The 56,026-nt window shown below is 63.1% G+C and carries 53 protein-coding genes (2 of these 53 running past the window's edge); 25 read left to right on the forward strand and 28 right to left on the reverse strand.

Going from position 1 to position 56,026, the window contains the following annotated elements:
• Window positions 1-205: the 3' portion of a cupin domain-containing protein gene (locus tag ABIE18_RS13380; RefSeq protein WP_499723248.1), read on the forward strand. 137 nt of this gene lie to the left of the window's left edge; only the last 205 of its 342 coding nucleotides appear in the window; its start codon lies off the left edge, out of view; the stop codon is at window positions 203-205.
• Between the two features lie 440 nt (window positions 206-645).
• Here ABIE18_RS13380 and ABIE18_RS13385 read toward each other — a convergent pair whose 3' ends face one another.
• Window positions 646-870, reverse strand: coding sequence for a hypothetical protein (locus tag ABIE18_RS13385; protein ID WP_499723249.1), 225 nt, complete (start codon window positions 868-870; stop codon window positions 646-648).
• Between ABIE18_RS13385 and ABIE18_RS13390 the strand changes: the two genes are divergently transcribed.
• The gene (locus ABIE18_RS13390) at window positions 869-1,111 is read left to right on the forward strand and encodes a hypothetical protein (RefSeq protein ID WP_499723250.1); all 243 of its coding nucleotides are present in this window, start codon (window positions 869-871) and stop codon (window positions 1,109-1,111) included. The genes ABIE18_RS13385 and ABIE18_RS13390 overlap by 2 nt on opposite strands.
• 5 nt (window positions 1,112-1,116) lie before the next feature.
• Window positions 1,117-1,674 carry an NAD-dependent epimerase/dehydratase family protein gene (locus ABIE18_RS13395; RefSeq protein ID WP_499723251.1) on the forward strand — a complete coding sequence of 186 codons (558 nt, stop codon included), beginning with the start codon at window positions 1,117-1,119 and terminating at the stop codon, window positions 1,672-1,674.
• Between the two features lie 56 nt (window positions 1,675-1,730).
• On the opposite strand, the gene ABIE18_RS13400 is transcribed toward ABIE18_RS13395, so the two are convergent.
• From ABIE18_RS13400 to ABIE18_RS13410, 3 genes are read right to left on the reverse strand one after another with little or no spacing between them, the layout of a single operon-like run.
• The gene (locus tag ABIE18_RS13400) at window positions 1,731-3,089 is read right to left on the reverse strand and encodes an MFS transporter (protein ID WP_499723252.1); all 1,359 of its coding nucleotides are present in this window, start codon (window positions 3,087-3,089) and stop codon (window positions 1,731-1,733) included.
• 59 nt (window positions 3,090-3,148) lie between these two features.
• Entirely contained in the window at window positions 3,149-4,915 is a 1,767-nt protein-coding gene (locus tag ABIE18_RS13405) for a sulfatase family protein (protein WP_499723253.1), read from the reverse strand.
• Window positions 4,912-5,514, reverse strand: a complete 603-nt coding sequence (locus ABIE18_RS13410) for a PadR family transcriptional regulator (protein WP_431117268.1) — start codon at window positions 5,512-5,514, stop codon at window positions 4,912-4,914. Before ABIE18_RS13410 ends, ABIE18_RS13405 begins: the two co-directional genes overlap by 4 nt.
• A gap of 218 nt (window positions 5,515-5,732) precedes the next feature.
• Between ABIE18_RS13410 and ABIE18_RS13415 the strand changes: the two genes are divergently transcribed.
• Entirely contained in the window at window positions 5,733-7,034 is a 1,302-nt protein-coding gene (locus tag ABIE18_RS13415; protein ID WP_499723254.1) for an LssY C-terminal domain-containing protein, read from the forward strand.
• 175 nt (window positions 7,035-7,209) lie between these two features.
• Complete coding sequence (locus tag ABIE18_RS13420; RefSeq protein WP_499723255.1) at window positions 7,210-7,431, forward strand: hypothetical protein; 222 nt, start codon at window positions 7,210-7,212, stop codon at window positions 7,429-7,431.
• Window positions 7,432-7,554: 123 nt separating this feature from the next.
• Here ABIE18_RS13420 and ABIE18_RS13425 read toward each other — a convergent pair whose 3' ends face one another.
• Genes ABIE18_RS13425 through ABIE18_RS13435 form a run of 3 tightly spaced genes read right to left on the reverse strand, consistent with a single transcriptional unit; the run spans window position 7,555 to window position 9,786 of the window.
• Window positions 7,555-7,959, reverse strand: coding sequence for a RidA family protein (locus tag ABIE18_RS13425; protein ID WP_216924578.1), 405 nt, complete (start codon window positions 7,957-7,959; stop codon window positions 7,555-7,557).
• Window positions 7,956-8,717 carry an IclR family transcriptional regulator gene (locus tag ABIE18_RS13430; protein WP_499723256.1) on the reverse strand — a complete coding sequence of 254 codons (762 nt, stop codon included), beginning with the start codon at window positions 8,715-8,717 and terminating at the stop codon, window positions 7,956-7,958. Before ABIE18_RS13430 ends, ABIE18_RS13425 begins: the two co-directional genes overlap by 4 nt.
• A 4-nt stretch (window positions 8,718-8,721) precedes the next feature.
• A complete protein-coding gene (locus tag ABIE18_RS13435) occupies window positions 8,722-9,786 on the reverse strand; it encodes a sugar kinase (protein ID WP_499723336.1) in 1,065 nt (354 codons plus the stop codon).
• 123 nt (window positions 9,787-9,909) lie between these two features.
• Between ABIE18_RS13435 and ABIE18_RS13440 the strand changes: the two genes are divergently transcribed.
• From ABIE18_RS13440 to ABIE18_RS13455, 4 genes are read left to right on the forward strand one after another with little or no spacing between them, the layout of a single operon-like run.
• Window positions 9,910-11,232, forward strand: coding sequence for a type III PLP-dependent enzyme domain-containing protein (locus ABIE18_RS13440; protein WP_499723257.1), 1,323 nt, complete (start codon window positions 9,910-9,912; stop codon window positions 11,230-11,232).
• A 10-nt stretch (window positions 11,233-11,242) separates the two neighbouring features.
• Window positions 11,243-12,910 carry an N-acyl-D-amino-acid deacylase family protein gene (locus ABIE18_RS13445; protein WP_499723258.1) on the forward strand — a complete coding sequence of 556 codons (1,668 nt, stop codon included), beginning with the start codon at window positions 11,243-11,245 and terminating at the stop codon, window positions 12,908-12,910.
• Window positions 12,907-13,542, forward strand: a complete 636-nt coding sequence (locus ABIE18_RS13450; protein ID WP_431117261.1) for a bifunctional 4-hydroxy-2-oxoglutarate aldolase/2-dehydro-3-deoxy-phosphogluconate aldolase — start codon at window positions 12,907-12,909, stop codon at window positions 13,540-13,542. Before ABIE18_RS13445 ends, ABIE18_RS13450 begins: the two co-directional genes overlap by 4 nt.
• A 23-nt stretch (window positions 13,543-13,565) precedes the next feature.
• Window positions 13,566-14,957, forward strand: coding sequence for a GntP family permease (locus ABIE18_RS13455; RefSeq protein WP_499723259.1), 1,392 nt, complete (start codon window positions 13,566-13,568; stop codon window positions 14,955-14,957).
• Between the two features lie 154 nt (window positions 14,958-15,111).
• Here the strand turns inward: ABIE18_RS13455 and ABIE18_RS13460 are convergent, their stop codons facing one another.
• From ABIE18_RS13460 to ABIE18_RS13475, 4 genes are all read right to left on the reverse strand, one after another.
• The gene (locus tag ABIE18_RS13460; RefSeq protein ID WP_431117259.1) at window positions 15,112-15,618 is read right to left on the reverse strand and encodes a universal stress protein; all 507 of its coding nucleotides are present in this window, start codon (window positions 15,616-15,618) and stop codon (window positions 15,112-15,114) included.
• Between the two features lie 104 nt (window positions 15,619-15,722).
• The gene (locus ABIE18_RS13465; protein WP_499723260.1) at window positions 15,723-16,067 is read right to left on the reverse strand and encodes a CU044_2847 family protein; all 345 of its coding nucleotides are present in this window, start codon (window positions 16,065-16,067) and stop codon (window positions 15,723-15,725) included.
• Complete coding sequence (locus tag ABIE18_RS13470; protein WP_499723337.1) at window positions 16,064-18,085, reverse strand: CHAT domain-containing protein; 2,022 nt, start codon at window positions 18,083-18,085, stop codon at window positions 16,064-16,066. Before ABIE18_RS13470 ends, ABIE18_RS13465 begins: the two co-directional genes overlap by 4 nt.
• Entirely contained in the window at window positions 18,082-18,630 is a 549-nt protein-coding gene (locus ABIE18_RS13475) for a hypothetical protein (RefSeq protein ID WP_499723261.1), read from the reverse strand. Before ABIE18_RS13475 ends, ABIE18_RS13470 begins: the two co-directional genes overlap by 4 nt.
• 198 nt (window positions 18,631-18,828) lie before the next feature.
• Between ABIE18_RS13475 and ABIE18_RS13480 the strand changes: the two genes are divergently transcribed.
• Complete coding sequence (locus tag ABIE18_RS13480; protein WP_431117256.1) at window positions 18,829-19,029, forward strand: hypothetical protein; 201 nt, start codon at window positions 18,829-18,831, stop codon at window positions 19,027-19,029.
• A gap of 17 nt (window positions 19,030-19,046) precedes the next feature.
• Here the strand turns inward: ABIE18_RS13480 and ABIE18_RS13485 are convergent, their stop codons facing one another.
• The 8 genes from ABIE18_RS13485 to ABIE18_RS13520 all read right to left on the reverse strand — a co-directional run bounded on the left by ABIE18_RS13485 (window position 19,047) and on the right by ABIE18_RS13520 (window position 26,533).
• Window positions 19,047-19,709, reverse strand: coding sequence for a GntR family transcriptional regulator (locus ABIE18_RS13485; protein ID WP_499723262.1), 663 nt, complete (start codon window positions 19,707-19,709; stop codon window positions 19,047-19,049).
• 37 nt (window positions 19,710-19,746) lie between these two features.
• On the reverse strand, window positions 19,747-20,880 hold the full coding sequence (locus ABIE18_RS13490) for an FAD-dependent oxidoreductase (protein ID WP_499723263.1): 1,134 nt from the start codon (window positions 20,878-20,880) through the stop codon (window positions 19,747-19,749).
• A 108-nt stretch (window positions 20,881-20,988) separates the two neighbouring features.
• Entirely contained in the window at window positions 20,989-21,900 is a 912-nt protein-coding gene (locus ABIE18_RS13495; RefSeq protein ID WP_499723264.1) for an ABC transporter substrate-binding protein, read from the reverse strand.
• A 47-nt stretch (window positions 21,901-21,947) separates the two neighbouring features.
• Window positions 21,948-23,354 (reverse strand): NAD(P)/FAD-dependent oxidoreductase, encoded by a 1,407-nt coding sequence (locus tag ABIE18_RS13500; RefSeq protein WP_499723265.1) that lies wholly within the window; start codon window positions 23,352-23,354, stop codon window positions 21,948-21,950.
• A 52-nt stretch (window positions 23,355-23,406) separates the two neighbouring features.
• Entirely contained in the window at window positions 23,407-24,141 is a 735-nt protein-coding gene (locus ABIE18_RS13505) for an SDR family NAD(P)-dependent oxidoreductase (protein ID WP_499723266.1), read from the reverse strand.
• A 68-nt stretch (window positions 24,142-24,209) separates the two neighbouring features.
• Window positions 24,210-25,316, reverse strand: coding sequence for an alanine racemase (locus tag ABIE18_RS13510; protein ID WP_499723267.1), 1,107 nt, complete (start codon window positions 25,314-25,316; stop codon window positions 24,210-24,212).
• A 39-nt stretch (window positions 25,317-25,355) separates the two neighbouring features.
• The gene (locus tag ABIE18_RS13515) at window positions 25,356-25,826 is read right to left on the reverse strand and encodes a RidA family protein (protein ID WP_499723268.1); all 471 of its coding nucleotides are present in this window, start codon (window positions 25,824-25,826) and stop codon (window positions 25,356-25,358) included.
• A 17-nt stretch (window positions 25,827-25,843) separates the two neighbouring features.
• Window positions 25,844-26,533: a haloacid dehalogenase type II gene (locus ABIE18_RS13520; RefSeq protein WP_499723269.1), complete on the reverse strand. Its 690-nt coding sequence runs from the start codon at window positions 26,531-26,533 to the stop codon at window positions 25,844-25,846.
• 152 nt (window positions 26,534-26,685) lie between these two features.
• On the opposite strand from ABIE18_RS13520, the gene ABIE18_RS13525 reads away from it, so the two are divergent.
• Window positions 26,686-27,453, forward strand: a complete 768-nt coding sequence (locus ABIE18_RS13525; RefSeq protein WP_499723270.1) for a glycoside hydrolase family 16 protein — start codon at window positions 26,686-26,688, stop codon at window positions 27,451-27,453.
• On the opposite strand, the gene ABIE18_RS13530 is transcribed toward ABIE18_RS13525, so the two are convergent.
• The 5 genes from ABIE18_RS13530 to ABIE18_RS13550 form a co-directional block, all read right to left on the reverse strand.
• Window positions 27,434-28,525, reverse strand: a complete 1,092-nt coding sequence (locus ABIE18_RS13530; RefSeq protein ID WP_499723271.1) for an ROK family transcriptional regulator — start codon at window positions 28,523-28,525, stop codon at window positions 27,434-27,436. The genes ABIE18_RS13525 and ABIE18_RS13530 overlap by 20 nt on opposite strands.
• Before the next feature lie 52 nt (window positions 28,526-28,577).
• A complete protein-coding gene (locus tag ABIE18_RS13535; protein ID WP_499723272.1) occupies window positions 28,578-29,504 on the reverse strand; it encodes an ABC transporter substrate-binding protein in 927 nt (308 codons plus the stop codon).
• A 134-nt stretch (window positions 29,505-29,638) separates the two neighbouring features.
• Window positions 29,639-30,994: an aspartate aminotransferase family protein gene (locus ABIE18_RS13540; RefSeq protein ID WP_499723273.1), complete on the reverse strand. Its 1,356-nt coding sequence runs from the start codon at window positions 30,992-30,994 to the stop codon at window positions 29,639-29,641.
• A gap of 29 nt (window positions 30,995-31,023) precedes the next feature.
• Window positions 31,024-32,073 carry a phosphotransferase gene (locus tag ABIE18_RS13545; RefSeq protein WP_499723274.1) on the reverse strand — a complete coding sequence of 350 codons (1,050 nt, stop codon included), beginning with the start codon at window positions 32,071-32,073 and terminating at the stop codon, window positions 31,024-31,026.
• Window positions 32,074-32,108: 35 nt separating this feature from the next.
• Window positions 32,109-32,783, reverse strand: coding sequence for a haloacid dehalogenase type II (locus tag ABIE18_RS13550; RefSeq protein WP_499723275.1), 675 nt, complete (start codon window positions 32,781-32,783; stop codon window positions 32,109-32,111).
• A gap of 235 nt (window positions 32,784-33,018) precedes the next feature.
• On the opposite strand from ABIE18_RS13550, the gene ABIE18_RS13555 reads away from it, so the two are divergent.
• Window positions 33,019-33,573: a hypothetical protein gene (locus tag ABIE18_RS13555; protein ID WP_499723276.1), complete on the forward strand. Its 555-nt coding sequence runs from the start codon at window positions 33,019-33,021 to the stop codon at window positions 33,571-33,573.
• Window positions 33,570-36,479 carry an ATP-binding cassette domain-containing protein gene (locus ABIE18_RS13560; protein WP_499723277.1) on the forward strand — a complete coding sequence of 970 codons (2,910 nt, stop codon included), beginning with the start codon at window positions 33,570-33,572 and terminating at the stop codon, window positions 36,477-36,479. Before ABIE18_RS13555 ends, ABIE18_RS13560 begins: the two co-directional genes overlap by 4 nt.
• Here the strand turns inward: ABIE18_RS13560 and metH are convergent.
• Window positions 36,469-40,134, reverse strand: a complete 3,666-nt coding sequence (gene metH, locus ABIE18_RS13565) for a methionine synthase (protein WP_499723278.1) — start codon at window positions 40,132-40,134, stop codon at window positions 36,469-36,471. The genes ABIE18_RS13560 and metH overlap by 11 nt on opposite strands.
• Window positions 40,135-40,506: 372 nt before the next feature.
• Window positions 40,507-40,926: a hypothetical protein gene (locus ABIE18_RS13570; protein WP_499723279.1), complete on the reverse strand. Its 420-nt coding sequence runs from the start codon at window positions 40,924-40,926 to the stop codon at window positions 40,507-40,509.
• Window positions 40,927-41,377: 451 nt separating this feature from the next.
• Between ABIE18_RS13570 and ABIE18_RS13575 the strand changes: the two genes are divergently transcribed.
• Together ABIE18_RS13575 and ABIE18_RS13580 are read left to right on the forward strand one after the other, a co-directional pair.
• Complete coding sequence (locus ABIE18_RS13575; protein WP_499723338.1) at window positions 41,378-42,553, forward strand: WD40/YVTN/BNR-like repeat-containing protein; 1,176 nt, start codon at window positions 41,378-41,380, stop codon at window positions 42,551-42,553.
• A gap of 7 nt (window positions 42,554-42,560) precedes the next feature.
• On the forward strand, window positions 42,561-42,848 hold the full coding sequence (locus ABIE18_RS13580) for a MoaD/ThiS family protein (RefSeq protein WP_499723280.1): 288 nt from the start codon (window positions 42,561-42,563) through the stop codon (window positions 42,846-42,848).
• Window positions 42,849-42,874: 26 nt separating this feature from the next.
• On the opposite strand, the gene ABIE18_RS13585 is transcribed toward ABIE18_RS13580, so the two are convergent.
• Window positions 42,875-43,111, reverse strand: a complete 237-nt coding sequence (locus tag ABIE18_RS13585; RefSeq protein ID WP_216924635.1) for a hypothetical protein — start codon at window positions 43,109-43,111, stop codon at window positions 42,875-42,877.
• 273 nt (window positions 43,112-43,384) lie between these two features.
• Here ABIE18_RS13585 and ABIE18_RS13590 point away from each other — a divergent pair, with 273 nt between their 5' ends.
• Window positions 43,385-46,126, forward strand: a complete 2,742-nt coding sequence (locus ABIE18_RS13590) for an FG-GAP-like repeat-containing protein (RefSeq protein WP_499723281.1) — start codon at window positions 43,385-43,387, stop codon at window positions 46,124-46,126.
• Window positions 46,127-46,247: 121 nt separating this feature from the next.
• On the opposite strand, the gene ABIE18_RS13595 is transcribed toward ABIE18_RS13590, so the two are convergent.
• Window positions 46,248-47,570 (reverse strand): MFS transporter, encoded by a 1,323-nt coding sequence (locus ABIE18_RS13595; RefSeq protein ID WP_499723282.1) that lies wholly within the window; start codon window positions 47,568-47,570, stop codon window positions 46,248-46,250.
• 202 nt (window positions 47,571-47,772) lie between these two features.
• Between ABIE18_RS13595 and ABIE18_RS13600 the strand changes: the two genes are divergently transcribed.
• From ABIE18_RS13600 to ABIE18_RS13640, 9 genes are all read left to right on the forward strand, one after another.
• Window positions 47,773-48,543, forward strand: coding sequence for an IclR family transcriptional regulator (locus ABIE18_RS13600; RefSeq protein WP_224165817.1), 771 nt, complete (start codon window positions 47,773-47,775; stop codon window positions 48,541-48,543).
• A gap of 157 nt (window positions 48,544-48,700) precedes the next feature.
• Window positions 48,701-49,618, forward strand: a complete 918-nt coding sequence (locus tag ABIE18_RS13605; RefSeq protein ID WP_499723283.1) for a shikimate dehydrogenase — start codon at window positions 48,701-48,703, stop codon at window positions 49,616-49,618.
• Entirely contained in the window at window positions 49,618-51,489 is a 1,872-nt protein-coding gene (locus tag ABIE18_RS13610; RefSeq protein WP_499723284.1) for a bifunctional sugar phosphate isomerase/epimerase/4-hydroxyphenylpyruvate dioxygenase family protein, read from the forward strand. The genes ABIE18_RS13605 and ABIE18_RS13610 overlap by 1 nt, the downstream gene beginning before the upstream one ends.
• Window positions 51,490-51,540: 51 nt before the next feature.
• Entirely contained in the window at window positions 51,541-52,410 is an 870-nt protein-coding gene (pcaH, locus tag ABIE18_RS13615) for a protocatechuate 3,4-dioxygenase subunit beta (protein ID WP_499723285.1), read from the forward strand.
• A gap of 4 nt (window positions 52,411-52,414) precedes the next feature.
• Window positions 52,415-53,008 carry a protocatechuate 3,4-dioxygenase subunit alpha gene (gene pcaG, locus ABIE18_RS13620; protein WP_499723286.1) on the forward strand — a complete coding sequence of 198 codons (594 nt, stop codon included), beginning with the start codon at window positions 52,415-52,417 and terminating at the stop codon, window positions 53,006-53,008.
• Complete coding sequence (locus ABIE18_RS13625; RefSeq protein ID WP_499723287.1) at window positions 53,005-54,417, forward strand: class-II fumarase/aspartase family protein; 1,413 nt, start codon at window positions 53,005-53,007, stop codon at window positions 54,415-54,417. Before pcaG ends, ABIE18_RS13625 begins: the two co-directional genes overlap by 4 nt.
• Complete coding sequence (locus ABIE18_RS13630; protein ID WP_499723288.1) at window positions 54,410-55,213, forward strand: alpha/beta fold hydrolase; 804 nt, start codon at window positions 54,410-54,412, stop codon at window positions 55,211-55,213. The genes ABIE18_RS13625 and ABIE18_RS13630 overlap by 8 nt, the downstream gene beginning before the upstream one ends.
• Complete coding sequence (gene pcaC / locus ABIE18_RS13635; RefSeq protein ID WP_377651152.1) at window positions 55,210-55,647, forward strand: 4-carboxymuconolactone decarboxylase; 438 nt, start codon at window positions 55,210-55,212, stop codon at window positions 55,645-55,647. The genes ABIE18_RS13630 and pcaC overlap by 4 nt, the downstream gene beginning before the upstream one ends.
• Window positions 55,648-55,723: 76 nt before the next feature.
• Window positions 55,724-56,026 carry the 5' portion of a thiolase family protein gene (locus ABIE18_RS13640; protein WP_499723289.1) on the forward strand. Its footprint extends 912 nt past the window's final position, so the window shows 303 of its 1,215 coding nt (coding positions 1-303); its start codon is at window positions 55,724-55,726; the stop codon falls past the right edge of the window.

Consider the following 56,026-nt stretch of genomic DNA (forward strand, 5'->3'; position numbering starts at 1 on the left):
CGGAGTTATTGAGACTGGTTCGGTCCTGTTTCAGGTCGACGGCGGCGAACAGACGATTTTGCGAGCCGGTGACGTGTTTTACGAGCCTGCTGACGTCCTGATCGATAAATTTGATGCCACGTCTGAGGGCGTCACCTTCATTGGCTATTTCCTGACCGGACCAAATCAGAACCCAGAGCTGACTCCAGGGCGCCCGAACGTCTGAGCTGTAGATTCGACGGGGCTGGCCGCTCGTGTGACTCCCTCGTTGGTCAGAGCTGGCCGAGTAGTTCACGGATGCATGTTCACTCAGCTCTTGGTCTCATTGGGGTGGCTCGTATGGACCTGCTCAAGGAAGACCTCTTGGCCCACGACGTAGAACCATATTCGGGCATCACCTTTAAGTGTGGGCTTGTGCTGCCATCTCTCATGGGTGGCACCGTCTCGCTTCACAAGACTCAGCTCACCACGTAAAGGGTAGTTGAAGGGAGTTATCTGCTCAGGGGTGCGCGTCAGAAAATCCCACGCATCGACCAGGGGGTTCCTGATCGTGGCTTTCAGATCGGTCCAACCACGCCGCGCCTGCACAGAGGCAAACCGAAGTTCGTACTAACTCTTCTTCGACGGACGCTCAACCTTTTCGCTCCTATCACCCTTCACCATGTTCTACGGACGCTCGACGGCTTCCGCACTTTCGAGCCACTTCACAGGTTCTTTGCCGAGGCCGGCGGTGATGGCTGTGGCAGTCTCGCGCCATGAGGTCAGTTCCGCAATGGCAAGATGGGGCTGATTGGTGGCGAAGGACGCCCTTGCCGCCGCCAGGATTTCATTAGCGCAAACGTTTTGGTCAGCTGGGTTCAAGGCAAGCATCCACGGGAAGCGGTCACTCATGCGGGCAAGCATCTTCGGTGACCGGATCGTGGAACTGGGTGCCGACGTCGTGATTGACTTGGTCTGCTTTACGCTCGACTCCGCCACCGCGCTGGTGAACCGACTCCGCAGCGAGGCAGGCCACCTCCTGCACTGCGGTTCTATTTGGCGGTATGGCGCCAGCATGAAGCTGCCCATCGCGGAGGGCTCGGATTCTGCTGCGGCCCAACCGATGAGTACGGCATCCAGAAGCGCGCTATAGCCCGCATGTTGAAGGAAGAGACGGCTTCCGGCGGACTGGCTACTACGTCCTTGCACCCCGGTCACATCGTCGGACCTGGTTGGCAGCCGATCGGACCGCTGGGAAACCTGGACGCATGCGTGTGGGAGACGGTCTCCGCCGGCCGGCCGCTAAAGGTTCCCGGAAGTGGCACCGAGCTGATGCATCACGTGCACGCCGACGACGTCGCGCAAGCCTTCGAGAAAGCCATCCAGCGACGTGAAGCGGCCGCCGGGGAGGACTTCAACATTGTTGCTCCCACCGCACTGACAGTTCGCGGATATGTCGGGATCGCTGCGTCGTGGTTCGGGAAGGAACCTCGCCTCGAGCCAGTCAGTTGGGAGGAGTTCCGCAGGACCACCGCACCTGGGCACGCGGATACGAGCTGGAGCCATCTGTCACGCAACCATTGCTTCAGCATTGAGAAGGCCAAGTCCCTGCTGGGTTACGCGCCCCGGTATGAGCCGGAACAAGCGGTCCGCGAGTCCCTTGAGTGGCTCATCGACCACAAACAACTCAGCGTCGGCAACTTCGCCACGAGTTAAGCCGCGACGTCGGCACTCACCTGAGTGCCGACGTCGAGCCCGAACGGATGCCTAAGTCAGCCCTGGTGCAGTGCTTCCTGCCGGCGCTGCTCCAACGCATTCCGGACACGCTCCACGTCCCGCGGGTAGCAGAAGTAGAGGGCGGTGAGGACTGCTGCGTTGACCAGCATGAGGATCACCAGCGTCCAGAGGAACACGGCCTGGATTCCGAGGCTTGAGGCCAAGGCGCCCGCTCCGAGGGAGAATGCAGCCCACCCGATGGTCTCGAAAACTGTCAGGAAGATAGCGAAGGCCTGGCCTCTGAGTTCCGGCAGGACAACGGCCGCGACGATCGGACGGTTGGCGGGCGGGTTGGCTCCTTGGGCGAAGCCGATCAGGGCCCAGAACGCGCTGTAGATGCCGATGTTGTCGTAGTCGAATTGGGTTGCGAAGAATGCGACGGCGGCGAAGAGAACCTGGGCGCCCTGCAGGTAGGCAACCCGGCCCCTGTCGGGAAGGATCCGGTCCAGGAGGGCGACGAGCCAGCCGCCACCGGCGGTCCCGGCAAAGTAGCCGAGCCCAAAGGGCACCAGGACGATGGCCGCGACGGCGTTGGTGAAGCCCCGTTCCACCACGAGGAACTGGATACCGAAGATCGCGATGAGGAGGTGCCCGGAGAGCAGCCGCGAGAGCATCATGATGGAGAAGCTCGGAATCCGGAACAGGGAGGCCACCGAGCGGACAGTGACTTTCGGGGCGAGGCTCTCGCGGCCGCTGAGGTCTGCGAGCTGCTTCTCGGAAGCGCCCACCCCGGGATCTTTCAGGAGCAGTGCCACCAGCAGGCCGGCCAGGATGCAAATGCCACCGATGGTCCACATGCCGAAGCGCCAGCCGTCAGTAATTCCCGTGAACAATGCGATGAGCGGGGCGATGAAGGAACTGATGAGGCTCATGAATCCGTAGAAGTATCCCGCAGCCTTGCCGCGCTGGCTGTCATCGAAGGAGTCCGCGATGATGGCGTTGGCGATCGGGCTTCCACCGATGATCGACGCCGACATCAGCGTGTTGAGGATCAACAGTTGAACGAAGTCCTGGGAGAAACCTGCGGCTATGCCGAAGACGCCACCTGCCAGGGTAGTGGCGATCAGCGCTTTCCGTCGGCCGATCTTCCCGGCAAGCCAGGCCCACGCCGGACCGGCTGGGACAGCAATAATTTTGCCGAGTGCGGCCAGCAGGCCGAGGTGGCTGCTCTGCAGTTTCAGGGCCGCCGCAATGGTCGGGAACAGGGTGGCGCTGAGGCCGGCTTCCGTGTTGTCCACGACCGTAACGCCGGTGAGGACAGCGAGGTTTCGCCAGCGGTGGGGAACTTTGCTGGCTTGGGCTGCTCCTTCTGCTGGAGCTTCCATGGCGAGGGCAGGGCTGGGTTGGGTGGTCATGGGCTGTAGGTCCTGTCTACATTGTCAGGCTGGGTGGGGGATGTGTCACTGGCTTGGAGTTACGCCGTGGGGACGGCAGCCAGTTCCTCGGCAATGGACCCGAGGGCGCTCGAGGAAACCGGGATGACGGCTGCGAGCTGGTAGAGGCTGAGCTGGGCGGGGATGTTAACCAGTTCAGTGCTGATGAGATCGGGGAGGTGCTTCTCCACGGCTTCGCGGCCGCGGACGTCCTGGAGCAGTTCCAGAAGGGGCAGTGTCAGGGCGGCTCCGCCGTCGGCGAAGCTGTCGATCGGAGGCAGGGGTTCCAAAGCGAGCCGCGCCCTGTCCGCTTGCTGGCCGACCAGCAGGTGCTGGGCTGTGGGTTCGGAATCGAAAGGAATTCCGAGCCGCTGGAACTGGCTTTCCGGTGCATCGTTGGCGTGCATGAGTTGGGCCAGTGTTTTCAGGAGGCGCAGTTCCAGCTCGTCGTCGATGATCGGGTTCGTTTGGTGTGGGTCTTTTTCCAGGTCAAACAGGAGGGTTCCGTGGACCCATGAGTTCATCATGGAGGTGGTCTGGAGTTGCATTGTCCGCAGTCCTTTGGTGAAGCTGAACGCTTCCGCAGGTTCCCATTGCGCGAGTTCGGCTGTGGAGAACCGCGACCGCATGTGGGTGGGCATCAGCGTGTAGTCCTCCAGCGGAGCGTTGGAAGGATCGACGGCGGCACGCATGTAAACGTAGCGGCCGTCAGTGACGTTGACGTGGCCACCATGAATACCGAACAGGGCCGCCTCACGCACTTCGCTGTCGTCCTGCAGCACGGCGGCAAGGTCCTGGCCCTGCATATCCTGCGTAGGTTCGACGCCGAAGAAGCGCAGCATGGTGGGTGCGATGTCGATCGTCTGGGCAAGAGCTCCACGCCGGGTGTCCTTGCCGCCGGTGCGCGGGTCCCACAGGAACATGGGCAGGTGCACGAGCTCGTTGAACCATGGCTGAACAGACTTGGCCCACCAGCCGTGCTCGCCCAGCAGGAAGCCGTGGTCCGTGTTCACCAGGAGGAGGGTGTCTTCCCACAGGTTGTACTGATCCATGGCATCCAGGACCCGTCCCAGCGACTTGTCGCACATCGAGACCAAAGCGGCATATTCGTAGCGGGCGTGCTCCACCTGATCCTGCGGCTCGGTGACCTTTTGATATCCCGGCCAATCAAATTCGGGGCCATCGTAGTCGTGCTCGTACAAAGCCTTGTATTTGCTGTGGGCGAAGAAGGGCTCATGCGGATCGAAAAGCTCGATCTGGAGCATCCACTTGTCTGCTTCATGGTTGGTATCTATGAAGTGCAGGCCAGCGTCCACGGTTTGGGTCTGGGAGTGGTCTGCCTCGGTGGGCATGTAGCTGCGGTTGATGAGGTCCTGCCGCTTCATCCCGGCACGCCAGTCTTGGCTTCCGTCGGTAGGATTTACTACACCCTTCCACGGGTCGCCTTCCTGGCCCCGGAAGAACTCCCAGGTGGTGTACCGCGGATGGTATGTGGCGCCGCCGTCCTCCCAATAGTGCGGGTGGTCTGATACGAGATGCGTGTGAACCCCTGCTTTTCCCAGCATCTCCGGCATGGAATCGTCGAACGGTTCCAGCGGGCCCCAACTGCGGTGCAGGAAATTGTGGCGACCCGTGTGCATTTCGCGGCGGGCTGGCATGCAGGGCATCGAACCGGCATAGAAATTGTCGAACGTGGCCGTCTTTGCTGCGAGGCGGGCAAAGTTGGGCGCATCCACGAACGTGTCCGCCGCGTAAGGGGAGAGCATGTGCCTGTTGAGGCTATCGAACATGAGAATGATGGCCTTCATGGTCGCAGCTCCGCCGGTACTGCGGTGAGGGAGCGGGACGACAGTTGTCCATCCAGGAGCTCCTTGCGCAGGCTGATCAGTCCGGCCACGTGGGCATCGATGGCGCTCGCGCCCATGACGTGCAGGCGCTCTCCCACAGATTCGGCCAGCTCGGTGTCAAAGGCGATCGTGGGAGCCCATTGTTCCCTGCGGTCGCGGTTGCGGTACCTGGCGATTTCGTCCTGGCGGGTCTGAATTTCGACGTCGAGAATCCGGAGGAGTTGCTCGGCGCTCATGAAGCCGGCGAAGGACAACCGTGCAGCGAGTTCGGGGTCCTGGAAACGGCTGGCCGGGTGGTACGGGCCGGTGAGCCAATCGAGGAACACGGTGGCTCCCTCATCAGTGACGCGGTAGGTCTTTGCGTCCTGTGCGCCGGGCCGGGGGTCCACGCTGTGGGTCACCCAACCTTGGCTCTCCATGCTCCCGAGCGAGCGGTAAACCTGGCTCATCTGCGTATTGGAACGCAGGAAGCGGCCATGGGTGTCCAAGTACTTCTTGATGTCGTAGCCCGTGCTCGGGTGCTCCAGCAGGACTCCAAGAAGGATGTGTTCGAGCTTCATTGTTCTCTCCATTGGCGGGTCATTGCGTGATGCGGGTCACGCCCTCTAAGAAAAGAATGACACAAGTGGAATGGTGCGTCAATGACACAAATGGAATGCTTTTTGTACGATGGGCGCCGAGGCAAGTTCCGGCGTCGAACCTTAACGCCCAAGCCTGTGTACACAAGGGGGACTGGAGGTGAAGCTTAAGGGGCACGTGCACCCAGGGGGAGTTCCGAATGTACAAAGCGCCGAACAGAGGAGTCACGGACAGTCGACTCGACCACGCTTTCTTCGTCCTCGGTGGAGCCGCTGCGGTGTGGCTGGCATTCCTTTTGGTGGGGGAGAGCTTTCACCTGGGGTGGGGCCAGGTGTGGTTCTCCTTTGTGTTCTGGGCATTTTTGGCCTACCTGCTGCTGCCTCGCCTCCACCGCATCCTGACCACCATTTACGTTCCCGGCTACTTCATCGGCCGGGCCCGGACCAGCGACGGACTGCTCGGCGACCCGGTAAACGTGGCCATTCTCGGCACCGAGCCGCAGATCCACGCGATCATGCGGGCCGCCGGGTGGACCATTGCCGACGACGTGACCTTCGCCAGCAGCCGGCGCATCGTGAGCTCGACACTTTTGAGGCAGAGCTACACGCAGGCGCCCGTCAGCCCGTTGTACCTCTTTGACCGGCAGCAGGACTTCGCCTACCAGCAGGAAGTGGACAGCAACCCCGGCAAACGCCACCACGTCCGCTTTTGGCGCTGCCCCGAGGGTTGGATGCTGCCCGGCGGGCACAAGGTGGACTGGCTCGCCGCCGGCACCTACGATCGCAGCGTTGGCTTCTCGCTGTTCACCCTGCAGATCACGCACAAGATCGAGCAGAACACCGACGTAGAGCGGGACCACATCGTGCGGACGGTGTCTGAGGCTGAGCCTGCGGTGACCGTCCGTGTCATCAAGGACTTTTCCACCGGATATCACTCGCGCAATGGCGGAGGGGACTCGATCTCCACGGACGGCGATCTGCCCATCATCGACGCCCGCCGCGGGCCCGTCCCCGTCGACCAACCAGCCAGTCAGACGGACAGCCGCGACCGCCGTCCCGCACCCACTATGACGGGCGCATTCCTCGTGGTCATCCGGGCCTTGGCCGCGCTCGCTTTGACCATCACTTTGCTGACCTCGGGCGGCAACATCACCATCGAGGACGCCAACCTTGACCCACAAACCACGACGGCGGCAATCGTCGCCATAGCTGCGATCGTCCTGGTCTTCGGGCTCGGCGAAGTATTCCTTGCCTGGCGGATATTCCTTGGCAGCAACGGCGCTCGAGTGATCGCGATGGGACTCAGCTCCATCTCGATCGTGGTCCAGGCCATCGATGCCTCCACGGGGACCACCAACCTCACGCTTGAGGCCGGCCTGTCCGGCTTGGCCACGGACATCCTGGTGCTCCTGGCCCTGTCCAGCCAGCGAGCCAGGATCTATGCCAAGCGCCAGCGGGTGCCGGCCGTCCCGCCGTCGGTGGTTCGCCGCGTGGCTTCCTGACCTTCTTTGGCACTGGGGGTCCCGCGACGCGCCTGGGAATGCGGCGTGTCGACGCGCTATGAAAGTCAATGGGGGTCAGGAAGCAACACTCAAACAAGCCCCCAAGAAAACGCTCGACGGCGGCACTCGCCCAAACGCTTGCACCCCGTCCACCGGCCCACGTAGCCTCACGTAGATGAGCGATGACACAAAGCCCACGCTGGACCGGAACACGCGAGCGGATAAGTACGGGAGTTCGGCATTGCTCCCAGTTGGAGTCGTCTTCCTCCTTGTCGCGGTGGCCATGGCGGTCTTAGTCAACCCTGCCTGGATCGCATTCCTGGGCATGGGCATCACTTTCCTCATCCTTGGGATCCAAAACCGCCGCAAGAACAAGAGCGAAACCCCGGCTCCCTAGCCCAAGAGAACGCCGAGGCCGCGCAAAATCACTGGGGTCACAGAAACGGGCTGACGACGCCTGGATAAAGGTGTCGCCAGCCCGAAACTGCGGCGCAAACGAAAGTGGGTGTCGCAGCCAGGCTTAGGCAGTAACAGCCAGGGCGTCGATCTCCACCAGCATGACCTCGTGCGGGAGATCCACAAACACCGTGGTGCGGCTCGGCAGCAAACCGCTGGGCACGTTCTCGCGGATGAACTCGCCGTAAACCTCGTTCATCGCGGCAAAGTCATCGCGGGTGGTGAGGTAGACGCGGAACATGATGACGTCTTCAACGGAGGATCCGCCGGCTTCGAGGATGGCCTTCACGTTCTCCAGTGTGCGACGTGTCTGGACTCGGACGTCGCCCTCGCCAATGTACTGGTTGGTGGCGGGATCCATGGGGCCCTGGCCGGAGACCTGGAACATCCCGCCCTTTTTGATGCCCTGGGAGAATACGTGCGCCGGGGCGGGGGCGTTTTCGGTCAGTACTACGTTCTTTTCACTCATGCTGAGTTCCTTTCGTGGCTGATCCAGCCGAGGTCATTCGAGATGGCCTCGGTGCTGGCTTTGAGATCGGGCAGCAGCTCCAGCAAGCCTTCATAGCTGAGCATCACTACCGGTACCGAACAAGAGGCTGCGGCAACAACGGCGCCGCTGGCGTCGCGGATGGGGGCCGCGATGCAGTGCACGAATGCCTCGTGCTCAGCGTTGTCGTGGGCCCAGCCTTGGATCCTGACCTGCTCCAGCTCGGCCAGCAGGGCCTCCGGTGAGGTCAGGGTGTTCTCGGTAACTTTGATGTAGTCCAGCCCCGCCGCGATTTTTTCCTGCCGGCTGCGCGGCATATCGGCGAGGAGGACTTTGGACACGGCGGCCGAGTGCAGCGATGCAGTCAGGCCGATGCGCGAGTACATGCGGACGGGGTGGTGCGACTCGAACTTGTCGATGTACACCACTTCATTCCCTTCAAATGCCGCGAGGTGGACGGTGTGCCCGGTGCGACCGTTCAGCTCGGCGAGGTGCGGGTGCGCTACCTTGCGGATGTCCCGCTGCTCAAGAGCCAGCGATGACAGCTCGAACAGCTTGGAACCCAGCATGAAGCGCTGCTCTTCGTCCCGCACCACAAACCGCTTCTCCTCCATGGCGTGCAGGAGCCGCATCACGGTGGTTTTGTGCACGGATGCTCTGGACGAGAGCTCGTCAAGGGTGGCTGGCTTCGCCGCGAGTTCGGCGAGCAGGTCGATGGCCCGCATGAGGCTCTGGCTCAAAATGTCACGCTCCGGTTCTGGTGTTGAAATGTCCCTCTTCAACATGGATAGCAGCCCAGTCCTCATCCGAAGAATCGAGGATGGCCGCGAGCTCCTCGGCCTCGGGTAGCGGTCCGCGGTCGCCATGAACAGTCAAGGTACAGGCGGCCGCGACGTGCCCCCTGCGGAGGCTCGCCTTCTGGCCGAGCCCAAACAGCATGCCGCTGAGGTAGCCGGAGGCGAACGAGTCACCCGCGCCAACAGGCTCGACGACGGAGACGGACAGTGCGGGAACCTCTTCCCGGGTGCCACTCCGATCCAAAGAAATGGCGCTGATCGCCTCGTTCTTGATCACCAGCACCTGAGGGTCCGGCATCAAACGGCGGAGTTCGGCTTCATCGGTGGTGCCAAAGGCATGCTCGGCTTCGTCTTTACCAACAAGCACGACGTCGGCCAGGTTCGCCAAGCGCTGCAGGACGGAACGGTCCTGGCCCGCCCACAGTGCTTCCCGCCAATTGACGTCGAAGCTGACGATGCGCCCGTTCCGAGGTTCGCCCAGCATGGCTTCCAAGAGAGACAGGCACTCCGGGGACAAGGCAGCAGTGATGCCACTCAGGTGGATGAGGGCCGCGTTTTCCAGCAGCGACGAAACAGCGGGATTGGAAAGCAAGGGGCGTCCCATGGCCGACGCCGCAGAACCTTGCCGGTAGTACAAAACTGAACTGCCGCCGTCGGGGTCTGTTTCCTGGGCAGGGACCTTCACGTAGAGGCCGGTGGGCCGGGACTCGTCCACCTCGACGCCGGAGACTCCCACTCCGTGTGCTTGAAGCTCGTCAAGGATGCGCGTGCCGAAGCCATCGTGGCCCACGCGGCTAACCCAGTGCGTGTCCAGTCCCATGGCCGCCAGTCCCATGGCGACATTGGACTCAGCGCCGCCAATTCCGCAGTGGAGCTCGGTGGCGAGGTGAAGGGGAACGGCTTGGACAGGGGTAAGCATGGCCATTGTTTCGCCAACGCATACAGCTGAAAGCATCGTTCTCCCATTAGTTCGTGCGCTTCTCAGCGGCCTTGACTCTCGATCCGCCACCATGTTAGACATATCACCAGCAGGTTTGCAACCAGCGTTGCAAAATACGCAACGCAGCTGAGAATCGCATACTGAACAGCCCCACACCGCAGCTTCAAAAACGCAGCCCCGCGAAGGGAATGAACCGTGAACACCTCCGAAGCCATCTCGGCACACGCCGTGGCCGGCCTTGCAGACCGTCAGCTCGATTGGCGGCACAAGGCCATTCCAGCCACCGCCAACGGGAGCACGCACGCCGAATTCCTTGCGGCGAAGCACACCCTGGCAGATCTCCAGACGCCGCTGCTCACGCTTGATAGTGCCGCCCTTCAGGCCAACGCCGACCATCTGGCCGATTGGTGCAAGGAACACGGCGTGCTGTTGGCGCCGCACGGCAAGACCACCATGTCTCCCCAGCTCTGGACCGAGCAGCTCAAACGCGGAGCCTGGGGAATCACGTTGGCGAACTTCGCCCAGCTTCGGGTAGCCCGGGAGTTCGGCGTCCGGAACCTTCAGCTTGCCAACAGCCTCACGGACCCGCATGCCATCCAATGGGTGGCCCGAACGTCCACTGCCGATGCGCCGATCCTGTCCTGGGTTGACTCCGTGGGAACCGTGGAGGTCATCAACCGCGTGCTCGCCGGGAGCGACGCCGTGCTGGATGTGCTCGTGGAGCTCGGCGCCCATGGAGGCCGGACCGGAGCCCGGGGCGTTGACGGTGCCATGGCGGTGGCCCGCGCGGTTGCTGCCTCACCGAATCTCCGCCTGGTAGGTGTCAGCGGCTACGAAGGCTCGCTCGCGCACACAGCCGACGACGCCGGACTGGGTGCCGTCCGCGGCTACCTCGCACAGATGCGGCTCCTCCATGAGGAACTGCTCGCCGAAGATCTCTACGGCACCGGTTCAGTGATCATCACGGCGGGCGGCAGCGCCTACTTCGACGACGTGGTCACGGTCCTCTCACCAACCATCAGCACGGGAGCGGAAACAGGTGGCCCGTCTGTGGACCTCATGATCCGAAGCGGCGCCTACATCATCCACGACGACGGCTTCTACCGCGGAATCTCGCCCTTCTCCCGCTCCGGGAACCAGCCGTTCCGCGCGGGAATGCACGGTTGGGCGCGGGTCGTCTCGCAAACGGAACCGGGCCTGGCCATCCTCGACGCCGGCAAGCGTGACCTCCCGTTCGACGAAGGACTGCCGGAACCGCAGCTCATCGGTCCTGTCCTCGGCGGCGCGATGGAACCACTGCATGGAGCCCAAATCACGTCGGTCAACGATCAGCACTGCTTCATGACCTTCGACCCCGAAACCACCAGCCTCCAACCCGGCGATGTGATCCGGCTGGGCCTGTCCCATCCCTGCACAGCCTTCGATAAGTGGACCGTGATCCCGGTGCTCGCGGACAGCGCGTCCGCCGAAAGCACAGGCAACCAGACCGTCGTCGACCTCATCCACACCTTCTTCTAGGACCCCTGCCATGAAGATCCTTATCAGCAACGCCATCCTGGTGGATGGAAGCGGAGCGGACCGCCGCCCCGCGGATGTCCTGCTGGACGGGGCCGTGATTGCCGCCGTCGTCGACGCCGGTTCCCTCACTGCAGCGTCAACCGGCGCGGACCGCGTTATCGATGCCACTGGCCTGGTCCTGAGTCCTGGGTTCATCGATATGCACGCGCATTCTGACCTGCAACTGCTTGTTAACCGGCAGCACTACGCCAAGCTCAGCCAGGGCGTCACCACGGAACTTTTGGGCCAGGACGGCCTGTCCTACGCACCGGTGGATGATGCCACGCTTACAGGTGTCCGGGAGAAAATCGCTGGTTGGAACGATAACCCGGCGGACTTCGACTGGAACTGGCGGACCGTGGGGGAGTACCTGGACCGGCTGGATACCGAGGTCACCGATGCGGACGGCACCACAGGCCGCATTGCCACCAATGCCGCGTACCTCGTTCCGCAGGGAACCGTCCGCGCCATGGTGATGGGCTTCGCAGAAGGTGATCCCACCCTGCAGCAACAGCAGCAGATGCAAGACGTGATCCGCACGGCGATGGAGGAGGGCGCCGTTGGAATGTCCTCCGGCCTGACCTACACGCCGGGCATGTACGCGCAGACCGAAGAACTCGCTGGCCTCTGCAGGACTGTGGGCGAGCTGGGCGGCTTCTATGCACCGCACCACCGTTCCTACGGCAAGGGCGCACTGGATGCCTACGCGGAGATGATCGGCCTGAGCCGGGACACAGGATGCGCCCTGCACCTCTCCCACGCCACCATGAACTTCGCGGAGAACAAGGGCCGGGCAGGGGAACTCCTGGAGCTCATCGATAACGCGCTGGATGACGGCGTCGACATCACCCTGGACACCTACCCGTACCTCCCAGGTGCCACCACGCTCTCCGCGATCCTCCCCAGCTGGGCATCGTCCGGAGGCACGGAAGCGACGCTTGCCCGCCTCAAAGACCCCGAGACCCGCGCCCGCATCCGGGAAGCCGTGGAGATCTACGGATCCGACGGCTGTCACGGAGTAGTTGCCGAGTGGGACACCCTTGAAATCAGCGGCGTCCAGAACCCGGCGCTCGCGGGACTCGTGGGCAAAACCATCAAGGACATCGCTGCCGAGAGCAACGAGGAGCCGTTCGATGTCTTCGCCCGCATCCTCACCGAAGACCGCCTCGGCACCGGCATCCTGCAGCACGTGGGGCACGAGGAAAACGTCCAGGCCATCATGAAACACCGCACGCACACCGGCGGCAGCGACGGCCTCCTGGTCGGCGCCAAGCCACACCCCCGAGCCTGGGGAACCTTCCCTCGCTACCTCGGCCACTACTCCCGCGATCTTGGATTGCTCAGCCTCGAGGAAACCGTCCATCACCTGAGTGGGCGTCCGGCCGCACGACTCAAGCTCCACAAAAGGGGGCTGGTTCGCGAAGGCTACGCGGCCGACGTCGTGCTCTTCGACCCGGAGACCATCCGCGACGAAGCCACTTTTGAGAATCCCCGCCATGCCGCCCGCGGCATCCATTACGTCTTCGTCAACGGCGCAGCAGCGATCGACGGAGGCCGGCCCACCGGTGCCCGCGCCGGCCGTGCCCTGCGTCGAAGCAGTGACGGACTCACCCGAGAAGGAAAGCAGCACCACCCATGACTCCTGAAGAATTCATCCAGCAGCTTGAAGCCGACCGCACCCTTGCCGTGGTCCGCGCTCCGTCCATCACGGACGCCGCGGATCTCTGCCGGGCATTGGCCGACGGCGGCATCCGCAGCGTGGAACTGACGTTCACCACCCCGGATGCGCTCAAGCACGTCAAGCGCGCGGCAGAGACCGCCGCAGACCATGGTGCCGCCGTCGGAATTGGTACGGTCCTGACCGCAGACCAAGCCCGCGCAGCGATCGACGCCGGGGCCAAGTTCCTGGTGACACCTGGCATTCGGCCCGAGGTTGCAGCAGTCGCCGTGGCCGCAGGCATTCCCTTCAGCCTTGGCGCCATGACGCCCACCGAAGTGGCGCAGGCACTTGACCTGGGGTCCGGCGTCGTCAAGATTTTCCCTGCCCGGCAACTCGGCCCGGCGTACCTGAAGGACCTGCAGGGCCCCTACCCGGGCATCCGCCTGTTGCCTTCGGGAGGCATCGACGCTTCCAACGCAAAGAGCTACCTCGACGCCGGTGCTGCCGCAGTCTGCTGCGGCACCAGCGTGGTCCCGCCCGCAGCAGTCGCTGCAGGCAACTGGGCAGACATCGCGGCCCGTGCCGCCGCGTTTACCGGCACCCTCAAGTAGGACTCACCCAGAAAGAAACCCCCATGAATGAATTCCTCGAATGGCTGCGGCATGACACCGCCGGCCTGCTCCTCCTGGCAGGCGCGGGCATCGCCCTCCTGCTGTTCCTGATCATCAAGGTCAAGCTCGAACCGTTCATCGCCCTGGTGGGAACCGGCGTGATCGTGGCTTTGGTGGGTGGGGTCTCGGTTGAAGCGTTGGTCGGCTCGGCCACCAAGAGCAGCGACGCCCTGATTGAGAAAGGCTTTGCCGGCATCCTTGGCCACATCACCGTGATCATCGGCCTCGGCACAGTGCTCGGTGCCATCCTCGAACGCTCTGGTGGCGCGGAAGTGCTGCTCGGCAGGCTCGTGAAGATCTTCGGTGAAAAGGGCACCCCGCTCGCCATGGGCATCACCGGCTTTGTGTTGGGTATCCCGGTGTTCTTCGATATCGGCATCTTCGTCCTGGCGCCGTTGGTTTACGTCGCTGCAATTCGCGGCGGCAAGTCGCTGGCACTGTACGCACTTCCTTTGCTGGCTGGCCTCTCCGTGACACACGCGTTCCTGCCACCGCACCCCGGACCCGTTGCTGCCGCCGGCCTTTTCCATGTTGACCTTGGCTGGATCATCCTCATGGGCCTCATCTGCGGTATCCCGGCCTGGTTCGCTTCCGGTATTTTGTGGGGCACGTGGATCGGCAAGCGTGTGATGGTTACCGTGCCCGAGGACCGCATCGTTCCCGAGGCCGAGGAAGCCCGCGGCCACGAGCCGTCCATCGGACTGGTGCTGTTGGCCATCGGCCTGCCCATGATCCTCATCCTCGGCGGCACGTTCGGCAACATCTTTGCTCCTCCCGGTGTCTTCCGGGACATACTCCAGTTCTTCGGCAACCCGGCCATCGCGCTGACCGTCGCCGTGCTGCTGGCCATGTGGCTCCTGGGCATCCGACGCGGCATGAGCTCCGCCGAACTCAGCGAAATCACGGGTTCATCGCTTCGTCCCGTGGGCATGATCCTGCTGGTTGTTGGCGCCGGTGCATTCTTCGGCGCAGTTCTCTCGGCTACCGGTGTTGGTAAGGCTGTGGCGGACTCGCTGGCCCAGGCCGGCCTGCCGATCATCCTCTCCGCCTTCGTGATCAGCGCGGGTATGCGCATTGCGCAAGGCTCCGCAACCGTGGCGATCGTTACCACTGGTGGCATCCTGGCCCCAAGCCTGGCCTCCGGTTACTCCCAGCCTCAGCTCGCCCTGATCGTGGTGGCCATTTCCTCCGGCTCCATCATTGCCAGCCACGTCAACGATGGCGGCTTCTGGATCATCTCCAAGTACTTCAACATGTCCGTCAAGGACACCTTGAAGACGTGGACCGTCCTGGAGACGGTGTTGTCCATTGTGGGCTTCGCAATGGCGGCGCTGCTGTACACGTTCGTCAGGTAGCTGGGCCCGCCGCTTAAACAAAGAGCTCCGGAGTGCGTTATTGGGGGATACGCACTCCGGAGCGGTCTTTGAGCAGGTGCTTTCGCCGTCCTGCAGTAATCACTCTACGTGGGGCGGGACGGCATTGCCACCACCTCGAATAAGTACTTTCGCTTTAGTTTTTACGGGCAGCTTCCTGCGGCTTTTTCTGCGGGACGATCAACACGGGCCGGCGTTGGTGGTGGCTCAACCATGCCGCCACGGAGCCGTTCAAAGCCTCGGAAATGCGGTGTCCCAAACCAGGTTCCGGCGTTCCGACAATGATCATCGAGGCGTGGATGTCCTCGGCCAGTCGGCCGAGGGCTCGTGCGGGGTCTCCAGCGAGCAACCGCAGAGTCCAGTCCGCCGAGCCACCATCCATGGCCTCGCCGATGACCTTGCCCAGATCACTACGAACAGCTGCGACGTCCTCGTCATCCTTCTCCGGATGAAGCGACATTCGGTGTGTCTCCCGCGCCGGGTCCCATTCCACGAGGTAGCTGGCCTCGTCCACGTACGCACAAACCAGCGGCACGCCGAGTTGCTCAGCCAGCGTCCGGGCCGTTTGCAGCACCTCCACATGCTGGTCTGGCAAGACGCCGACAACCAAAGGAATCCGTCCGCTGAAATTCTCCGCAGCCATACCTTATTGTTGCGCCGCAAGGTGTCCTTGAACAGGCTGTCTGCTCACCAAACCAGGTCGCAGATGAGGGCGTTTTGAGGGCTCAGAACGCCCTCATCTGACACCTAGTTGGGCGGAGATGGTTTGTTCCACGTCAGCCGCACCTTGAAGTTGGACGCAGTGCTGGCCGATGCAATGAAAGCCCCGGCCTCCGCGTGGAGGTCTATGCCGAACTCCACACTGACCTCGTCAGGCCGGTTCTCCAAGCTCAGCAGCTCATCAATCACGCCCTGGACGGCGGGCCGAACATGCTCCAAGGCCCGCTGGAACGTCTGCTGGGCCCTCGCGAAGACGCCGGAATGATCCCCCGCATGATCGCCACCCCGGGTCACGATGCTCCCGGCTGTGCTCGCGACCTCCACAACAACCGTGCCGCCGTCGTCGGTGGTGAACTCAACCAGCCGGCTCATGGCGACGTTCCCGCCTTGGCAGCAGGCCCCGCTTCAGGTCCGGCTGCAGGGATGGTGCGGAGCCGCCGTGCCATTACGACGAACACAACGCCCACCGTGCAAAGAAGCATCAGATGCAGCAGCAACGGCAGCGCCTGCGACATGTACCAGCTCTCCATGAACACGCCTTTCCCTTGGATCCAGATGATCGGTTGCAACACCGTGGGCAGCAGGAGGAGCCACGCAAACGTTCGCCTGGCCGGGTCCTTCAGAGCCAGGATGCCCGCCCAAAGTCCGAAGGCGGCCAGGATAAAACTGGCCACGACGGCGGTCACTTCCACCGTGTAGTTCAAGCCGGCGAGCCCAAAGATCGCGGCGGAAAGCACGACGCCGGTCATCGCAACACGCGCTGGTACGGTCCGTTCAGGCAGCCCGGCCACCATGAGCAGCAGATAACCGACTGGTGCCAGCAGGCCGTACAGGATCCGGAGCACGATATCCCCGCCGTTGTCCTGCCAGTAAGTCTCGTCGAACCACATGAAGAACACCACGATGGACGCCCCCAAGGCGCCCGCCACCGCCAAAGCCGCTCCGCCCCACGCGAGCGGTGTCCAAGCGAGTGCTGGTCGCAGCGGTTTCGGGGATGGAGTGCTCGACGCCGGCGCTTGGGTGGGTGCCGGGGCTTTGGTAGGTGCCGGGACCCGCGCTGCGGGGTGTGCAGTTGCGGGGGTCGCCGTTGGCCGCCGTGGTTCTGCGGGCAACTCCGCAGCCGTGTAGGAACCTCTTTCCGGGGAAGGCTGCTTTTGGGGCTCCGGTTCTGGTGGCATCGCTTTTTTGATCTCAGCCCTTGCAGCGCTCGCAAGTCCGTCGGGATCGGCCGCGGTCGGATCGAGCGTCGCAAGTTCGGCTGACACATCCACCACGGCTCCCCATGAGCCCAAAGACGAGTGGTAGCGCAGTTCGCCCTGAAGGTCGGAGATGCGTTGACGGCGCTCGCAGTCCTGCCGGCGGTTTGCTGCTTCGGGGAACTGATCTTCCTGCACCAAGGCAAAGCCGTCCGCCGCGGCCAGCCAATCGCCGGCCTCTTCAGCGGCGAGTGCCTCACGGTAGGTGCGGGACATGTCCAGCCGATGCTGTGCGCTCTCCCTTAGCGCCGTGGCGTCACGATAGCCGGGTTCCAAGGTCAGGAGGTCATCGAACAATTCAACGGCTTGCTCGAAACGCCGTGCCCTTAGCTCCGCGGAGGCCTGGACATAAAGGGCGCGCAATTGGGCCCGCTTCATGGCCTGGTCGGCGTTGGTTTGCGCGGCCCTCGCGGCAGCGCCGTCTCCCGCGCCGGAGCTTCCCGGGGCCTGCAGCGGGGCTGACGTTTGCCCGCCCGAGGTGGGTGCCGGCGTCGGGACCGTAGCTTGGCCGGCTTGCCCGCCCGAGGTGGGTGCCGGCGTCGAACGTGCTTCCGACACCGTTGCGCGTGGCGTGCCACGCAGCGTGAAGAGTTGAGTGGAACCGCCCCGGACGTAGAGGGCCGGAGTGACCCATTCCAGTGTGCCGTCCGGGCTGGCCATGACCGAGATGCGGCCGACGCGTGCTGCCTCGTCCACAGTTCGGCCGTTGGCGATCGCGGCGTAGAAGCCGTGGGCGAAGGCGATGGCCGCGGAGTCGCTGATGGCGAATTGCATTGCCGCGACGGCGCCTATCCCGCTCCTGACCAACGAGGAAGCGGTGCCGGAAAAGAGGTCCGATTGCCCCATCTCACCGGAGGAGCACGAGTTCAACACAACGAGCCGCGGGCGTGGTGCCGCGACACTGAGCAGGGCCATGAGCCGCACGGCGCGGACCATCGCGGCCCTGCCGTCCGGCCCCACCAGAGCGATCCTGCCTTCATCGGTCCGGGAATCGTAATCACCGTGGCCCACAAAATGCACCACATGCCACGGGCCGGCAAGCAGCATGGACTGAACGTCGTCCCAGGTTCCGCTCCTGGACCAGACCAGTTCCACGCGTCCCTCGGCTACAGGACCAGCCAGTGCCCTGCTCAGGTGGTCCTTCTCGGCATCGACATCGAGGGTGGGAAGGTCCCGGGGTGAAGCGACATGCCCAGGATCCGAAGTGGGGGAGCTACGTCCAAGGGGTTCTGGTTGTAGTCGGGGGCCGGGATGTGCCGTAGCAGGGGTTCTGTTTGGCACAAGTACGTCTCCGTTTCGGGGTCGAAGAGGGTCTCCCACGGCATGGTTGCCAATTCCGGGGCGGCAAGCCGCAAGACCACCCTGAGTTGCTGGCCGGCGTGTTGTGCCGCACCCAGGCTCGCCCGGTACGTGCCGTAGACCTCGCGGGTGAACAAAGCCTGGAACAACTGCTGGCCAACTTCGCGGACTGCCATCTCGGCCACGGGCATGGTGCGCCGGGCAGCCACGGCGGAGGCAAGAACGGTGGCTTCCAGTTGGGGCAGCCGGTCCAGGATGCCGTCAACGTCCAAGGTGAACATCCCCGAAGCGTGGCCTCCCGCCGGAGCACGGACCACGTGCACCGTGTATTCGCCGCGTGCAGAGCCGGTATCGATCTCCAGCTCGATGTCACAGTCCATCGCCGATCCCTTGTGCGAGCGGGCGTCGGCACGGGTTCTTGAAACCTGTGCGCCAGCGTCCTAGGTACAGATTGGCCCTTCGCCCGATTCCCCACAAGACCCCGATAGCCCTGCACCCACGCAGCGACACCTGTAGGGGGAGCCCTTGTAGACGACCCGACCCCGGCCTACGGTTAATCCGAAGGAAGGTGGTCTGCGATGGAAATCTTCATGTGGTGGCTGGACCTGCACTTGGACAGCAAGGAGTGGCTACGCGAAAACCTGCGTGCCGAGGAACTCCCGTTGCAGGTCCTGCAGCATATTGCCGAGGCTGGCGGCCCTCATCCAGACAAGGTCAGTGGGGTGCTGACGTTGCAGGATTGGGACTTCATTGAGACGCAGTCGGAGTTCGTGGACTAAGGCAGGGCCTGCTCCGTTTACTTCTGTTCCAGAGGTTCTTCGTGGAGAGCATTCTGGAATTGGCTGACCATCTCCTGGCGGAAGGCATCGAAGTCTCCGGCCAGAGCCAGCTCAGCTAATTTCTCGTGCTCAACAGCGATGTCGTGCAGGTCGCTATAGGTACGGTGATCGACCGCCAGGTAGAGGCGCAACTTGTTCTCCCACCCGTTCCACATGTTTTGCAGGGCGGTATTCCCCGAAAATTCGTAGAAGAGCCTGTGGAAACGAAGGTGGGCGTCAATGCTGGCGGGGATGTCGTTGGTGTCGGTGGCCCGGTAAAGTTCCTCGATGGTTTGCTTGAGCCGGAGCCGCTCGGGACCCCGCAGGGTTGGGGCTGAGAGCTCGGCAGCATAGGTCTCGACGAGTACCCGGATCGACGCGATTTCTGCGACGTCACGAGCGCTGACTTCCACAACGAAGGATCCCCGGAAGGGGACCTTGACCACCAGCCCTTCTTCCTCGAGCTTTGTCAGCGCCTCACGCAGCGGAGATCGACTGATACCGAGGTCTGCGGCGATATGTGTCTCGCGCAGTTGTTCCCCAGGAGGCACAGTTCCATTCAGGATGGCGGTGCGGAGCACACGGTAGACACCGTCCGGCGTCGTCATCCGCTGTTCCTGCCACGTGAACTTGCGGTCCATGTTCCGCCTCCCTTGTCGATTGTCGATTATACCGAGGCTAGCTCGTCCTGAACCGTTCCGGGCGTACGAATTCCAGGCCATCGAGTGATTGTTTGCCGAGCGCCTCGTACGCGGCGATGTGGCCGAAGCCGGTGGCATTTTTGAATCCGCCTCCGGAGAAGCCTGTGGCGCAGTAGATTCTGCTTGGCCCGCCGAGCCAGCCCAACAACGGGTTCCGGTCCTCGGTGTAGAGGTCCGGGAAGGCGTCGGAGCGGATGATGCTGGGAACCAGGCCGGGGAGGAATTCGCTGACGGTTTCCAAAGTGTCGGCAATTTCGGCTGTTGAGAGCTCTCTGGGGAAAGCATCGGGGTCCGTCGTCACCGTGCCCCTGCCGTCGAGGGTGGCTTTGACCGTAACGCCGTCCACGGCGGGTGCCCCGTACATGGAGCGGTCCTCGTACATCCGGCTGAAAGTGGGGAACTTCTCCGGGGTGAACTGGGCTGCGTCGCGGGCAACGAACCAGCTCAGGAAAACCCTGCGGGTTTCCGTGTGTGCCTTCAGGTAGTCAGGCATGAGCCGCTGGGACCAACCCCCTGAGGCGACGATGAGGTTCTCGAAGGTCCAGGACTGTTCGCCGGAGGTGACGACAACGCCGTCGCGGGTTTCCCGGATGCCGGTAACAGGAGTGTTGTTAACGACCGTTGCGCCGTTGGCTTGTGCAGCGGCAATGGCTGCCGTTACTGCCCGGTCGGTCCGTAGGACCCCGGCGTTGGGGTCGAACACGGCGGAGTCGTCAGCCCGGAGGTTGTGCTGCGGGTAGCGTTCGGCCATTTCCTCATAGCCCAGGATCTGGTGGGCAGCCCCATTGGTATGGGCAGTCTCCAGAACGCTGCGGAGGTATGGCCCATCGGTGGTGCCGATGGAGAGTCCGCCGCAGCGGGTGAGGATGTCCTGTCCGGTTTCTGCTTCGAGTTCCGCCCAGAGATCGCGTGAGCGTTTCAGGATGGGGTAGTGCGCGGGGCTGCCGCGGTAGATCATGCGGAACAGTCGCGTGTCCCCGCCTACGGCGCTGCGTCCATGGGCCGGGGTGTGTGCTTCGAAACCGACCACGGAATCGGAAAGACGGGAGGCCTGCCAGAGCGCCATGCTGCCGATGCTGCCCAGCCCGATCACGGCGAGTTTTCCGTCCATGCTTAGAGCACCTCGATATCTTCATTCATGAACAACAGGGTGTCTGCTGTTGGGCGGGCGAAGCCCTTGCTTCTGTGACTGATGGTTTGCATGAGGGGAGCACGTCTCCTAGTTGAGCTTGGCATCGGTGATGGCACCGGATTCGAGGCCCCAATTCGAGAGGGACTTCTTGTACTCCGGGCTGTTCAGGACGGACTGGACGGCGGCCTGGAGGGCGGGGGTCAGGGGAGAACCCTTCTTCAGGCCGATAGCCGTCACGTCGCTGGAGCCGACGTTGACCTGGGGAGTCAGGATGGTGAACGATTTGGGCTGCTGCTTCTCGGCCCAGGCGAGGGAGGTTGTGTCGTAGAGGATGCCGTCGATTCGCTTGGATGCCAGCTGTGTCAGGGCCTCCTGGACGTTGGGAAGGGTCACGGCGTTGATGGCTGGTTGTCCCTTGGAGGTGCAGGTCTGCTCCGAGAGGGCCGGGAGTCGCTTGAGTTGGCCTGTGGAGCCGGCTGTGACGGCAATGTTCTTGCCACACAGGGTTTCGTTGGTGAGCTTCAAAGGATTTCCAGCGGCCACGGCCACGGAGTTGCCGGCCTTGAAGTAGTCGATCATGTCCAGGACCTTCAGCCGCTCCGGCGTTGGTGCCATGGTGGTGACGGTGAAGTCGTACCGGCCACCGTCAATGCCAGGAATGATGGTGTCGAAGACGGTGTTCTCGAACTTCAGCTTCAGGCCGAGCTTCTTTGCCACCAAGCGGGCAATGTCCGGGTTCAGGCCGATCGGCGTCGAGTTGTCTTCAGCAAGGAATGTCGTCGGCGGGTAGTGCAGGTCCATGGCTACAGTCAGTTCGCCCTTGTCCTTATAGGACGCGGGCAGCAGGCTCACGGCCTTTTCGTCAGGCTGGACGCCCTCGGAGATGTCGGCCGTTTTCGGATCTGTTGGGGAGGTGCTTGTTGCCCCGCCACACCCGGTGAGGGCCAGCAGCATTGCAAACCCTGCGGCTGCAGCCTGGATCTTGCTTATGGTCTTCATGGTGTACCTCCGGAGGGCGTTTCAAATGAAGGTTCTTGGATGGTGCATTATTCGTGGAGTCCGGCGAGCCTGCTGCCGAATCTGGCCAGGAGGGACGTCTTGGTGGAATCCTTGCGCTCTTCCCACTGATCAGCAAGACCGAAAAGCCGGTACATGCCGTGAACACCCATCCAGCGAATGGGTTCCGGTTCCCATTTCCGTGCGCGGTAGCCAACCCAAGGGAGCGTGGTCCGTTCCGTTTCCCGTTCGAAGGCCAATTCCGCGAGTGTCCGCCCGCCCACGTAGGCCGCTGTAACACCGTGTCCGGCATAGCCGGTGGACGAGCCAATTCCGGATGCCTGGCCCCACTGCACGCCGCCGTTCCAGTCACGGGTGACGCCCAGGACTCCGGACCAGGCGTGGTCGACTTCGAGGTGGATGCCCGGGAAGAAGGACCGAAGCTTTGTGGAGATCAAGTCAACGGTGGACTGGGCTGTGGCACCGGCGCCCCCTGTACCGGAGCCGTAGCGGTAGGGCCTTCCGCGGCCGCCAATGGCGATGCGGCCGTCTGCTGTTCGCTGCGAATAGATGAAAGTGTGCGCGGAATCGCTAAGGCACTGAAGCCCGTTCCAGCCGATCTGCTGCCAGGCATCCTCGGAGAGTGGCTTGGTCACGATCATCGAGGAGTTGATCGGTATCAAGGCCCTGCTACCCAGCAGCTGACCGGAGTACCCTTCCGTGCAGATGAACGTTTTGGCCGCCGAGACCCGTCCACTGGCCAAGGTCAGGGTTTTGCCGTCGATGCTGTTTATCCGGCTGTTTTCGTAGATCGCCACCCCCATGGACGTCAGGGTGTCCGCCAGGCCGTAGACAAGTTTCGCCGGATGAATGCGGGCGCAGGGCTTGTAGAAGAGCCCGCCGTGGACGGTGGAGATGTTGATCTTGCTCTGGAATTCGTCCCGGTCGAGCAAGCGGACTTCGTCTTCGGTCAACCCATACTTCCAGTCGGCGTCACGCCGGGCTGCCAGCCGGCCCAGCCCCGCCTTGGTGTGGGCAGCGACGAGCGCGCCGCCCTTGTGCTGGTCCGCGTCGATACCCTCGGCCTGAAGGATGTTAAGGACGGAGTCGACGCCGGTCACGAACTCCTGCTGTAATGCCCGGCTTGCGTCCAGCCCTTGTCCGGATGCGCGGGCGAAGGTGGCCCGGTTTCCTGGGGGCATCGCTGAAAGCCAGCCGCCGTTTCGCCCGGAGGCTCCGTAGCCGATCTGTTCCGCCTCAAAAACCGCCACCGAGAGTGAGGGCTCGAGCTTCTTGGCGAAGTACGCAGCCCAGAGGCCTGTGTAGCCACCGCCTATGATTGCCAGATCCACGGAGCCTTCGTCTTCGAAACGCGGGTACGTTGGCCGGTTTTCTGCGAGTCCGGCCATCCAGAAGCCGAGGTCTCCGTTTCGGGGTGTTGCTGTGAGGGCTTTCATCTTTGTCCTACTTTGTGGGGAGTTGGTGAGCCAGTGGAAGGCGGTGCGGTGCTTAGAAAGCGGTGTAGCCGCCGTCGACGGGCAGTACAGCGCCCGTGATGTAGGACGATTCCGGGGACGCCATGAAAAGTATGGCGTCGGCAATTTCTTCGGGAGTGGCCAGGCGCCGGAGCGGGATCTGGCCCTCGCGTTCTGCCCGGTATGCCTGGGGATCGGGCCTGCGCTGGAACGATGCCTCGATGACCGGGGTGACGGTCAGTCCCGGCGCGACGACGTTGACGCGGATGTTGCGTGAGGCCCACTCGATTGCAGCTCCCTTGGCGAGCATGATGAGGCCACCCTTGGCCGCGGAGTAAAGGACTTCATCGGGCTTGCCAACCATGCCCAACCGTGAACTGACCAGGACGAACGAGCCTCCCGTAGCAGGCATCAACGGTGCAAAATGCTTCATCATCAGGAAGGCACTGAGGAGGTTGCTGTGGAGCACGTTTTTGGCATCTTCATACGCCATCTCCGTCAGCGGGCCGCTTACTTGCAGGCCGTGGTTAAGGACGACGACGTCCACGGTGCCGAACGCTTCGGATGCCTGGCGGGCGAGGCTTTCGACGAATGCCTCCTCATTGAGATCTCCGGGGACGTACACGTCATCAGGTTGGGCGCTGTCGAGTTGCTCCCTGCGGCCGGTGAGCAGCAGCCGGGCGCCTTCGCGGCGGAAGTGGGAACTCACTGCTTCCCCGATTCCGCTGCTGGCGCCGGTTATGACGGCAGTGGTCTTATCAAGTCTCATGGTGGTCAGTCCTTGTACGGTATGTTTCTTGGGTTGCGGGCTGGGGCCGGACATGCCGTCCCCCACGATCAGCTGAGGAATCCGCGGGCATCCACCCGCCACCGCTCCAGCGATGTGCCCGTGCTGTCAGTGACGATGTACTCCTCGAAATTGACCACGACCGGGCAAACGTGGTTCGGCACGATCGGGAGCACCGTGCCGATGCCCGGGTGGAACTCGCCGGCCGGCAGGGGGAGGAACCCGTGATACTCGTTGAGCTTCGACAGAACGGCAGACGTGCCGGGGACGGCGCCATAGCCGATCTGCGGGCTGCCTTCCCGACTTAGTGCTTTGGTGCCTACATCGAGAATGACCTGATCGGGAACCCAGTCGCTGACCACTGTGCCGGCGACAAACAGGGCGATCTGGTCTTCGGTGCAGGCCCCGAGCCGGGTGTTGTTCAAGTCATTGAACACGTATTCGCCGGGCCTGATCTCGGTGATCACGTTGCTCGTGGCGTACTCGATGGTGGGTGTTGAGCCCGCGCTGACGACGTCTGCGCTGATACCCACAGCGCCGAAGCTCCGCACCGCTGTGGTGAGCGCGGCTTCCTGGTCCATGGCGGCACGCTGACGGGCGTCCGGGCTGGCGCTTCCATGACCTGGATAGGTGAAGACGCCCACCGGCACCAGTCCCCGCCTCCGGGCGGCGGCGGCAAGTTCGCCGGCGAACTCGGGTGGTGCACCGGAACGACGTGCTCCGCAGTCCACCTCAATCACAACCTGGAGCCGTTCGGCCTCGGATCCCATCGCATCAGCAAGGGCATCGATCGCCGCGAAATTGTCGACGCCGACCCGCAGCCGGGTGGTTACCGCAAGTTTGCGGATGCGAAGGCCTTTCGTTCCCGAAGGCCAGATGGGGTAGGCGATAAAGATATTGTCGAAGCCGGCTGCGGCGAAGACTTCGGCCTCACCAACGTTGCCTGCGGTGATTCCCACAGCTCCGGCCTTGACCTGGCGACGACCGATTTCGACGCATTTATGCGTTTTTACATGCGGTCTGATATCAAGGTCCTGCTGGGCAGCAAAGGCCTGCATGCGGTCGATATTGTCCTGCATAACGTCCACCAGCACGATCGGCGCCGGGGTGTCGACCCGCTCGACCAGAGCGTTGAGTGCTCCCTGGATACGGTTCACGCTGTTCTCCTCATGAATTTGCCGCCAACATGTCCGTGCCTAAGCGGCTGTGCAGATCATCTGGATCTCTACCGGAGTGTTGGCCGGCAGCCCGGCGACGCCGATTGCTGTGCGGGCGTGCCGGCCGTTCTCCCCCAACACTTCGATGAGCAATTCGCTGGCCGCGTTGGCGACCCTCGATTGCAGGCCGAAGTCCGGTGTGCTGGCCACGAACACCAGCATCTGCACGATCCGGACCCGCTCCAGGTCTCCCAGGGCCTGCACAGCCGCAGCAAGGCAATTGAGCGCGGCATGGCGGGCGAGCTCCCGCGCTGTCTCCAGCCCCACGTCCCGGCCGACGACGCCTTGGCCCAGCAGCACGCCGTCCTTGTAAGGCAGTTGGCCGGCGATGTGGATGCTGGAACCCACCGCGCGGTGGTCCACGTAGTAAGGGCTATCAGCAAGGGCTGGAAGCTCCAGGCCCATGGCCCGGAGTCGATCCAAAGCCGAGCCCGCCGTAGTGACGCTCATCTGTAAACGAGTCTTTCTTACGAAGCAGCAGGACGCGGAAGGCCGAAGAGGACAGGGAGCTCGGCAATGTCGGTGATCCGCTCGTAGCCGAGCCAGTGCTCGTCGTGTTCGAAGCCACGGTCTACATACACCTTGTTCTTGATGCCAAGGATAGATGCGGAGCGCAGGTCGTACATCGGGCTCGCAGAGACGTGAACAATCTCGTCGGGCGTGACGCCAAGCTTGTCGAACATGTACTCAAACGCTCCGAGACGGGGCTTGTACATGCCCATCTGCTCGGCGCTGATGACGGTTGCGAACGGAGCTTGGAGGTTCTCCGAAAGCCGCTCAGCATGCACGGTGTCGCTGTTGGTAATGATGACCAGGGGGACTGCCTCCGCCAGGCGGTTCAGGGCCTCGGTCACGCCTGGGTACGGGCCCCACGTGGGGACAATTTCGTAAACCGCCCTTGCGTCGGCCTCGCGGTACTCAAGGCCGAGCCTGCGTGAGGCGCGTTCCATGGAGTTGGCGATGATTTGGTGGAAGGGCTTGTAATCGCCCATGCACTCATCGATCCGGTATGCCTTGGTGGCCTGCAGGTATTCATCGGCGAGCTCCGCCGGGAGACGTTCGCCCAGGACCGCGCGCGTCGCGTCGGCGATAGCGAACTTGATCAGTGTTCCGTTCATGTCGAACGTTGCGAACTTCGGCTTGATGTCGAATGCCATTTTTTCCTCCAGTTTGATTTTGGTTGTTCTCGTCGATTGTCGACGAGATGCTCTTGAGAAGTACCGTCGATTGTCGACAATACGCGGGTGGGTTGTAGATTGTCAACGTTTTGTCCGAAAACTGCTGGGTCCTATTCAACTAGGATTTGCTGGTGACCGCAGAAATCATTGATGAGCGCTTTACCGATTCAACGCTGAACCCTGCCCTTTGGGTTGAGCACTACCTTCCCCAGTGGACCGAGCCGGGCCGGTCCCGGGCCCGCTACGATTTCGACGTTGACGGATTGCGGTTGCGTATTGATGCCGACCAGCCTGCCTGGCGTGAAGCCGACGGTCCCTTTCGGGTCAGTAATCTCCAAACGGGAACCTTCTCCGGGGGGCTTGGGACCACGCGGGGAACACACCGCCACCGGCTCGATGGACTGCACGTGGTGACTCCCCAGCCGACACGCAGGTTATGGACACCAGTCACGGGCGAGGTCCAGGTAAGGGTGAGCGCAAGCGCGGATCCGACCTGCATGCTCGCAATATGGTTGGTGGGATTTGAAGAGTCCAGTCCGGCCGATTCCGGGGAGCTCTGCATCGCCGAACTTTTCGGTGACAAGATCGCGCCAGACAGCAGCACCGTTCGTGTCGGGATCAAGGCACACCACGACCCCCGGCTGACCACCGACGTCCGGGACATCCAGCTGCCCATTGATGCCACCAGGCCGCACACGTATGGTGTCCGCTGGTCTGGGACTGGAGCGGAGTTCTCCGTTGACGGGCACGTCATCATGTCCAGCCCACAGGGTCTCGCCTACGAGCAACAATTGATGATTGACCTCTTTGAATTCCCCGCTACGGAGCAGCGCGAAGCAGAAGACTATCCAAAGACCGCGCGGGTTCATTCCGTGGTTGCTACTGGGCTTCGAGCATAGAGTCCCGCAGCCGCGACTGGACCAATGCCAGTCCCGCATACGCAGCTCCTTGGGCCACTGATAGTCCGACGACCTGCGGCACCACCCTGATCCCAGGAACTACCGGAAGGCTTTGTGCCAGCCGCCGTTGCACCTCCGGAAGGACTTCGTCCACGAGCGGGCTCAGGCGGCCCACGAAATATACGGACTCGGGGTCAAGCGTCACGGCAACGGCCCCGACGGCGGCGACCACCGCCGTCGTAAATGCCTCCATCACTTCCGCGTGGGCCGCCGCATCCTTCGGCTGGGACGTGAGTGCCTGGATGTCATCCAGGTCCAGTCCCCGTCCTCTGGCGAAGTGGAGGAGTCCCTTTGTGCTTAACAGTCCCTCCAATGTCTCGTGGCCAACACCGGAGAAGAGAACCTCACCGAGGTGGCCGAAAGCCGAAGTCCGCCCTTTGGCGATTTCATGATCAGTGCAACTGGCGAAGCTCAGTTCGGTACTGAGCATGAACAAGACAGCGTTTCCTATGGTCGCGTCGTCCTTCAGGATCCCCCGGAGGGAGGCACTGGCATCGCCCTCGAGCAGGACGGGAGCATTCAACCGACCTTCAATGGTCTTTTGAAGAATTGCCGTACCCGTGCGGACACGCCCCGGCAGGGCGGCGACGATTTGGCGCAGTGGCCCCTCGGCGGAATCGCTGGTATCCACAACCAAGTCCAGCAACCACTCGGCAGTGGCTTCCTCATCGCCGCCCTCCAGGCTGGGCACGATCACGTGCCTGACCTCGCGGCCCCTCAGGTCCGTCACCAGGATGCATGTGGTCCGTGCTCCGAACGAAATGCCCACAACATGCCCTGCCGTGCCGGGCACATCCAGATAGGTGGAGGGCCGGCCACGACGCGCAACCGCATTGACTCCCTGTTCGACGACGAGACCGTCGTAACGAAGCTCATCCACCTTCCGGGATACCGTGGCCTGGCTTAATCGCGTCAGCTCGATGAGCCTGGTACGCGTCAAGGGCGCCTCTGAAAGGACAGCATCAAGAACCCAAGCCTTGGTGTAGTCCCTTGCGGTGGGATTGGTACGCATAGCACAACCTTAATGAGATATCAGAGCGAAGCCGGGACGTAAGGGGCCGGTACTAGCGGATCTTGGCCTCAGTAATAGCCGATTCTCCCAGGCCCCAGTAGTCCAGGGACTTCTTGTATTCGGGGGATTCCAGAACGGATTGGATTGCTTTCTGGAGTGCCGGGGTCAGGGGGGACCCCTTCTTCACGCCCATGGCGACATTGGTATCAGTGCGGGTATCCATGCGCGGCTGCAAGGTGGTGAAGTGGTTGGGCTGCTGATCGTTGGCCCACGCCAGGGCACTGGCATCGTAAAAGACAGCGTCGATCCGCTTGGAGTCCAGTTGTGTCAGGGCTTCCTGGACGTTGGGCAGGGTGATGGCGTTGATGGCGGGCTTGCCCTGGGAGGTGCAGGTCCACTCCGAGACATTGGGCAGGTGCTTCAGTTGCTGTGTTGAGCCCTTGGTCACACCAACGTTCTTGCCACAGAGCGTGTCATTGGTCAGGTTGAGCGGGTTGTCCTTCGCTACGGCTACGGCCGAGCCTCCCTTGAGATAGTTGATCATGTCCAGCACCTTCAGCCGCTCGGCTGTAGCGGACATGGTCGTGGCGGTGAAGTCGAAGCGGCCGCCGTCGATGCCGGGAATGATGGTGTCGAACGCCGTGTTCTCGAACTTCAGCTTCAGACCGAGCTTCTTTGCTACCAGGCGGGCAAGGTCCGGGTTCACGCCAATGGGGGTTTTGTTGTCCTCGGCGAGGAACGTCATCGGCGGGGAGCTCAGGTCCATCGCGACCGTCAGCTCGCCCTTGTCCTTGATGGCCTTCGGCAGCAACGCCACCGCGGCGGCGTCCGGCTGGACACCCTCTGAAATGTCACGGGTGTTCTGTGTCTTCGGAATCTCCGTCGCTTCAGTCCCTGTTGCGGCGCCACCGCATGCAGTCAGGGCCAACAGGACAGCGAGCCCCGCAGCGGCTGTTTGGATCTTGTGTGTCGTCTTCATGGTGCAACCTTTCAAGTGATTTCGGCTGGTGTAATACACAGAGTGCTTTCACGGTGGAAGGCACAATCCCCAAGCATTTGGTGTCAGCGCCAGGCTGGCCTGTTTGTTGTTGCGCCCCTGTTTGTTGTTGCGCCCTAGCGCAGTGCCGTGAAGGCACGGCCTATTCCTTCGAGCAGGCGATCGGCGTCGTCGCTGGAAAAGGGCATTGGCGGACGGAGCTTCAGGACGTTGCCCTGGGCGCCGCAAGCCGAGATCAGGATCCGGTCCCGCCGGAGGGCATTGACGATGCTGGCGGCGGCCTCCCCGTTGGGTGTGAGGGTGGATCGATCGGTCACGAGATCGACGCCGATGAAGAAGCCGCTTCCGCGTACTTCTGCCACCTGGTCCAGATTCTGGGTGAGGTCCTTCAGGCCGGTGAGGATCTTTCCGCCAACCTTCAAAGCGTTGTCAATGAGTGATTCCTCCCGGATGACGTCCAGGACGGCCTGGGCTGCCGCTATGGCTACTGAATTCCCGCCGAAGGTGTTGAAGTAGCGGATGTTCTTCCCGAACTCCTGCAGCAATTCGGGCTTGAAGATGGCTGCCGCTACGGGAATGCCGTTACCCATGGGTTTGCCGATGGTCACGATGTCGGGGACGATTCCGTGGCGCTGGAAGCCCCACCATTTCTCACCCGTCCGGCCGAATCCTGGCTGTACTTCGTCGGCGATGTACAGGCCGCCCGCGGCATGGATCTCTTCGACGATGGGGCGAAGGAAGCCTGGGGGACCGGCGAAGACACCGTCGGAGGAGAAGATGCTGTCGGCGATGAAAGCAGCCACCCCGATTCCATGCCGGTGCAGGTCAGCGATGGCTGCACGCACCTGGTCCCGCAGGTGGTCCTCCAACGAGCCTTGATTTGATGAATAGCGCAGGGCGTCCGGGGCGTCGATAACCCGCACGTTCGCACCCAGGGGCACACCCTTGCCCAAGGATGGTGAGAACGAAGAGACCTCGGCGGTAAGGCCGTGGTAGGCGCCAGCCGTGACGATGATGCCCTGCTGTCCGGTCACATATTTTGCGACGCGCATCGCGAGGTCATTGGCTTCTGAACCGGTGCAAGTGAACATGACGTGGCCAAGCTCGGCGGGGAACGTTGAAAGAAGCTGCTCCGAGTAATCCAGGATGGACTCTTGGACGTAGCGGGTGTTGGTGTTCAGCGTCTGCATCTGCTGGTGTACAGCCTCAATGACACGCGGGTGGCCGTGACCGACGGAAGGGACGTTGTTGTAAACGTCCAGATATTCATTGCCATCCCGGTCAAACAACGTGACGCCCTTGCCACGAACGATTTCCAGGGGCTCGTCGTAGAAGAGCCTGTAACCAGGCCCCAGACTCTTGTCCCGGCGTCGAATGCTCTTCTGCATCTGGTCCGGGAGCTCGTCCAGGCGGCTGGGATCGAAGCCGTTAACCATGGGTTTGGACGGCTTGCGGATTGGGGAAGTACCCATGTTTTCTCCTGGAAGCTAGGCGGTGGGGTTCATGGTGTGAAAGAAAGTTCTGGTGCCGGGGCCGCGGCAGTGGAGGCGAGCCGGTCCCAGTCGGGTTTTGAGTGGGAGAGGAGATAGTCGCGCCTTTGCGGCAACTGGCTTGCGCGCCACTGGGTTATCAGGGCCCGCAGCAGCAGGCGCGCCTGGGCGGAGACGATCAGGGCCTCCAACTCCTGCCCCGGCAGGGGGAGGATGCTTCGATAGCCGTTCATGACGTGGAGTGCGTGCTCCCAGGGGTGGCCCGGGTCTGCCCCCAGCAGGTTGGCCATGGTGACGCTGATGTCGAAGATTACCGGGGTCCGCACGACGTCCCCGAAATCGATAATCCCCGTCACGTAATCGGGCCTGCCGGGGTTGACCAGGACATTGAACGGACTGAAATCCCCATGGATAACCTGGGACGTCAGCGTGCCGAGGAGCGGAACCACCTTGTCGTCGAACTGATCGAAAATGTCCTCCGCGAGGGATCGTTTTTCCTTCTCATCGACATAGTCAAGAAGCGGGCGCATCCGGTGAAAATGCTTGAGGTCCCAGAGGAGCAAACGGTCCGCGCGAGGATGATCGAAGTCCTGCAAGGCAATCCCCAGGCGGGCCAGGCTTGAGCCCACCAATCGAAGCTGGCCAGCCGACGCGTCGTGATTGGCCAGCAAGTCCCCAGGCAGGAAGCGCATCACCCGCAGTATCCGATCAAAGGCACCCGCAGGCTCCGGAATGAGGACTTGCGGCTCTCCGCCAAGGCTCCTGACAAGACGCTGAACTGGAAGTTCAGGGGCAGTCCGTTCCAAATGCTCCATGCAAGCCGTTTGGAGGTGGACGATCACTGGATCCTCATCCGAGGGTGAAATCTTCACCAGATACGTTTCGTCCCCGTCCCGGAGCCGGAAAGTCTCATCCTTTTCGGTGGGAATCCGGACCAGCGTTCCCTTCAGGCCGTAGAACTGTTCAAGCAGCTCCAGGACAGCGGGGTCAGCGAGCTGCGGATGCTCCGCCAGGAGTCCACTCTCTGATGCCACTGCTTGGATAAAAGCAGAATCGCTCATTTCACCCTTTCATCGACGGAGAGCCAGCAACCGGTTTAGAGACCGAGGTGCTTGTTGATCTCGTCCAGGGACTTAACGCTGTTGTAGTCATAGCCGCCGGTGATGGGGTCGTAGCCGCGGTCCAGCACCCAGAGGTTACGGAAGCCCATGTCGTGCATCGGGTGCATGTCATACCGGGTGTGCGAGGCGATGTGCAGGAAGTCTTCCGGCTTGGCGTTCAGGGTATCGAGCATGTACTCGAAGGCCTGGTAACGCGGCTTGTAAGCCTGGGCCTGCTCGGCGGTCAGCACGGCGTGGAAGTCCGCACCGAGTTTGGGGATGCTGATCTCCAGGAAGCTGTCGTCGGCGTTGGATAGAGCCACCAACTTATAGTTATCGCCCATGAGCTTCAGCGGCGCCGGCACGTCGTCGTGGGCGTCAAAGCCGCGGACAGCGTCAGCGAACTCTGCCCCTGCTCCCGGGGTTGGTCCAATACCGAAAAACTTGCAAACCCGGTCAAAGGAATTCTGAAGGATTTGCTCGTACGGCTTGTAGTCGCCAAGGACCTCGTCGAAGCGGTACCCGCGGAACACCTTCTTGAACGCAGGCCACTGCTCTTCAGGCAGACGGCCCGCGAGCAGCCGGCGGGTAGTTGAATCCGTATCCCAGTTGATCAGTGTGCCGTAGATGTCAAAGGAGATGTACTTCGGTCGGGCGTCAGTTGTAGCCATGATGGGTCCCTTCAGTGGAGGTGTTAGGAGAGGGGCCTCGCTCGTTTCTGGCGGTTCGCCTTCCGATACGAGCGAGTGGAGGTTTTTGATTCACTATGAATCTAAATGCCCGACTGTCAATTGTCAACAATTTCTTCGAGATATGTCCAGAGGTTCCAGCGCCAGAGCAGCGCCACCCAACGTCACACAACCCGCCACATCCAAATCCAGCCAAGCAACGTCCTACCCTTGACTCGTGACTTTTACCAAGATCCGCACCGCCGCAGCGAGCTCCCTCGCCGCCGCTGGTCTCCTGATTACCCTCGCCGCCTGTTCCACGCCGGCCGCCACCCAGCCAAGCGCCTCCGCCCCCGCTTCTGAAGCAAGCGCTTCAGCCACTGCTGCTGGACCCTGCAGCGGCGTGAAGATCATTGTCGATTCCGGCGCCCTGAAGCAACCCGCCGCCGACAAGACTGTTTGCGTGGCGGTTGATGCGCCGACGACCGCTGCCAAGGTCCTGGAGCAGGCCAACGTGAAGACCGAGGGCACGACCCAGTACCCCACCGAACTGGTGTGCCGGGTCAACGGCGTGCCGGCTGCCGACTCCGACATCACCCATAAGGGCGGCACATACCGCGAAGAATGCAGCAAGATGCCCGCGGCCTTTGCCTACTGGTCCATTTGGGTCAAGCCGGCCTCCGGTGACTGGGCCTACGCCCAGGAAGGCCTCGCCACCCAACAGGTGAAGCCAGGCGAGAGCCTCGAACTGCTGTACACCATCGACGGCGCACCGGCCGCACCCAAGGCATGACCTTTCGACCCGCGCCGTTACGCGCTGCCGCGGCGCTTGCCGTCGTATTCATAGCGGCGCGGGTCATCTACCGCATCCTTTTCAACGGAGCGGGCATCGTTGGGCCGGTGCTGCTGGAGTTGCCGTCAGTGCGGCTGCCCGCCCCATACGCCCATGTGGTCTTCCTCGGACCAGTAACATCGCCTGGTTTGTGGGAGGCGGTTGCTTCAGCCCTGCCGATTGCCGGGATCATCTTCGCCTTCGGACTGCTCAACTCCTTCGTGGACGTGGCAAGGGGCTTCATGCGGCTGGCCCGCGGCGGTCCATTCCAGGGCATAGCCCGCACACTTGTGGTGGCTTGGGCGGCGCTCCCCGCGCTCGCCGACGCCGTTGCCTCCGTCCGCTTGGCCTTCCGGTTGCGGGGCGAACGCCTGGGGCCTCGAGCCCTTGTTCCGGTACTTGAGCGAACTCTTGAGCACGCCAGCCGGGTAGCCGCGGCCTTGGAATTGCGCGGCTTCGGGAGCAGGGCGGCACACCAACCCGGCAGCGAACCCGGGATGCCCCTTGAGATCAGGGACGCCCAATTCCGCATCGGCGACACCCGGCTGCAGGTCGAAAACTTCAAGCCAGGCACCGGGACAGTAACGGTTGTTACCGGGCCCACCGGCTCCGGCAAGTCCACCATCCTGCGGGGTATTGCGGGCCTCCTTTCACACGTCGACGGCGGAGAACTCACCGGCAGGGTCCGTGTCGCCGGAGTGGACCGTGCCGGAGCACCCCCGCGCGATACTGCCGGCATCGTCGGCGTTGTCCTGCAAAACCCACGTGCCGCGTTCGCCAGCACCCGCGTCCGGGACGAAATCTCACTTTCGCTTGAACTGCGCGGTGTTGCAGCCGGCATCGCCAGTGCCCGCACGGTGGAGGTCGCGGAGTGGATTGGAGTGTCGGCGCTCCTGGACCGGAACCTGAACTCCCTCTCGGCGGGCGAGGCAACGCTCGTCGCAATCGCCGCCGCCGTGGTGGAGCAGCCGGCCCTGCTCTTGGTTGACGAGCCGCTTGCTGATCTCGACACCACAGCCCGGGCCCGCGTCATCGCCGTACTCGACGCCCTCGCCCATGGATCGGGCATCTGCATCATTGTGGCTGAGCATCGGGCGGAGCCGCTGTTGTCGGTCGCCGATTCGTGGTGGAGAATTCACGACGGCGGCCTGGTAGCAGGCGCCGCACCAGCACCTTCACGCCCGGGTGGGATCCGTCCGACATCGGCGCCCTCACCGACCTCGGCACCAGCACCGGAGGACCCGCCGGTGCTGGCCGCGACAAAGCTCGCGGTGCACCGTAACGGCAAGCCGCTCGTCCGCGAAGCCTCCCTGGCCCTGGGCCGTGGCGAAGTGGTTGCCTTGGTCGGCCCCAACGGGGCCGGGAAGTCCTCGCTCCTGGTGGCCCTCGCGCTCGGAGAAGGAACCAGCGGCACTGTCGACGGCGGCCGGGTCGCCTTGGTTCCGGACGCCTCTGACGACCTTTTCACGCGGGACACGGTGGCTGCCGAACTCCGGGCGGCAGATCGACGCGAAGCGCGCGCCCGGCGTAAATCAGGCGGGAATGGCTCGGACAGGACCGCGCCAGCACCGGCAGCATCACGCCTGGCCCGATTCCGTGGTGACGTTCGGATTCCGATAGGAAACGAGCACCCGCGGGACCTGTCGGCCGGAGAGCGCCGTATCCTCGCCATCGCCCTGCAGACCGCCGATGGTCCCCAAGCCCTCCTTATTGATGAGCCCACCCGTGGGCTCGATCCGGAGGCGCGCGCAGGAGTCTCGGCCGCCTTGCTCGTATTGGCGGACACCGGCGCAGCGGTCCTGATCGCCACGCATGACCTCGATTTCGCCCACGGCCTGGGGGCCCGGATCGTGCAGATGGACGAAGGCGTGGCGCCGGCTGAACCAATACCGGGCGTTCCTGCCCGGGAAGACATCACGTCAGTGACGGCGGCCGCGCTTGTGAGGCCCACTCTGCGCGTTAAATCCGAGGATCGGGGCGTAGAGCGGGCCCCGCAACGCCACCTCCGCTTGCCACGGGCCTTGGAGATCGCAATTCTCGCGGCTGCCAACGTTTTGGCCCTGGGCGCGTTCTGCTGGCCATTGCTCGCCGCGGCCCTACCCGAGGATGCGGCCGCGGCCGTACCGTTCGCGGCCCTGGCAATTGCACCCCTTGCCGTTGTGGGCATTGTCGTGGCCCTGGACGGCTCGGTCCGTTCCGCACACACCGTGGCCCTGCTGGGCGTCCTGGCCGCCGTCGGTTCGGCAGTTCGCGTGGCGAGCACCGGCGTCGGCGGAGTCGAAGCAGTGTTCATCCTGCTGATCCTGGCCGGCCGCGCCTTCGGTGCCAGATTCGGAATGCTCCTTGGCGCGGCCACAATCGCAGTCTCCAGCGCACTGTGGAGCGGCATCGGCCCTTGGTCGCCGTTCCAGATCTTCGCCTGTGCCTGGGTGGGGGGGGGCGCGGGCCTGTTGCCGCGCCGGGTTCGCGGACGTGCTGAGCTATGGATGCTTTGCGGCTATGGCGTGGTGGCGTCCTACGTTTTCGGCCTGCTCACCAATCTGTGGTTCTGGCCTTTCGCTGTCGGTGCCGGAACGGGTATTTCCTACGCGCCCGGCGCCTCACTGGCCACCAACCTCAGCAGCTTCCTGCTCTACTCCCTCGTGACCTCGACTGCGGGATGGGACACCCTGCGTGCCATCACCACGATCATCGGAATCGCTGCTGTGGGACGGGCTATCCTTGCCGCCTTCAGGCGCGCGAAGCCGGTCTCCAGCCCGGGAGGTCAAACCACCCGGGCTGAGGACGCTGGATTCAGGAAGACGGGCACAACGAATGCCCGCCCCCAACATCCCAAAGCCAAGGACCGGCGCCAAGTCACACCTTGAAGTACTTGGCCTCCGGGTGGTGGAACACGAACGCATCCGTGGACTGCTCCGGGTGCAGCATCAGTTCATCGCTGAGGACCACGCCCATCCGTTCCGGTTTCAGCAGCTCAGTGACCTTGCGGCGGTCCTCCATGTCCGGACAGGCCGGATATCCCAGCGAGAAGCGCGCACCGCGGTAGTCGAGCTTGAAATAACCGGCTTTGTCCTTCGGCTCTTCGGCTGCGAAACCCAGTTCGGAACGGATCCGTGCATGCCAGAATTCAGCCAGCGCTTCGGTGAGCTGCATGACCAGGCCATTGAGCTCGTAGTAGTCGCGGTACTGGTTGGCCGCGAACATCTTGGACGTGAACTCCTCGATCTTGGCACCCGCCGTGACCAGCTGGACCGGCAGGACGTCGACCTGGCCCGATTCACGGGAACGAACAAAGTCGGCGAGGCACAGGTGCCGGTCCCGGCGCTGGCGTGGGAAGTTGAACCGCAGCCGCTCGGTGCCGATTGAACCGCCTGAGCCACCATCGGGGGCGAGCAGGCCGGGAGTGCCGAGGACGCCGTCGAGGTCCTCGCCATGGTGCAGCACCACCACCTGTTCGCCCTCAGAGACCACCGGGAAATAGCCGTAGGCGACCGACGCATCGAGCATTCCCTCCGCGAGGATCCGGTCCAGCCAGTACCGCAGACGCGGCCGGCCTTCGAGTTCCACCAGTTCGTCGTAGGAGGCGCCGTCGTCGCCCCGCCCGGGCTTGAGCCCCCACTGGCCCATGAAGGTGGCGCGCTCATCGAGCAAGGCAGCGTAATCGTGCAATGCGACGCCGCGCACAATGCGCGTGCCCCAGAACGGTGGAGCGGGCACGGGGTTTTCGGTGGTGACGTCGGACCGGCCGGGCATTGCCTCCGGTTCGGTCACCGTGAACTTCGGGCCACTCTTATGGATCCGCTTCTTCAGTGGCGGGAGTCCGACCGCGTCCGGGTCAGCGCCGCGGGCCACCTGCACCAACGGTTCCATGAGTGCCAAGCCCTCAAACGCGTCTTTGGCGTACCTGACGGTCCCTTCGAACTGCTCCGCCAGGTCCTGCTCCACGTAGGCGCGCGTCAGTGCCGCACCGCCAAGGATGATCGGCCACTTTTTCGCCAGGCCCCGGGACTGGAGCTCGGCAAGGTTTTCCTTCATCACGACGGTGGACTTCACCAGCAGGCCAGACATCCCGATCACGTCGGCGTCATGCTCCTCCGCGGCGGCCATGATCTCGGCGATTCCCTGTTTGATGCCGATGTTGACCACTTTGTAGCCGTTGTTGGTGAGGATGATGTCCACGAGGTTCTTACCAATATCGTGCACGTCGCCGCGGACGGTGGCGATTACCATGGTGCCCTTGCCCGATGAATCCGACTTCTCCATGTGCGGCTCAAGCAGTGCGACCGCGTTCTTCATCACCTCAGCGGATTGCAGCACGAACGGAAGCTGCATCTCGCCGGCGCCGAAGCGCTCACCAACAACCTTCATGCCCTCCAGCAGTTGGTCGTTGATGATGCCGAGCGGGGTCATGCCTTCGCTGCGTGCGAGGTCGAGGTCCTCCTCGAGGCCCTTGCCTTCACCGTCGATGATGCGCCGCTGCAGGCGTTCGCCGGTGGGCAGTGCAGCGAGTTCCGCGGCGCGCTGGTCCTTGAGCGCGGCGCTGTCGACGCCGGCAAACAGGTCAAGCATGATGGCCAAGGGGTCATAGGTGACGTTGCCATCGGCGTCGTACTCGCGGCGGTCCCACACGAGGTCCAGGGCCACCTTGCGCTGTTCATCCGGCAGCGATGCAAGCGGGACGATCTTGGCGGCGTCGATGATGCCGCTGGACAGGCCGGCCTGGACGGCCTCGTGCAGGAATACTGAGTTCAGCACCATACGCGCGGCAGGGTTCAGGCCAAAGGACACGTTCGAGACGCCGAGGGTGGTCTGGATGCCGGGATACTTCGTGGTGATCTGGCGGATGGCCTCAATGGTTTCGATGGCGTCCCGGCGGGTTTCTTCCTGGCCGGTGGCAATGGGGAACGTCAGGGCGTCCACGATGATGTCTTCGACGCGCATCCCCCATTCGCCCACCAGCGCGTCTACGAGGCGGGAAGCGATGGCCACCTTGCCTTCGGTGGTCCGGGCCTGGCCCTGTTCGTCGATTGTCAGGGCAATCACGGCAGTGCCGTGTTCCTTCACAAGCGGCATGATGCGCGCAAAGCGGCTGTCGGGGCCGTCGCCGTCCTCGTAGTTGACGGAGTTGACCACTGGGCGGCCGCCGATGTGTTCAAGTCCGGCCTGCAGCACAGGCGGCTCTGTGGAGTCGATGACCAACGGGAGGGTGGAGGCCGACGCGAAACGCGAGACGATCTCCTTGATGTCTGCAACGCCGTCGCGCCCCACATAATCGATGCAAACATCGAGCAGGTGCGCGCCGACCCGGACCTGCTCGCGGGCAATATCCACGCAGTCGTCCCAGCGCTCTTCCAGCATCGCTTGGCGGAACGCCTTGGAACCGTTGGCGTTGGTTCGCTCACCAATGGCAAGGTAAGCCGACTCCTGGTCGAACGGAACGTGGTGGTAGAGGGATGCGACGCCGGCCTCCCGCTCGGTGGGGACCCGGCCGCCGACGCTTTTCGTGCCGCCGGTGACGGACCCGGCGTCGGGCGCGTTGCCATTGGTGCGGAAGGGCTCAAGACGTTCGACGACGGCGGCCATGTGCTCCGGCGTCGTACCGCAACAGCCGCCCACCAGGCCCAAGCCGAATTCACGCACGAACTGCTCGTGCGCGGTGGCGAGTTCCGTGGGGGAGAGCGGATAGTGCGCGCCGTTCGCGCCGAGGATCGGCAGCCCGGCGTTCGGCATGCAGGCGATAGCGACCGAGGACTGCTTGGAAAGGTGCCGCAGGTGCTCGCTCATCTCATCCGGTCCGGTGGCGCAGTTCAGGCCGATGGCATCGACGCCCAACGGCTCCAAAGCGGTGAGTGCAGCGCCGATTTCGGAGCCCATCAACATGGTTCCGGTGGTTTCCACCGTCACCTCCACGAAGATGGGGAGGCGGACGCCTCGGGAGACAATCGCCTGCTTGCAACCGTTCACGGCGGCTTTGGTCTGCAGGAGGTCCTGGCTCGTTTCGATGAGGAATGCGTCGGCTCCGCCGTCGATGAGCCCTTCGGCCTGCAGGGCAAAGGTCTTCTTGAGGTAGTCGTAGCTTGTGTGGCCGAGGCTGGGGAGCTTGGTGCCCGGACCCATGGACCCCAGGACCCAGCGCTCGCGGCCGTCCTTCGCTTCAGCTGCCTCGGCGCGTTCGCGGGCGATCTTCGCGCCCTTGTGCGCCAGCTCCTCGATGCGGTCATCGATGCCGTAGTCCGAGAGGTTGGACCAGTTCGCCCCGAAAGTGTTGGTTTCCACGGCGTCGATGCCCACGGCAAAGTAGGCGTCATGGATGTCAGCGATGACATCCGGGCGCGTGTCGTTGAGGATCTCGTTGCAGCCTTCGAGGTTTTGGAAGTCGGCCTCAAGCGACAATTCCCGGTCCTGCAGCATCGTGCCCATCGCGCCATCAGCAATGACGACACGCTGGTTCACCGCGTCAAGAAGGGACTGGGAACGGGCAGGACGGGGGACAGAATCAATGTCGAGCGCAAAACGGGCCATATAGAAAGAGTACGGGTGGGGTCCGACACACTACGGAGTATTTCTGTGTACTACGACGGGTGGTCGCCCCGGGGTCCGCCGAGGTCGAGCCCACAGGCCAAGCGTCCGGAGGGCCCTTGTCTTTCGTCAGATAATTGAGGGCGCCCGGGTCTCCAATGCGAAACTTTGAAACTTCTGAGAGAAGAGGTGTGCGGCCTCGCATCTCAGGAACGAATTGCGAACTGAACCGGGGCCGCACCCGGGCCTAGCGTCCACGCTGGCCTACCAATGAACCCGATGCGTCAGACGCCAACTGCAGACAACACGAAGCAGCCACCCTGCTGCCAAAGGGTGGCTTCCTACGTCAAACGGATTCGTCTATTTGAACGTATCCTACGGTGCGGCTTTGCCGACTGTGCGTTGACCGATGACGGTCGTACCGTCTTCAGCGTAGAGCTTCAAAACGCGGCCAGCGCCGTCCTTCCGAGCATTCTGCATCTGGATGGCTTCTTCCGGCGACTTAGGTGTTCCCTGATCCAGATCAGCCTTCTTTAGATAGCCGATCTTTCCGTCGTCCCCGACGGATCTGATGAGATCTGGTTCCTCGGCCGGTGTCCGCGCCTCCATTGCGGACCCGTAGGTCTCACCCCGCGCGTTCTTCGGGAAGTCCACCTTGTCTCCTTGTTCAATTTGGACAGTAGGTGCCCCGGCGTTTGCCGTGGTGATGGTAAACCCGACCACACCGCCGATTGCAATAGCGATGGCAGCGGCGGCGACGCCAAAGGCCTTGCGATGCTTAGTAAATGATTTCATGCCTGGAGCCCCCCGTAGGCTGCTGGTGTCCAGTGAGTGTAGTAGTAGTTGTAGCCGTTGCCGTTCCAGGCACCGACGACACCATAGGACTGGTAGGCCCCATAGCCGCATGAAAGCCACACACCGTTATCAAGCTGGTGGGCGACTATGTCGTTGTAAACATCCCACGAACCTCACCAACTGATGGTGTAGCCATAGTTCTTAATGGAAGTGGCCCTATCGCTCATGCTGCCTAGCCTTTTCATACGTTTCCCCAATCTAAAGTGACCCAGTTCAGTGGCGCGCTTGCCAGCGAACAGAAGGGTTGCCCGGTTGCAACACACCTTCACGAATATGTAGTGCGCGGAGTGCCGAAACGTGACGCGGGTCTCGTCTATGGTCGGCTTCAAACCAGCGCGGTTATCCACAAGCTCCAAGGAACCCGTTGCCACCCATGTGCCCTGATGGTTCGATGGGGTTCATGGCTACCGCAGAAAGTTATGTCCTAGCGATCGGGACCAAGAAAGGTTTGTGGCTTGCAACCAGCCCGGACCGCAAAGAATGGTCCCTCTCCAGCCCGCACTTCCTGATGAGCGAGATCCCCAGCATTGGGATAGACACCCGGGACGGCAAAACCAGAATCATGGTAGGGGTGCGTTCGGAGCACTGGGGACCCACCGTTGCCCATTCCGATGACCTCGGTGCAACGTGGACCGAGCCCGAGCAGGGCGCCATTAAGTTCCCGGACGGCACGGACGCCGCGCTGGAACGCATCTGGCAGATCTACCCCGACACCGAGTCCCGCCCTGGCGTGGTTTGGGCCGGGTGCGAACCGATTTCAGTGTGGAAATCCACCGACGGCGGTGAGCACTTCGAGCTGAACCGCGGACTGTGGGACCACCCCCACCGCAGCGAGTGGGGTGCCGGCTACGGGGGAGCGGCGGCGCACTCCATTGTGGTTGATCCGTCAGGGGAGAAGGTCCACGTCGCCATGAGCACGGGCGGCGTTTACAGGTCGCTCGACGGCGGCACCTCCTGGGAGCCCCGCAACAAGGGAATCTCGGCCTACTTCATGCCCGATCCCAACCCCGAGTTCGGCCAGTGCGTCCACAAGATCGCCGCGGATGCCGCCGTCGAGGGCCGTTTGTACGCACAGAACCACCATGGTGTGTACCGCACGGACGATGACGGGGAGAACTGGAACTCCATCGCGGACGGGCTGCCCGCGGACTTTGGTTTCGTGATGCTGACCCATCCCCGGCGCGAGGGGACCGCCTGGGTCATCCCACTTAAGGCCGACGGCGAACGCATCCCGCCGGACGGCAAGCTGAGTGTGCACCGCACTGAGGATGCCGGTGGAACGTGGAGAGAGCTTCACACTGGTTTGCCGGACCACGAATACAACGCTGTGCTTCGCGATGCTGCATCCGTGGACACCGCCGAACCGACTGGAGTGTACTTCGGAACCCGCGGCGGAGCCGTGTACGCCAGCGCCGACGAGGGCGAGACCTTTACTGAAGTGGCCTCGCACTTGCCGGACGTGCTGTGCGTGCGTGCCGCTGTCGTGGTTGGGAACGGCAGCGGCGTAGCAGAGGCCACCGGAGAAGCGGCCGTTAGCGAATCAGCCAGCGCCCCGGTACCTGGTTAGGCCCGTTGTGGCTGACTTTACGGTGGTGTTGCCGGGTGTCCTGCAGCCGCTCGTCGGCGGACAGTCCTATCTGACTGCGTCCGCCGACGGCGCTGTGACCGTTGGACAGTTGCTGGACTCGGTAACCGGAGAATATCCGGTGCTGGCCAGGCGTTTGCGTGATGAAACCGGTGCCCTCCGCCGTTTCGTGAATATTTACGTGAACGGTGATGAGGTCCGGCGTCTGAATGGTCTTGATACGGAGGTCGCGGCCGGCCAGGAGGTCTTGATTATCCAGTCCGTGGCAGGCGGCTAAGCGGGTGTTTGGGGTCAAGCCGGGGTTCAGGCGACGCGCCAAACACTGCATTCGTCGGTATTGATTGCTTTCCTCATCCCGGAGACGTGGTCCATGATCCAGACAACGCCGATTCCCGGCGCTGTTTCCTGGACCCGTCCGCGGCGGATGACCACGTCGTCGTAAGCGGGACCAACGGACATGCGGGCCTCGATCTCGTCTCCGCGGTGGAGCTGGCTGATCGCGCGTATACGTGTTGTGTGAGTGGTGACTTCCTTCAGCATGGTGTCCTCCTGAACTGGAGCTGGTGCCTGCACTTGCCGGCTATTCCAGTGTGGCGGGGCATTGTTGCCGGAGTATTTCGGCGTGGTTAGGGTCCGGTAAGCATTCCGGGATGCTTGCGTTTCGGGTAACGCCCGACGGCGGTACGCGCCATGGGCGGCAGGACTCGCCTTCGCTTCGTGGCTGCTTCCGCGGACCAGCGCGGGGCCGACGGTAACCTGAACTCGGTTCATGAGACTCACAGGAACCACAGACTCCGTCCCCGGGGAGATTCAATGGGTTTTTTGCGACGTGCAATCGCGGTGTCCACAGGCTTGGTGGTTTTCGCCACCGGCCTGTTTTTCGTCCAGGCCCCTGCTTCGGCAGTGCCGGAACCCACACCCGATAATCCGAACGTACGGTTCTTCGAGGGGACACCGCATTCGGAGCACGTCTTCGAGACGCCGCCCGGACAGGCCCCTCCCAGCAGCGGCGAGATCACCGATGTCGATTCCCTCCTCGGCGACGGCGCAGCAGCAACCGGACCGAACGGCGATATCCGCGTCCGTTTGGTCACGGCAAAGCTGGCGGACAACACGAACACCGTCTCCATGACTGGCGCCGAGCAGACAGTGGCGGCCACCAGCAGCTATTGGAAAGCGATGACGGACAACAAGTTGTCCATGACTGTCGCCAGCAAGGTTTCCGGGTTCCAATCCAAGGCCAAATCGACGGACAGCTACAGCACCATCATGTCCACCATCACCGCGGAGCTGAACTGGACGGCCAGCCCGTACACGGCGCTGGTGATCTTCATTCCCACGTCGACTCTGTCGGGAAACGCACTGGGCGCGGGTTACAGCAGTGGCAGCTACAGCGGGCGTGTGCTCATGCCGCAGCTCAGCAACTTCTCCAACAATGTGATGAGCCATGAATTCGGGCACGTGATCGGACTGATGCACGCCGACGCGCTGCAGTGCTACAGCGGGGCGTCCGACGTCGGCGTGGACAGCACCGGGCGGTTCACGGACAGCTCGTGCTACATCCGTGAATACGGAGACACCACGGACCTCATGGGCGCGGCGCAGTACGCCCAACCGGTGGTGAGCTCCAGCTTCTGGGACTACGCAGGGCTGGGCCGCGGAGACGAAATCCGCAACGTCGGGGTGGCTACGGGCGTCAAGAGCTACACACTGAAGCCCTGGGGAGGAACCGAGGCGCAGAGGGCCATCAAGTTCACCGACCCGGTCAGTGGGGAAGCCTATTACCTGGAGCTGAGAGAGCCTGCGGGGTATGACAGTTATCTCGGGGAACAGGGCAGGCCGCCCGGCAACAGGGGCGTCAAGATCGTCCAGCGCGGCGGCGCCACGATCGCCTCATCGCTGATTCTCATGCCATCCACCATCCCCTTTCCTGAGCCTTGGTACGCCACGAACCACGCGTGGCAAGCTGGCAGCACCTTCACCACTTACACGGGGACCCAGGTCACCATCAACTCCGTCTCCACAACTTCGGCGACCGTCACCATCAATGCAGATCCCAAACTCAAGGCGCGCATGCGTTTCTCCGCGGGCGACTTCGACGGCGACAAACTGGCCGACGTCATTTCCCGCGAAGCCGACGGTTCCCTGCTCCTCTTCAGCGGTCTCCCGGGAAACCGGCTTGATGATCCGGTGCAGATCGGCTCGGGCTGGGGCATTTTCAACGCCGTCCTGGGGACCTCGGACTTCAACGGTGACGGCTTTGCGGACATCCTTGCCCGGACCAGCGATGGCGCACTGTGGCTTTATCCCGGCAATGGGAAGGGCGGATTCCTTTCCCGGAGCCAGATCGGTTTTGGTTGGCAGGGCTTTACCCAGTTGGTCGCGGCAGGGGACTTCAACGCGGATGGCCGGAGCGACGTGATTGCTGGCGGCGTGGATGGCCGCCTGTGGTTGTATCCAGGCAATGGCACAGGTGGTTTCCTTGCCCAAACGCAGATCGGCCAGGGCTGGGATTCGTTCAACAGCCTGGCAGCGTCAGGTTCGTTCGGTGGGGGCGCCCCAGGGCTGCTGGCGCGTGCCAGCGACGGCACCCTCTACGTCTACCCAGGGGATGGCAAGGGCGGCTTCCTGCCGCGTGCCGCCGTCGGAACTGGTTGGAACGGAGTAGGTGACATTGTCGGCGGCCGGGACTTCACGGGCGACAAGCGGGTGGACGTCCTGACGGCAGCAGCCGGCGGGTCCATGACCCTCTATCCGGGAGAAGGCACAGGCTTCGCGGATCGGCTGGCGATCGGGACAGGCTGGAACCAGTTCCGCCAGGTCTGGGAAGCAGGCGATTTCGACCGCGATGCTGCCGCCGACATCCTGGCGCGTGGAACCGACGGTGCGTTGTGGCTTTACCCGGGCAACGGATCGGGCAGCTTCCTCCCGCGTGTTCAGGTTGGGTGGGGCTGGGGCCAGTTCACGTCGGTGTTGAGTGCGGGAGATTTCGACGGCGACTCCCACCCCGATCTTGTGGCCCGGGCTTCCGATGGGACACTGTGGCTTTACCCGACCGATGGCACGGGACAGTTCCTTGCACGTAAACAGATCGGCACCGGATGGCAAGGCTTCGAGCAGTTGCTGGCCCCGGGCGATTTCACGGGCGACGGAAAGCCGGACATCGTTGCCCAATCCGGCGATGGCGTGCTGTGGGTCTACCCGGGCAACGGATCCGGGGGCTTCCTTGCCCGCAAGCAGATCGGCACCGGGTGGGACATGTTCAACCTGGTCCTGCAGGCCGGTGACTTCAACGGCGACGGAAAGGAAGACCTCGTTGGCCGTTCCGGTGATGGCGGACTCTGGCTCTACCCGGGGAACGGCGCTGGCGGCTTCCTTTCACGCTCCTACCTTGGTTCGGGGTGGAACATGTTCTCCAGCATCGCTGCCCTTGGTAACGGATTTACGGGTACTGGCGACCCCTCTGTGGTGGGAGTTGCCGGGGACGGGACGTTGCTGATGTACTCCGGAACGGGTGCGGGGAAGTTCAAGCCGGTGGCCCTGAATCCTCGGTAGGTACTGCTGGCGTCGGCAGTCCCAGTTCGCTGGAAACGATCGAAATCGCCGGGAAACTTCCAGCGAACTGGAGGTTTTCCGGCGATTTCGGCGCGCGAGGGCCTTCAGCGCGCGGTGGGCCTTACTTGTGCAAGCCGAGTTCCGCCGTCGGGACCTTTGCTGATTCGCGTGCGGTCATGGCCGAGACCGCTGCGATCACGCAGATGACTGCCGTGAAGATGGAGATCTGGACCCAGCCACCAGGCTTGGTGCCACCGAGGGCGGTGACGATGGTTGGAGCAAAGCCTGCCATGAGGAAGCCGAGCTGCGTACCGATGGCGAGACCAGAGAAGCGGACCTTGGTGCTGAACATTTCACCATAGAAGGACGGCCACGCGGCGTTGGCGGCAGCGTAGCCGAAGGAGAAGAACACAACGGAAACCAGGAACATCAGCGGTACATTGCCGGATTCGAGGGTCAGCAGGAACACCGGAGTCATGATGGCGCTGGCCACAGCACCGTAGATGAAGACGGGCTTGCGGCCGATCTTGTCGGCAAGCATGCCGAACAGCGGCTGGGTACCGAGGGCCACAATGTTGGCCACTACAACGAGCCACAAGGTGATGGTGCCGCTGACGTGGGCCACGTCCTGGGCGTACTTGATGGCCAAAGTTCCAAATACGGTACTGACGGCGGCGATGAAGGCACAGCACACCACGCGGAGGACGTCGCGCCAGTGCAGCCTGAGGAGGTCCGCGATGGGCAGCTTGGCGATCTGGTTGTTCTTCTTGGCCTCGGCAAACGCCGGCGGCTCGTGCAGGGTGCGTCGGATGAAGTAGGCCACGATGACAACTACGGCACTAAGCCAGAACGGGATGCGCCAGCCGACGCCGTACTTGATCTCGTCCGGGAGTGCGAGAACTGGAATGAACACCAGGGCTGCAAGGATCTGGCCACCCTGGGTGCCGGTCAACGTCCACGACGTAAAGAACGAGCGGCGGTTGTCCGGAGCGTGCTCCAGCGTCATGGAGGAGGCGCCGGCCTGCTCGCCGGCGGCCGAAAGACCTTGGGCAAGGCGGGCGAGCACCAGCAGGACGGGAGCCCACCAACCAATGGTCTTGAAGTCAGGGAGGCAGCCGATCACGAAGGTCGCGGCACCCATCAGGACCAGTGTGAACATGAGGACCTTCTGCCGGCCGATCCTGTCGCCGAAGTGCCCCAGGATGACGGCGCCTACAGGGCGGGCAACGTAGGCGAAGCCAAAGGTTGCGAAGGACATGATGGCTGCGTTGGTGTCCGCGTCCGGGAAGAACACGTGGGGGAAGATCAAGGCGGCGGCGGAGCCGAAGATGAAGAAGTCGTAGTACTCCACTGCGCTTCCCAGGAAGCTGGCCAGTGCCGCTTTCTTGGGAGTTCCTGCTGGGGTAACTGTGCCTGGCGTCGCTGACGGCATTGTGTGGCTCATGGGTGTTCCTTCTGTGACGACGATGTCGCGGATCTAGCTTCTGCGGGAAGACCAGAGCGAGGTGCGGCCGGATCAATCCCAAAGTAACCACATGGTGAGAGCTACTTGTGCAATACAGCAATATTGGCCGTGACTGGGGTCACTTGTCAAGACTTGTCCCCACTATCTAGAAATAGCTCTCACGATGTGAGAGCATCTAAGCATGAGTGTGAAAGAGGACACAAAGACCGACATGGTCGGCAAGGCCCTTGGCCTGTTGGTATTGCTGGGAAATGAACCCAAGGGTGCCAGTGCCGCAGATCTGGCCAGGAGTGCGGGACTTCCGTTCAGCACGACCTACCGGCTGCTAGGCTCGCTGACGCGCGACGGATTCGTGGACTACGAGCCCGATGGTCGCCGGTATCACCTGGGACTGCGGGTCTTCCAGTTGGGCCAGCGGGTGTCCAATCACCATGGCTTCGCAGCAACGGCCCTTCCCGTACTCCAGCGCGTCACGGAGCGGACCGAAGAAGCAACCATCCTCTCCGTGCGCGATGGCAACCATCATCTGACCGTCAATAAGGTGGACGGCCCCAAGACTTTCCGCGTCACCAGCGACCCCGGCCACTTGGGCGCGCTGCACACGACGTCCGTGGGTAAGGCGATTGTCGCGTTCGAGAACGACGCCGAACGGGAGCGACTGCTCGAAGAGTTGCCTTTGGAGCCTCTCACTGAGCGCTCCATTACCGATAGGGCTGCATTCCGGGCGGAGATTGAGCAGGTGCGCCGGCAGGGCTACGCGGTGATGGACGAAGAAAACGAGATCGGCATGCGCGCGGTGGCAGTGCCGGTCCTCAATTCCCAGGGCCACGCTTTCGCGTCTCTCGCTACGGCCGTGCCGGTCTTTCGCCTCACCATGGACGAGCTCATCGCACACGTCCCCACGTTGCAGGAAGCTGCGGCTGAGCTCGCGGCCCGCCTGCCACAGCGCTAACCCAACTGGATCGCAGTTGAGTCCGCTAATCGCAAATGTTCGCGATAAGAACAAGCGTGCGGAATATGAACACCTGTAGTAACCTAAATAACACCCCGGGGAGCGCGCCCCAGAAAGCGCCAAAACCCGGCGGTGCTGAAGTCAAAGGAGCTTTAGGATGAGCAACCGAGCCGAGTCCGTTCTGGTGGGCCTCATAGGCGAAGGCGTCATGCCCTCGCTCACGCCGCCCATGCACGAACGCGAAGCCGACGTGCAGGGCCTTCGCTTGCTGTACCGCCCCATCGACCTGCTGGACCTGGCGTTGCCGGCCACCGCCGTCGGGGATCTCCTGACCGCAGCCCAGCGCATGGGCTTCAATGGCCTGAACATCACGCACCCCTGCAAGCAGCTTGTGCTGGAGCACCTGGACGAAATTTCCGACGACGCCCGCCGACTGGGTGCCGTCAATACGGTCCTGATTCAGGATGGTCGGTTCATCGGCCACAACACTGACTTCTCGGGCTTCTCGGCGGCGCTCACCTCCGGGCTGCCGACCGCAAAGCTCGACCGCGTGGTGCAGTTGGGTGCAGGCGGTGCCGGGTCAGCGGTCGCGTACGCGTTGCTCAAGGCCGGGGTCAGTGTGCTGGACCTCGTGGACATGGACTCCACCCGTGCAGCCGAACGCGCCACGGAACTCGGCGAGCTCTTCCCGGCCGCCACGGTCACTGCGCGCACGCCCACAGATTTGCCGGAGATCATGCCGCTCGCCGATGGCCTGGTGCACTGCACCCCTATCGGCATGGCCGCCCATCCGGGACTGCCACTGGACATCGACCTCCTGGAACCGCGCCAATGGGTTGCCGACATCGTCTACCGGCCGATCGATACACGGCTGGTCCGCGAGGCGCGCGCCAAGGGTTGCGACGTCCTCGACGGCGGCAGGATGGCAGTCGGTCAGGCGGCGGACGCTTTCCAGCTCTTCACGGGACGCGACGCCGACCGCGACCGCATGCGGGCACACTTCCTTGAATTGATCGCCGTGGAAGATGCCGCAACCGAACTGTCCGCGACAGAACTGGCGAAGGCGGCCCACTGATGCGAACCGGAATCGCCACCGTCTGCCTCTCCGGCACACTGAAGGAAAAGATGCAGGCCTGCGCTATAGCGGGCTTTGACGGCATCGAAATCTTCGAGCAGGACCTCGTCACCTCGCCGCTCAGCCCTGAAGACGTACGGAAAATGGCCGCGGATCTTGGCCTCGGCCTGGATCTGTACCAGCCGTTCCGCGATTTCGACGGCGTCACTCCGGAGCTGCTCAAAGCCAACCTTCGCCGGGCCGAGGCCAAGTTCAACCTGATGGAACGCCTGGGCATGGACACGATCCTGGTCTGCTCCAACGTCGCCACTGCAACGATCGACGACGACGAACTTCGTGCCTCCCAGTTGGCAGAGCTTGCCGAACTGGCCGGGGACCACGGCGTCAAGGTTGCCTACGAAGCATTGGCCTGGGGCAAGTACGTCAACGATTACGAGCACGCGTACCGCGTGGTCGAGATGGTGGACCACCCCAACCTGGGCACGTGCCTGGACTCCTTCCACATCCTTTCCCGTGACTGGGATACAGCGCCGATCGAGAAGATCAACACGGACAAGATCTTTTTCGTTCAGGTTGCCGATGCCCCCAAGCTCTCGATGGATGTGCTGTCGTGGAGCCGCCACTACCGCGTGTTCCCGGGCGAGGGCCAGTTCGAGCTCGCCAAATTCATGGGCCACGTTGTCCGCGCCGGCTATACGGGTCCGGTTTCGCTGGAAGTTTTCAACGATGTCTTCCGCCAATCGGACGTTGAGCGCACGGCCGTCGATGCCATGCGCTCCCTGATCTGGCTGGAGGAGCAGAGCGCCAAGTGGCTCGAAAGCACCTCCGCTGACTCCGGAGCCGGCAACGGCAGCGCGTGCCGCCGTCGTTATCCCATGGAACTGGCCACGCTGCCGAAGGTGAACGAACCCGCCGGCTTCAACTTCGCCGAGGTCAAGGCTGACGACACCGCGCAGCTCGAGAAGCTCCTGGGCCAGCTTGGCTTCGAATTCGAAGGCCGCCACCGCACCAAGGACGTCCAGCTCTGGACCATGGGCCAGGCGCGCGTGATCATCAACGAGCAAGCCGCACAGCACGCCGAACCGGCTATTGCCGCTTTGGGGTTCGACGTCGACTCTCCCGTGATTGCCTCCGCTCGCGCCCAGCAACTCAAGGCGCCCGTGGTTGCCCGCAAGGTCCAGGCCGACGAGGAAGTCTTCCAAGGCATCTCCGCGCCGGACTCCACCGAGATCTTCCTCTGCCAGGGCAGCCCGGACGGGACCGCCGCGTGGACGCACGAGTTTGGTGAAGGGCTGGAACACCCTGGCTCTGACGTCAGCGCGGTGATTGACCACGTCAATTTGGCCCAACCGTGGCAGCACTTCGACGAAGCCGTCCTGTTCTACACCAGCGCCTTGGCCCTTGAAGCGCAGCCGTTCGCCGAGGTTCCGAGCCCCAGCGGCCTGGTGCGCTCGCAGGTCATGGAGACCTCGGACGGCTCAGTCAGGCTGGTGCTGAATCTGGCACCGGCACAGCAGGCGCAGACTGCACGCAAAACGTACCAGGAACACATCGCGTTCGCCGTAGAGGACCTCGTGGGTGCGGCCCGGTCGGCCCGCGATCGTGGCCTCGAGTTCCTGCAGATCCCTGCCAACTATTACGAAGACCTGGACGCAAGGTTCGATCTTGAACCGGATTTCCTGGCCACCCTCAAGGAGCTCAGTCTCCTGTATGACCGGGACGCCAACGGAGAATTCCTACACTTCTACACCGCCACAGTTGGCAGCGTGTTCTTCGAAATGGTGGAACGCCGCGGCAACTACGACGGCTACGGAGCGCCCAATGCGCCGGTGCGCCATGCCGTCCAATACGACTCGCTCCACCGGGTGTAAACCCGCTGCCCGTAAACCAAAGAGAACCCGACAAACCGAAAGGAGCCGGCTGTGCCACAAGACCAGACCGCACAAGCGCTCGAATCCGAGGAGCTCGTGCCCGCCGCTGAGCCACATGCCGCGCATGATTCCAAGAAAGTGGAAACCCAGGCGGATCTCAGTGCTGAGATGAAGGGCATCGGTGACCGCTACGCTGAGGCCGTCAAGAACGGCAAGGCGCCGGAGACCATGCCGCGCCTGGACTACCCGCCGTACCGCAGCAGCATCCTGCGCCACCCCACCAAGAGCCTGCACCACGCGGACCCGGAGACAATCGAGCTCTATTCGCCCGCGTTCGGCCATCAGGATGTGCACGCGCTGGAATCTGACCTGACCATCCAGCACAACGGGGAGCCGCAGGGTGAACGCATCATTGTTGCCGGCCGCGTTCTTGATGGCGACGGCCGCCCGGTTGCCGGTCAGCTCGTGGAAATCTGGCAGGCCAACGCCGCCGGCCGCTACATTCACAAGCGCGACCAGCACCCAGCGCCGCTGGACCCGAACTTCACAGGCGTCGGCCGTTGCATCACTGGCGATGACGGCTCGTACAGCTTCACCACCATCAAGCCCGGCGCCTACCCGTGGAAGAACCACCTGAACGCCTGGCGTCCGGCCCACATCCACTTCTCCATGTTCGGTTCGGAATTCACGCAGCGCATCGTCACGCAGATGTACTTCCCGGGCGACCAGCTCTTCCCGCTGGACCCCATCTACCAGTCGATCGTGGACCAGGACGCCCGCGACCGCCTCGTGGCCCAGTACGACCACGGGCTGACCAGCCCCGAATGGGCCCTCGGCTACAAGTGGGACATCATCCTGACTGGCTCCAAGCGGACCTGGACAGAGAACGAAGCATTCGGCGACGCCGGGGACGAGGAGTAAGCACATGACCAAGCTGGCACCCACACCGGGCCAAACCGTAGGCCCCTTCTACGGCTACGCGCTTCCCTTTAATAAGGACAACGAACTCCTCGCTCCGGGCAGCCCCGGCAGCATCCGCCTCCAGGGCACGGTCTACGACGGCGCCGGCAACACCATCCCCGACGCCATCCTTGAGATCTGGCAGCCGGACTCCGAAGGCAACATCGTCCAGCGGACCGGTTCCTTGGTCCGTGACGGCTACACGTTCACCGGATGGGGCCGCGGTTCTGTCGGCAACTCCGGCGTGTACACGTTCACTACCGTCAACCCCGGACCCACCTCGCCGGGTACGGCCCCGTTCATCTCGGTTGCAGTCTTTGCCCGCGGCCTCATGAACCGCCTCTTCACGCGCGTCTACCTGCCGGAAAACGAAGAAGCCCTGGCCAACGATCCGCTGCTGAGCTCCCTGGATCCCGAGCGTCGCAAGACCCTGATCGCCCGTCGCGACCCCGATGGCGGCCTCACCTGGGACATCCGACTGCAGGGCGGCGATGAGACCGTCTTTTTGGATTTCCAGCAAGACGGTTCACTCGACTTGGTAACGGAAAACCAGCCATGACCGACGGCGACTTCGGCCTCCTTAGTCCTGTCTCGGCGTCGCCCTCTGTTGCGGCGCTGACGGGCGACCGTGCCGTGATCGCGGCGATCCTCGACGTCGAAGCCGCCTGGGCGGTTGTCCTCGAGGAGGCGGGACTCGTCCCTGCCGGTTCTGGCGCCGTAGTGGCCGAAGCCGCCGATGCCGGCTCTTACGACGTCGCTTCTGTGGCGGAACGCGCCCAGGGCGGGGGTAACCCTGTGATCCCCTTGCTCGGAGACCTCCGGGCACGAGTGAAGTCCCTGGACCCGGGCGCGGTGTCGGCTGTCCACACCTCCCTGACCAGCCAGGACGTCCTCGACACCGCACTCATGCTCCTCGCCAGCCGCACCATTTCTGCGCTGCTGGCTGACGTGAAACGCACGACGACGGCGCTCGCCACCTTGGCCGGGGCGCATGCGGAAACGCTGTGCGTGGGCAGGAGCCTGACGCAGCACGCGCTGCCGTATACGTTCGGGCTCAAGGCTGCGCAGTGGTTCCAAGGAGTTGCCGCTGCGGCCGGGCGGCTCTCGGAGTTGGACCTTCCCGTGCAGTTCGGTGGTGCAGGCGGAACGCTGGCTTCGGCCACGAAGCTGACGTTGGGTTCGGGCGCAACGCCGTTCACGCTTGCCGATTCCCTGGCTTTGAAGCTCGGGCTGGCTCCGGCCGCAGCTCCCTGGCACACCAACCGCCTCGCCGTTACGGCACTGGGTGATGGGCTCGCGGCCCTCATCGATTCCTTCGGCAAGATCGCCGCGGACCTACTCTTCCTGAGCAGGCCCGAAGTGGGCGAACTCGGCGAACCGCTGGCTGCCGGACGTGGTGTGTCCTCCGCTATGCCGCAGAAACAGAACCCTGTGCTGTCCGTGCTTATCCGCAGCGCGGCGTTGCAGGCGCCCGGCCTCGCGTCCCAGCTGCACCTCGCTGCGGCCACATTCAACGATGAGCGCCCGGACGGCGCCTGGCACAGCGAATGGCCGGCCCTGCGCCAGCTCTTGGCCCTTGCTTTGGGCGCCGCTTCACAGCTTAGGGAGCTCACAGAAGGCCTCGGCGTTTTCCCCGAGGCCATGCGCCGCAACCTGGAAATCTCGGGACCGCTGCTGCTCAGCGAAGGTGTGGTGGCCGCCGTCGCACCTCTCCTGGGTGCGGATGGAAAGCAGAAGCTGCAGGTCGTCGTCGATGAAACGCTCAAGGCGCCCGCGGCCGAGCAGACGCGGATCTACACCAAGCTGCTGCGCGAGACGGTCCCCGCGGACAAGCTCTCCGACGCCGAGCTTGAAGCACTCCTGGATCCCGCAAGCTACCTCGGTGAAGCCGCCGAAATCAGCCGCCGGATTGTTGCCGCCTACCCGGACTTCACTGGATCTTCATGGAAAGGAGCCACTCGTGGCTAAGCCAACTGTCAAGGCCGTGCTGCTCTCCCCGCAGCGCGAACTGGGAGCGAAGCCGCTCTTGGTTGTCGGCCCGTCGTTGGGCACCTCCACGGTGCTCTGGATCGAAACCGCTGCCCTCCTGGGCGACGAATACGACATCCTCGCTTGGGACCTCCCCGGCCACGGCATCTCGCCAGCCGCCACGGAAGGTTTCGATATGGCGGAACTGGCTGACGCCGTCGTCGATCTTGTTGACTCAGTCAGCCCGGGCGCGAACTTCCACTACGCGGGTGTCTCGCTGGGCGGCGCCACCGGCCTGCAACTCGGTATCAAGCATGGCGACCGCCTCCGCACATTGTCAGTCCAGTGCAGCGGCGCCAGGATCGGCACGCCTGAAGGCTGGCTGGAGCGCGCCGAAACCGTGCGCAAACTGGGGACGCCCGTGATGATCCAGGGTTCTGCCGGACGCTGGTTCGCCGCTGGCTTCATGGACCGGCAGCCGGAAATCAGCAGCCGCCTCCTGCACTCACTCCGCGACGCCGACCGCTTCAGCTACTCGTTCTGCTGCGAAGCCCTCGCCGGCTTCGACGTCCGCGAGCAGCTCGGCAGCATCACCGTTCCCACGCAGCTTATTGCCGGGGTTGAGGACGAGGTGGCGCCGCCGTCGATGGCTGAAGCTGTTGCCGCCGGTATCACCGCGGGCGGCGGTACCGCTCAGGCGGTGGCGCTCGACGGCGTCGCGCACCTCGCACCCGCAGAAGCACCGGCAATTGTGGCCGGGTTGATGCGGGACTTTATGAAGGAGAACGGACGATGACCTCTTTATCTCCCGAGCGGAATGGTGCCGTCCAGGCGGATGCCACCGCGCAGGACATTTACGACGCCGGCATGGCGGTACGCCGCGAAGTGCTCGGCAATGAGCATGTGGACCGCGCGAACGCCAACATGGACTCCTTTACCGAGGACTATCAGGACATGATCACCAGGATCGCCTGGGGCGGCATCTGGACGCGGCCCGGTCTTAGCCGGCAAATGCGCTCCGCTGTCACCCTCACGGCACTGGTGGCGCACGGTCACTGGGAGGAGCTCGCGATGCACGTCCGGGCAGCCCTCAATAACGGCTTGAGCAGGGACGAGATCAAGGAAATCCTGCTGCAGACCGCAATTTATTGCAGTGTGCCGTCGGCCAATTCGGCCTTCAAGACGGCGCAGAAAGTATTCGCCGAGATCGACGCCAACGAACCCAACTAGGTCGCACTTGTGCGCGTTTAGACCCCCCAAAACGCGCACTATTGCGACCTACTTGGGCAAGCAGAAAGAGAAACCCATGAACCAGGCTTACGTGTACGACGCCGTACGCACGCCCTTTGGCAAGTTCGGCTCCGGACTTGCTGCTGTCCGTCCCGATGATTTGGCTGCGCATGTGGTCCGTGAGTCCGTAAAGAGGGCTCCGGGGCTGGATGTTGAGCGGATCGATGAGGTGGTGTTTGGCAACGCCAACGGTGCCGGTGAGGAAAACCGCAACGTGGCCCGGATGGCTACTTTGCTGGCTGGCCTGCCGGTCTCTATTCCGGGGACCACGGTCAACCGGTTGTGTGGCTCGTCGTTGGATGCGGCAATCATTGCTTCG

It is taken from the genome of Arthrobacter sp. 2762, from assembly GCF_040548745.1.
Lineage (GTDB): Bacteria > Actinomycetota > Actinomycetes > Actinomycetales > Micrococcaceae > Arthrobacter.

Excerpts from the sequence above, each read along its gene's own strand:
- ABIE18_RS13500 (WP_499723265.1), bottom strand. The coding sequence starts at position 23,354 with ATGAAAGCCCTCACAGCAACACCCCGAAACGGAGACCTCGGCTTCTGG.
- ABIE18_RS13420 (WP_499723255.1), top strand. The coding sequence starts at position 7,210 with ATGAGCGATGACACAAAGCCCACGCTGGACCGGAACACGCGAGCGGAT.
- ABIE18_RS13625 (WP_499723287.1), top strand. The coding sequence starts at position 53,005 with ATGACCGACGGCGACTTCGGCCTCCTTAGTCCTGTCTCGGCGTCGCCC.
- ABIE18_RS13515 (WP_499723268.1), bottom strand. The coding sequence starts at position 25,826 with ATGAGCGTCACTACGGCGGGCTCGGCTTTGGATCGACTCCGGGCCATG.
- ABIE18_RS13395 (WP_499723251.1), top strand. The coding sequence starts at position 1,117 with ATGTTGAAGGAAGAGACGGCTTCCGGCGGACTGGCTACTACGTCCTTG.
- ABIE18_RS13575 (WP_499723338.1), top strand. The coding sequence starts at position 41,378 with ATGGGGTTCATGGCTACCGCAGAAAGTTATGTCCTAGCGATCGGGACC.
- ABIE18_RS13495 (WP_499723264.1), bottom strand. The coding sequence starts at position 21,900 with ATGAAGACCATAAGCAAGATCCAGGCTGCAGCCGCAGGGTTTGCAATG.
- ABIE18_RS13490 (WP_499723263.1), bottom strand. The coding sequence starts at position 20,880 with ATGGACGGAAAACTCGCCGTGATCGGGCTGGGCAGCATCGGCAGCATG.
- metH (WP_499723278.1), bottom strand. The coding sequence starts at position 40,134 with ATGGCCCGTTTTGCGCTCGACATTGATTCTGTCCCCCGTCCTGCCCGT.
- ABIE18_RS13505 (WP_499723266.1), bottom strand. The coding sequence starts at position 24,141 with ATGAGACTTGATAAGACCACTGCCGTCATAACCGGCGCCAGCAGCGGA.
- ABIE18_RS13605 (WP_499723283.1), top strand. The coding sequence starts at position 48,701 with ATGAGCAACCGAGCCGAGTCCGTTCTGGTGGGCCTCATAGGCGAAGGC.
- pcaC (WP_377651152.1), top strand. The coding sequence starts at position 55,210 with ATGACCTCTTTATCTCCCGAGCGGAATGGTGCCGTCCAGGCGGATGCC.
- ABIE18_RS13405 (WP_499723253.1), bottom strand. The coding sequence starts at position 4,915 with ATGAAGGCCATCATTCTCATGTTCGATAGCCTCAACAGGCACATGCTC.
- ABIE18_RS13535 (WP_499723272.1), bottom strand. The coding sequence starts at position 29,504 with ATGAAGACGACACACAAGATCCAAACAGCCGCTGCGGGGCTCGCTGTC.
- ABIE18_RS13465 (WP_499723260.1), bottom strand. The coding sequence starts at position 16,067 with ATGAGCCGGCTGGTTGAGTTCACCACCGACGACGGCGGCACGGTTGTT.
- ABIE18_RS13560 (WP_499723277.1), top strand. The coding sequence starts at position 33,570 with ATGACCTTTCGACCCGCGCCGTTACGCGCTGCCGCGGCGCTTGCCGTC.
- pcaG (WP_499723286.1), top strand. The coding sequence starts at position 52,415 with ATGACCAAGCTGGCACCCACACCGGGCCAAACCGTAGGCCCCTTCTAC.
- ABIE18_RS13425 (WP_216924578.1), bottom strand. The coding sequence starts at position 7,959 with ATGAGTGAAAAGAACGTAGTACTGACCGAAAACGCCCCCGCCCCGGCG.
- ABIE18_RS13400 (WP_499723252.1), bottom strand. The coding sequence starts at position 3,089 with ATGACCACCCAACCCAGCCCTGCCCTCGCCATGGAAGCTCCAGCAGAA.
- ABIE18_RS13390 (WP_499723250.1), top strand. The coding sequence starts at position 869 with ATGCGGGCAAGCATCTTCGGTGACCGGATCGTGGAACTGGGTGCCGAC.
- ABIE18_RS13595 (WP_499723282.1), bottom strand. The coding sequence starts at position 47,570 with ATGAGCCACACAATGCCGTCAGCGACGCCAGGCACAGTTACCCCAGCA.
- ABIE18_RS13485 (WP_499723262.1), bottom strand. The coding sequence starts at position 19,709 with ATGGACCGCAAGTTCACGTGGCAGGAACAGCGGATGACGACGCCGGAC.
- ABIE18_RS13455 (WP_499723259.1), top strand. The coding sequence starts at position 13,566 with ATGAATGAATTCCTCGAATGGCTGCGGCATGACACCGCCGGCCTGCTC.
- ABIE18_RS13585 (WP_216924635.1), bottom strand. The coding sequence starts at position 43,111 with ATGCTGAAGGAAGTCACCACTCACACAACACGTATACGCGCGATCAGC.
- ABIE18_RS13520 (WP_499723269.1), bottom strand. The coding sequence starts at position 26,533 with ATGGCATTCGACATCAAGCCGAAGTTCGCAACGTTCGACATGAACGGA.
- ABIE18_RS13600 (WP_224165817.1), top strand. The coding sequence starts at position 47,773 with ATGAGTGTGAAAGAGGACACAAAGACCGACATGGTCGGCAAGGCCCTT.
- ABIE18_RS13410 (WP_431117268.1), bottom strand. The coding sequence starts at position 5,514 with ATGAAGCTCGAACACATCCTTCTTGGAGTCCTGCTGGAGCACCCGAGC.
- ABIE18_RS13480 (WP_431117256.1), top strand. The coding sequence starts at position 18,829 with ATGGAAATCTTCATGTGGTGGCTGGACCTGCACTTGGACAGCAAGGAG.
- ABIE18_RS13550 (WP_499723275.1), bottom strand. The coding sequence starts at position 32,783 with ATGGCTACAACTGACGCCCGACCGAAGTACATCTCCTTTGACATCTAC.
- ABIE18_RS13475 (WP_499723261.1), bottom strand. The coding sequence starts at position 18,630 with ATGGACTGTGACATCGAGCTGGAGATCGATACCGGCTCTGCACGCGGC.
- ABIE18_RS13540 (WP_499723273.1), bottom strand. The coding sequence starts at position 30,994 with ATGGGTACTTCCCCAATCCGCAAGCCGTCCAAACCCATGGTTAACGGC.
- ABIE18_RS13610 (WP_499723284.1), top strand. The coding sequence starts at position 49,618 with ATGCGAACCGGAATCGCCACCGTCTGCCTCTCCGGCACACTGAAGGAA.
- ABIE18_RS13435 (WP_499723336.1), bottom strand. The coding sequence starts at position 9,786 with ATGGTGGCGGATCGAGAGTCAAGGCCGCTGAGAAGCGCACGAACTAAT.
- ABIE18_RS13445 (WP_499723258.1), top strand. The coding sequence starts at position 11,243 with ATGAAGATCCTTATCAGCAACGCCATCCTGGTGGATGGAAGCGGAGCG.
- ABIE18_RS13570 (WP_499723279.1), bottom strand. The coding sequence starts at position 40,926 with ATGAAATCATTTACTAAGCATCGCAAGGCCTTTGGCGTCGCCGCCGCT.
- ABIE18_RS13590 (WP_499723281.1), top strand. The coding sequence starts at position 43,385 with ATGGGTTTTTTGCGACGTGCAATCGCGGTGTCCACAGGCTTGGTGGTT.
- ABIE18_RS13385 (WP_499723249.1), bottom strand. The coding sequence starts at position 870 with ATGAGTGACCGCTTCCCGTGGATGCTTGCCTTGAACCCAGCTGACCAA.
- ABIE18_RS13450 (WP_431117261.1), top strand. The coding sequence starts at position 12,907 with ATGACTCCTGAAGAATTCATCCAGCAGCTTGAAGCCGACCGCACCCTT.
- ABIE18_RS13415 (WP_499723254.1), top strand. The coding sequence starts at position 5,733 with ATGTACAAAGCGCCGAACAGAGGAGTCACGGACAGTCGACTCGACCAC.
- ABIE18_RS13530 (WP_499723271.1), bottom strand. The coding sequence starts at position 28,525 with ATGCGTACCAATCCCACCGCAAGGGACTACACCAAGGCTTGGGTTCTT.
- ABIE18_RS13460 (WP_431117259.1), bottom strand. The coding sequence starts at position 15,618 with ATGGCTGCGGAGAATTTCAGCGGACGGATTCCTTTGGTTGTCGGCGTC.
- ABIE18_RS13545 (WP_499723274.1), bottom strand. The coding sequence starts at position 32,073 with ATGAGCGATTCTGCTTTTATCCAAGCAGTGGCATCAGAGAGTGGACTC.